The following is a 57,671-nucleotide window of genomic DNA, read 5'->3' as shown; positions in this document are numbered from 1 at the left end:
TCCTGCCGGCATGAATTTTTGAGTTTTAACAAGGCGCACAATAAAGACTATTACTAAAACAGCGGAGATGGCTGCTGCTAATGTTAAACCCCAACTTTGTCCCATGAGTTCTGCGGTGCCGGCAAAAATTAGCAGCGAACCGCTAATCAGGCCGGAAATGAGGGAGGCTTGGCTTTTGGCCTTGATATAACCCATGATGCCGCCAACCAGTGTTAAAATGCCGTAGCCGATCGCCGCTGATATGCCTAAATTCATTTTTCATCCTCGAAATTTCACTCTTTGCATCTAAGTTTATACAGCGAGACCTGCAATTGCGGTCACAAATTGTTAGAAAATTTATTAAACCCAGTCAAGATATCTAACTGTTATACAATTGCCATTATGTCAGCCCTAACTTCTGCTGCGATCGCCCAAATCCGTTACCTCCAGCGCCAAGCAGCATCCCTGCTGCTGTATCAATCGGTTCTCAAAAGCCCCGCAGGTCAAGCTTTTCTCGATTTGCTGCAAGCCCTCCACCACAGCGAAGTCAGCGGTTTGGACTGTCTGACAGCTTACGGCAACTGGTTTAAAGTTCAGGCTGCTAAAAATCTGAGCTGGAAAGATTCTCTGATTTCCGAAATTCTCAAAGACGAAAACCCCTTTTCTCGCCGAGCACAGCAAACAGATTTTGCAAGTTTGCCCCCCGCTTTGGTGGAGGCCGCGCGACATGATTTACAAGTGCTGCAAAATCTTTACGACTGCAGCAGCGATCAGTTGAGCAAGTGGGTGCGGGTAGCTAGTCAACTTGACGCTGTGCCTCCGATTTGGCATTCAGAAGCTGTCAAACAAAATGGCGATTTGCCGCTGCACGGGAAACAGGAAAAATGGTCTAGCGCTGCGGAATCTTTGGCAGTTTATTACCGGCAGTTTGGCACGGGTTTGTTTGCCGAATATCGCGCTTTTGGGTGGCGGGGAGGGCAGTTTGCGAGTATTTCGCATCCCGATCGCATAACTTTAAAAGAGTTGGTTTGCTGCGATTGGCAGCGGGATGCTCTTGTGAAAAATACGGAGTTTTTGCTGGCAGGTTATCCGGCTTTGCACGTCTTGCTGTACGGGAGCCGCGGTTCGGGCAAGTCTTCTTTGGTGAAGTCGCTGTTAAATGAATTTAGCGATCGCAATCTGCGCTTGATTGAAGTATCTAAATCGGATTTGCAAGATTTGCCGCTAATTGTCGAGCAGTTGCGGGGAGTTCCTCAAAAGTTTATTATTTTTGTAGACGACCTTTCTTTTGAGGAAGATGATGATGCTTTTAAATCCTTAAAAGTGGTTTTGGAAGGAAATGTCGCTGCCCGCTCTCAAAATGTGGTAGTTTACGCCACATCCAACAGGCGGCATTTAATTCGAGAGTTTTTTGACGACAGGCCTCGCCCCCGCGATGGAGATGAAGTTCACGCTTGGGATACTGTGCAGGAAAAACTTTCATTTAGCGATCGGTTTGGCTTGACTTTAACTTTTGAACCGGCAGATCAAAACACTTATTTAACAATTGTCCGACATCTGGCAAAACTGGCTGGAATCAAACTCGCTGCTGAGGATTTGGAACACCGCGCTAAAGAATGGGCAACTCGCCGCAACGGTCGATCGGGAAGGACTGCGCGACAGTTTGTTGATTTCCTGAAAGCAGATTTAGCCCTTTTTGACAAGTAAATCGCCTGCGCTGGGAGGGCGGGTTTTAGCCGAGATATGGGAAGGCAATTCAGGAGATGAATCAACCCGCCCTCCCAGCGCCTAACGGCGCAATAAAATTTCTTAATTCTTTCATAATTTTATTGATAACAAATAACTAAAAAGATTTGATATAATTGTCTAAATCCCAAAGAAACCTCCAGAGCCAGAACCCATCCTGACTCCATGAATCCACTACTAAATAATGAGGAAAATATCATGGGTTTATTTGATAAAGTATCGCAGATTCGCCAACAAACTGACGTAACGTTAGGGCCTGCCGAAGCATTTGCGGCGATCGCGCTAATTGCCGTAGCAGCCGACGGTTACATCAACGACAGCGAAAGTAAAGCGATTAGCATGACGCTATCTCGGATGCAACTGTTCCGCAGCTATCCCGATGACGTGATGAGAAAAATGCTCGATCGGCTGCTGATGATTCTGCAACGGCAAGGAGCTCAGGTACTGTTTAATGCAGCTTTGATAACACTTCCTGACGAACTTAAAGAAACAGTTTTTGCTGTGACAACTGATATCGCTTTAGCAGATGGCGAGGTTTCAGAAGAAGAAGAACAACTTTTGAACGATCTTTACGGTGCATTGGAGCTTTCCGAAGAAGTGGCCCTCAAGATTATAGACGTGATGTTGATTAAGAACAAAGGTTAAGAAAGAAGGCGAAGGCGTGAGAAGGGCGAGTTTTACAATATTAGGACTTAGGCAATGGGCATCGTTAAACAAAGGTATATAGTTGCGCTTGGGCGCTCTTAGCTTAGGAAAGAGCGCCCAAGCGCAACTACATACCTAAAATTTAACCCTCTATTTGTGACAGTTGGCCTTAGTCCTAAATATAAGAAATTAGCGCCTACTTAGCTGATAACTTCTCCAAAAGTGCGGGTTTACCTATATGATGGTTAGTAAAATTCCGATCCAATTTGCGATCGCCCGCTACTACCTCAAATGCCTTTCACTTACACCCGCACTGTTCGCTTTCAAGATACCGATGCTGCTGGAGTTGTTTACTTTGCTAACGTTTTGGCGATGTGCCACGAAGCTTACGAGGCATCTCTAGCAGCATCGGGAATCAATCTCAAAGCATTTTTCAGCAATCCCGAGGTTGCCTTTCCCATAATTCATGCTAGTGTAGATTTTTATCGCCCGATGTTTGCGGGCGATCGGCTGATGGTTCAATTAACGCCGAAACAAGTTACTGGCGATGAATTTGAAATTGCCTATCAAATATTTTCTGAAGAAGTTGCAGGAAGAAGCGCGGCGAAAGCTCTGACTAAGCACGTCTGCATCGATGCAGTTACCCGAACTAGAAAACTGCTATCTGAAGACTTGATGCAGTGGATGAGAAAATTTGAGAGTTGAGTTTTCAGATTAGTTCTATCTTTAAATAATAGCAGCGAATGGCAGTCAGTCGATTTTAGATTTTAGATTTTAGATTTTAGATTTACTTGCAGCATTGAATCTGGGAGTTTCAACTTTGGTCTAAAATTTTGGACTGATCGCGACAGGAGTACGTGGCAAGGTATCCGTTTTTGAGCGGGGTCTAATTTCTTTTAGGTTGAGAATTTTTTCGGAGTTTTTGATATTATGTCAAATCGCAATTATGCCATTGTCGGCACGGGAGCTTTAGGCGGATTTTACGGTGCTAGACTGCAACAAGCAGGTTTAGAAGTCAATTTTTTGCTACGCAGTGATTACGATCGCGTCAAAAAACACGGTTTGATTGTCGAGTCTCCCGAAGGCGACTTCACCCTCCCCCACGTCCGCGCCTACCGCGACGCGCACAAAATGCCTCAGTGCGACGTAGTAATTGTAGCGCTGAAAACAACTCAAAATCACTTGTTGCCCAAAATTTTGCCTCCTTTATTAAAGGATAACGGCGCGGTTTTAGTATTGCAAAATGGATTGAATACGGAACCGGAAGTAGCTAAAATTGTCGGTGCAGAACGAGTGGTGGGTGGGCTGTGTTTTCTCTGTTCTTATAAAGTTGGGCCAGGTCACATCTGCCACCTAGATTACGGCACTATCACGCTGGGAGAATATGCCCAAGACTACAAAGCAATCGGTATTACTAATAGAATGCACCAAATTGCTGGGGATTTTAGACTTGCTCATATTCCTATTAAAATGAGCGAAGATTTGCTATTATCAAGGTGGAAAAAGCTGGTTTGGAATATTCCTTATAACGGGTTGTCTGTAGTGTTGGATGCGAGAACAGACCAACTGATGGCTAATCCCGATACTCTGATTTTAGTCCAGGAAATCATGGGAGAAGTGATAGCGGGCGCAAAAAGCTGCGATCGCATTATTCCCGATGACTTTATCCCACATATGCTCGAATACACTGAGAAAATGAAGCCTTACCGCACGAGCATGAAAATCGATTATGATGAATCGCGACCCCTGGAAGTTGAGGCGATTTTTGGTAATCCGATACGGGTGGCTGAACAAGCAGGTATTAAGTTGGGGCAAATAGAGGTACTTTACCGAATGTTGAAGTTTGTGGACGTTCAAAGACAAGAAGCAGAGAGGACGAGAAGGCTGTTAGGTTTGTCGTAATTGGTCAGTTGACTGTTGACTGTTGACTGTTGACTGTTGACTGTTGACTGTTGTCAGGAGTCGGAAATAAGCATGAGAAATTCTGCCTTCTGCATTGATTGCGATCGCCTAATAATTATTGATATTCGATCGCAATTTCTTGCAATTGTTCTCGATTGACTTTGCCTTGAGAATTGCGAGGCAATTGTTCGACGATTACCCAATATTTCGGCCGCTTAAACTTGCTCAACTTATCTTCTATTGCCGCTTGCAGATTTTTGACAGTAACTTCGGAATTAGCGGGAACGTAGATAGCCGTGACGACTTGACCCCAATTTTTGTCTGGCAAGCCAATTACAGCAATATCCGCAACTAAATTAGTCGATCGCACAACGGCTTCAACTTCCGCCGGAAATACATTTTCTCCGCCTGTGATAATTTTGTCGCTGCTGCGTCCGACGATATTTAAGCAGTTATTTTTATCAAAAAATCCCACATCGTCTAATTGGAAATATTCCCGATCGCCAAATTGTTCAGGATAATAACCCAACGCTAAAGATTTAGCATTTACCGCAATATTTCCGATTTGATTATCGCACAAAATATCGCCATTGGCACTGCGAATAGTTATTTGAGCGTGCGGTAAAGTTTGACCGGAACTGTTATTGCCCGCGAGAAAATCTTCGGGTTTTAGTGTAGCAATTTGCGAAGCGGTTTCTGTCATGCCGTAACTGGGGGCTAATTTGATTTGATAATTTCTAGCTGTTTCTAAAAGTTCCGGCCAAGCGGGAGCACCGCCCAAAAGTACGGCACGAAACCGTCCCAGCCAATTAGCTGTATCTGGGTTTTGCAGCAGCCGTTGCAGTTGAGTTGGAACTAAAGAAATGAAAAATTCTTCGGGTTCGATATCGCTTTTTTTACCATTTTCTAATTCTTTAAATGGCTGAATTGCCAGTTGTCCGCCGGTAGTAAACGATCGCATGAATTGCATTAAACCGCTGACGTGGTATAACGGCAAAACGCAGAAAGAGTTGATTTTGTCAACTTGAAAATAGTGTTGAAAACCTTGCACTGATGCTGTTAGCGTTTCCCAAGTGTGGATGGCAAAACGAATTTTCCCTGAAGAACCGCCGGTGGGAATCATGATTGATGGTAATGGGTAATTGGTAATTGGTAATTGGTGAGGGTTTTTATTTGGGTCAGTTGGAGATGCGCTTAATCTGAAATCTTGCACCATTCTCAAGAACAGGCAAGATGCCTGTGAAGCGAGGAGTGAATTTGATTGTGGGGTGGGCATCTTGCCCGCCCCTATAAGACTTATTGAGAATGGTGCAAGATGTGAGATTAATTCCATTTTATTGAGATTTTCCAGTGCTTTTTGCCCGAAAAATATGTCTGGTTGGACTAAATCAAAGACTTGTTCCCATTCTGATTTTACCCAGTTGGGATTGCAGAGAAAAATCGGGCATTTGGCGGCACGGGCGGCGATGAAACTGGCAAGAAATTGCACTGGTTCTGGTTCTGCGATGCAAATTTTTGGGGGTGTTTTCTGTGCGGGATTTTGGGTGATTTCTTGAAATAGCCGATCGACAATTCGGGCAAATTCGCGACTGTCACAACCGATAAGCCAATTATCGGGCAAGCGATCCGCGAGATCCAGAATATTTACTGTTAGATTTGTTGCCATAGATGCTTTCACCAAGTTTCTCGATTCAAAACAATTACCTAACCCGCTTGATTTAGTCGTGGGAGTAATCTAAAATCTAAAATCTAAAATCTAAAATCGAATGATTGTCATCGAACCAGCAATCCGTGCCGAAACCGAGTGCTCTCTTATTTAAAGATAATTCTGTTGCTAAATTTAATGCTGCTTGTCTGCCGATTTGGGTTTCAAATACTGATGAGAAAACAGCGTCAATATTGTGAGTTTGACACAATTTTCGCAGTTGGGATGGAGAACCAGCAATCGCAGGTTTAATGACGAAAATTCCCCGCCAGCCTTGGCTGTAGCACTCTTGGATGCGATCGAGGTTGGCGGCGGATTCGTCTAGGGCGATCGCAGTTGCATAAATAGCATTCAATTCTACCATTTCCTGAAACTGTGTTACGGGCAGCGGCTGTTCCAAAAATTCAATGTCTGGGGAAAAATCGGGAGTTGCTTTTACCTTGTCGCAAGCTTCCAGCCATGTTTTAGCCTGCGAGTAACTGAGTCCCCCGTTGGCATCTAGCCGCAAAAATGCCGGTTGTCGATCGCACAAATTGTGCATAGCCTTAATTAGCTGCTGAAAAATCTTTAATTCTTGTTCAATTGCAGCAACGCCAATCTTCCATTTAAACGTGCGATATCCCTCTAACCAAAGCATTTGTAAAGCCGACAAAGCTGTTTCTCCTGCCGGTAATAAACCGCTGAACCGATTTTTGGGTATTTTGTCTTCTGGAAGCAGTGAATTTTCCTCGTTCCCAGGCTCTGCCTGGGAATGCTTTTCTGGCGGCTCTGCCGCGTGTAAAATCGAGGCAGAGCCTCCTGATCTGTGTTCCCAGGCAGAGCCTAGGAACGAGTTTAAAAAATTTGATAGTGCTGACTCAAAGCCAAATTGACAAGCAGGCAATTCAGCGGAAATAGCGAAAATCATCTCTTCTGAAAGATTAGCCGACAACGAGTTACAAAAATCTAAAGCTTGGTCAAAAGTTTCGGAACCAAACCAACTCAAAGGAGCAATTTCTCCCCAACCAATGCGACCATTCTCGCCAACAAGTCGCAGGATAATTCCTTCGCGAATATCCCAAATGCCGTGACTTGTTTGCAGTGGACGCTTAAATTTTCGCTGATAACTGCGAAACTCGAATTGATAAAGCATTTGTTTTTTAGTTAATCATAAAATTGTCTCACAAGTGCGACAAACTGATCGATATTTTCAAAATGGATGTTGTGACCAGCTTTTGGTACAATTTCCAGACTAGCGGCCGGACACAATTTGGCAATTTCGGTATTTATAGTTGTAAATTTATCATCATATTCTCCCGCTAGCAAGAGGATTGGAATTTGATTTTGGGCGAGTTTTTCCCAGAGGGAGGGCTGGTTGCCGGTTCCCATGTTGCGGAGGGATTTGGCTAATTCTAAGGGATTGTTTGCTAAGCGGGTTTCTATGAGTTTGTCGAAGTTGGGAGAGTTTTTTAAAGATTTGAATAAAGGGCGATCGTACCAGTTTAATAAAAAATCTTTAATGTTGCTATTTTCCAGGTTTTGTGCTATCTGTGAATCGGCTTGAATGCGGTGCGATCGCTCTTTTTCTGTCTTCAATCCCGGAGAAGCTGACTCTAACACTACTTTCTCGAATCTTTCTGGAAAATGTAATGTCATGTAAAGGGCCAATCGCCCGCCCATTGAATAGCCCAACAACAAACATTTGTCTATTTGTAAATCATCTAATAACTGTATCAATGCTTGGGCTGTATTTTGCATATTGTAGCAACTTTCGTCGCCGATTACTCTGGTTTCTCCGTGACCGGGAAGATCAACTGCTAGACAGCAATAACTTTTAGATAGTAAGGAAATGATGGGACTAAAGTCTTGACAATCGCAGGTAAAGCCGTGGAGTAATAAAATTATTGGCTGATTTTTGTGGCCCGTTAAGGAATAGTGAAATTGATATTTTTTAAAGTTATCCATATACAATTATTAGTATAACTGCCCTTTTACTGAAATCTAATTTCCGCATCGCTAACAGAGATGACTGCCTGAAAACGAGTGAGAAAGTCCATACCAAGAAGACCATCTATACGAATATTTGGCGGTATATCGTGGGCAAACACGTCAAAATTTTCTATTAGTTGACCCACGCAATTAAACCAAGATACATTAATTACAGGAACATAGATTCTTCCTTGACCTGTAAAGATTTCTTGCCTGCGTAGAGGATTGCGCGTATCGTAACCCAAATCCTCTAATGTTTTAACTGGCAATATTGTGTAGCTGGCTCCCGTATCTACCAATAAACGCACCCGATACTCAGTAGCGTCACCATTATTTCCACCAATGGTTGCTTGCACCGCGAGCAAATTTCGTCCGTGACGCAACAAGCGATAAGCTTTTTGATAATCTGGCATTTTTGTTACAACATAGCTGCTAAGTCTTCAGGGATAGGGCCGGTGTATTCTATTGCAACCGATTTTCCCTTCCTTGACAAAGCATTATTGTAAAGCAAATCGCGCTCCGGTGAGTGTGCTAAAACTTCACCTCGAATTACATTCAAATCCTCATCCAGTTCAGTGTAAGCAATTAGCACCCACTCGCTAGGATATAAGCGGATGATTTCTTCTAGGCTGAGGATTTTGTCAATTTCTACTTGCGTACTCATGCTTTTTTTCTCCTTTTTTACGATTCAATGTGAGGTACGGATTGCTGAATTAAAGAAGATTTTGAGAAGTTACCCAACTCTGCCAACTCCCTCAGCTTAGCAAACCATACCTCCATTTTACCCGAATTCTCGATCGCCCGCTTTACAATACAAACCCCAACGCCAGCAGCAATCCGCTCGAAAAATGCAGCTTAACTGCGATAAACTTAGAGTTGCTGACCTTTGCCGGTTGGTCGTGATAGTCCGTGACATGGCGGCAAAGGTCGATCGCAAATGGCAAACTCCCAAAAATTAACAGCGTCCAAATTGGGAACATTCCCAAAGCCACAAATAGCACAGTCAAACCATAAACGCTGCCGCACAACCACTGCAACAACTCGGCACCTTTTTTCGTACCCAGCCGAACAATCGGCGATTTTTTTCCCGCCGCCAAATCGTCCTCAACTTGATGAAAGTGAGAACAAAATAAGATGATACTCGTAGTAATTCCCACGATTGCCGAAGCCACAAAATTAGTTGCAGACCAAGTTTGAGTTTGACTGTAATAAGCAGCGGCGAAGGCTAGCGGCCCGAAGGTAAAAAAGCAGATAATTTCCCCTAAACCCTGATAGCCAAGACGAAACGGTGGGCCTTGATACGTGTAACCGAGAGCACAGCACAAAACTACCAGCAAAATTACTGTTGGGTCTTTTTGCCACCAGCTTATGGCGCAGATTCCCGACACTCCGACTGCTAACAATAGATTTGCCAGCCAGAAAATTAAAGCTTTATTTCCGGTTAAATTAACTAGGGAATGCGCTTTGTTTTTATCGATGCCTGTTTCCGAGTCAAATACATCATTGCTGAGATTCAGCCATGCTATAATCAAAATGGCTGAAATTAAAAATGTCGAAAAAATTGACGAATTAATCGTTTGATTTTCGGCAAAAGCAATTGCAGTTCCTACTGAAATAGGAATCACCGCAACGCTGTACATGGGCGGCTTGATTGCCGCCAGCCACAATTTACTATTTGGACGTTCAATTAACTTTGTTGTCATCACACAAACTTGATTCAATTGATAGCAGCTTAGTAATTTTACAATTCTTGGTGAAGAAAGTGTACTCTGTATCCGGTTGAGTGCGCGGAGGGCATCCGTTGAGAGGCTTTGCGGGCGATCGCGCGCCCGGTAATGCCCGCCTGCAAACCTCTGCGGGGTCGATCGCCTTTTGTCGAGATTTAGCCGCTCAATCTTAAAGTTTTATGTCTAAATGTTTCGATCGATCGCCCGTTGGCGAAGCTTGCAGCTATTGGATCGTCTGTTTTCTGCCCGCAGCCAGCCCAAACTGTCGGGAAACTCGAAAGGTCATGTTTTGCGATCGCCCTCCCGTGCTTAGATCGAAATAGGGGTTCTAGCGGGACAAAACCGCACTCTTTCTGACAAATCTGCTATTCTCGCTTTCATGACAGTAATACCGCACCGCGCTAATCTTTTACAAGACCGCAATCAACTGCATCAGTTTCTGTTAGATTGCCAGCAGTCTTTAACAGAAAAAGATCAAACAAAAATAGTTAGTATTTCTCAGGAGATTGCCCCCGTCGATCCGCTAGTTGTACTTCAAGATATTTCCGAACCTTGCCAGCGACACTTTTACTTTGAAAAAAGAGACCCTATTTCAGGCAACAGTTTTGCGATCGCCGCCCTAGATTCGGCCATCCATCTAACAGTAGCAGGAACCGAGCGATTTGCCCTCGCTCAAAATTTTATACAATCTTGTCTTGCCCGGACAATTACCATCGGTACGGAACGCTTGCCCTTCAGCGGGCCGCACTTTTTTTGTAGCTTTGCTTTTTTCGATGAGAATGTCGCCACCAATTCTTACTTTCCACCAGGAACCGTATTTTTACCAAAATGGCAGATTACTCGCCTGAAAGATAGCTGCACAATTGTTGCCAATGCCATCATAAACCGAGATATAAATGTTAAGATTATTACTGATAATATTTGGCAAAATTTTGATAAAATTGCGTCTTCCCATTACAAAAAAATAACTTCTATTAGCAACAGTTCGATATCTTTAAAACAAATTCCTGTGAATGATGCCGCTCAATTCAAAACATCTGTCAAGTCGGCTTTAGAATTGATCCGCTCTCAATATTTCAGTAAGATTGTTTTGTCCCAAGCAATAAATGTCATTTCCCAAACCCCTTTTAGTTTAATAGATTCCTTAAATAACTTGCGCCTCACTTATCCAGGTTGCTACGTATTTTCCACCAGTAACGGCCAAGGTCAAAATTTTATCGGTGCCAGTCCAGAACGCTTAATCAGCATTCACAAAAATGAGTTAGTAACAGATGCCTTAGCCGGTTCCGCACCGAGGGGAAAAACAGAAGCAGAAGATGCGAATTTAGGCAAAGGTTTACTCAACAGCGAAAAGGATATTCGAGAACATCAAGTTGTGATTGATTTTATAGTCGATCGCCTGTCGAGTCTCGGTATCAATCCCGACTTTTCCCAAATTCCCAGGCTGCTGCAACTGTCAAATATTCAGCATTTGTGGACACCCATAAGGGCTAGAATTCCCCGCGATATTCATTTATTAAAGATTTTATCCCAACTGCATCCAACGCCAGCGGTGGCGGGCGTACCGAGAGATATTGCCCTACAGCAAATTCGCGGCTGGGAAAGCTGCGATCGCTCTTTGTATGCAGCACCCCTGGGCTGGATCGATCGCACCGGCAACGGCGAATTTGCCGTCGGCATTCGATCGGCTTTAATCGACGGCGATCGGGCTATACTTTATGCTGGTGCTGGTATTGTTGCCGGTTCGGAACCAGAAAAAGAACTAGCAGAAATTCAACTGAAATTACAAGCACTTTTAAATGCTTTAGTTTAGGAATATATCATAAAATATCATCGATCGCCAAAATAACCAAATGCTTGACTTTCGGAACAAAAACACTCTCTGGGCTTCCATACTAGCAGAGACTTTGCAGCGACTGGGATTAACTACGGCCGTGATTTGTCCCGGTTCGCGATCGGCACCGTTGACAATAGCCTTCGCCCAGAATCATCAAATACAAACTATCCCCATACTCGACGAGCGATCGGCCAGTTTTTTTGCATTAGGAATTGCCAAAAAATCCGGTTTGCCAACCGCCCTAATTTGTACCTCGGGAACTGCCGCTGCCAACTTTTATCCTGCGATAATAGAAGCCCGAGAAAGCCGAATTCCCCTGCTAATATTCACAGCAGATCGACCTCCAGAACTGCGCGACTGTCACGCCGGACAAGCGATCGACCAAGTGAAAATATACGGCAATTATCCCAACTGGCAAGCCGAATTAGCGATACCTTCTGCGTCCACAGGAATGCTAGACTATCTGCGCCAGACGATCGTGTATGCTTGGGAACGATCGCAATTTCCAACTCCCGGCCCCGTTCACCTCAACATCCCCTTTCGCGACCCGCTTGTACCCGTTCCAGACATAGCTGTAGAAGTTTTAGAAACACAATTCAATCCCGAAGAATTCTTTGCAGGATTAGAACCCATTTTCGCAGGAGAAACCTTTATTGTGGGGCAGGCATCTTGCCTGCCAATTTCCAGAGACGGGCAAGATGCCCGTACCACAACCAGAGACGGGCAAGATGCCCGTACCACAATACAAGTTATTGACTCCACAATCCAAAAATGGCAGCAATGCAGCAAAGGGATAATTATTGCAGGCGTTGCACAGCCTCAATTTGCCGAAAAATACTGTAGTGCGATCGGCCAAATTTCCCAATTATTAAACTGGCCAGTATTAGCAGAAGGATTATCTCCCTTAAGAAACCACGCCCAACTCAACCCCCATCTAATTTCCACCTACGATTTAATCCTGCGAAACTGCGAACTAGCAGATAAATTAACCCCAGAAATCGCCATTCAAATCGGAGACTTGCCCACAAGCAAAGAACTGCGAAACTGGTTAGATAAAACCCAACCCAAACGCTACATAATCGACCCCAGCCACCACAACTTCGATCCCCTACACGGCAAAACAATTCACCTGCGAACCTCCGTAGAAAATCTCGCAACTATATTAACTCTTGTCCCCCCCCTTATTAAGGGGGGGTTAGGGGGGGATCGAGCCCCTGTCACCACTGCTATCTCCCGTCCAGTCCTCCCCCTTCTGGGGTTAGGGGGGGTTCTAACCTCTGAGTCAAACGAATACCTCCAACTTTGGCGCAATACCGAAATCCAAGTCAGACAAACAATAGACCAAAAAATATCAGCAATTAACCACATAATCGAACCAAAAGTTTCCTGGCTGCTTTCCCAAATTTTGCCACCCGCAACACCAATATTTATTGCTAACAGTATGCCCGTCCGAGATGTTGAGTTTTTCTGGAAGCCGAACAACTTAAAAATAAAACCTTTTGTCAATCGCGGCGCTAACGGCATAGACGGCACATTGTCAACAGCTTTAGGAGTGGCTCACCGCAATCAAAGCAGTATTTTTTTAACAGGTGATTTAACACTTTTGCACGATACAAACGGTTTTTTAATGAAAAATAAATTTATAGGTCATCTGACAATTATATTAATCAATAACGACGGTGGCGGGATTTTTGAAATGTTGCCAGTTGCCAAATTTGACCCGCCCTTTGAAGAGTTTTTTGCCACGCCGCAGCATATCAACTTTGCTCAGTTGTGTGCAACTTACGGCGTGGAACACGAGATAATAGACGATTGGGAACAGTTCAAACAAAAATTAAGTTTTTTGCCAAATAGCGGGATTCGCGTCTTAGAATTGCAAACAGACAGGCGATCGGATGCTAAATGGCGGCAAGACAATCTAAGTAAATTTGCCAAAGATTTGTAGTCAGGACTTTTGTCAATAAGCCTTTCGCGGGCGGGCTCTTCGGCCCACCCCACAAGCAGAAAATTCACTCTTTGTGGAACAGGCATCTTGCCTGTTCCGGGAAATGGTGCAATATCTCAGTTTAAACTGCTGGTTGAGCTAGCAGCGGATCTAACTCTCCATCTGCATCGAGTTTGTGAATGTCATCGCAGCCGCCTACGTGTTGGTTGTTAATGAAAATTTGGGGCACGCTGCGGCGTCCGTTAGCCCGATCGGCCATTGCCTTTCTAGCGGCTTCATCGCCATCAATTTTGTATTCCGTGAAATTTACGCCTTTCCACCACAGCAAAGTTTTGGCGCGGATGCAATAGGGACAGGTTTGCCAAGTATAGATTTCCACATTGGCTTTGATGCGATCGGGCTTGCGGCCCAAGAGAGGATTGAGAAAATCAAGCATTTTTGGTACTGGGGTAAAAATTAAACTGGTTGAGGGATTAACGATCATTTTAGCGAAATGCCGTCAGCCCCACGTCCTACCCAAAAATCGGCGCGGGATGGAATTGCCTGTAGCAACCTGTGGCCCTGTGACCCAAGTCACAACTTTACTCTACTCGGATCACTGGCTTTCACCCAAAATAATCACCTTCCTCACCTCATCAATGTCACCGATCTTTTCGGGAAACAAGGAGATGATTAAAACATCGAATTCAACCGCACTGCCATGAATCCCGTACAACTCCTCCCCGGCGCTATCTCTGAAATCCTCGCTTCTGTAACCGATACAGGCGTTTTGACTCTAGCCGATCGCTACGGTTTGATGGCCGCCACCTTCGACGACTCTCTGAATGACGAAGAGAGAGGCTGCGTCAACCGCTTGCTGCGGGCGGTACTTAGAGGCCGGGTGAAAATAGTCAACGAACTTTCAGCAGCATTCTAATCGGGATTTGAAGTTTTGTTCTGAAAGCAAGGTGAGTCAGCGGTAGATAAAAATAGTGGAAACTCAGGCAGGAGTGGAAACAGCGGTAACTTGAATTCGATTTAAAGTTTTCTCCTCTAACTCAACAACGGTTTTTTTCTCAAAGCAGCCTGTAAAGGCTGCTTTTTTTTTGGACGGCTAATCTGTTATTTCCGTAGGGAAACGGCATTGCCGTGTCCTCGATCTGGTGTTCTAATCGCGGATTTCGAGGTTGTACTGGCGGCAGAGGTCGATCAGTTCTTGTTGGAAGCGATCGCGCACATTCTGGGGCGAGACAATCACGCAGTCTTTGCCGTACCGGCGCACGTCTCGGAACAGCCAGAACAGGTTGGATACGCGCTTGACTACATGACGCACGTCTCCCACCATTTCATTTGCCACATCTTCATCCGGTTTTAATTCATAGTTGTTAGCCAATCCTCTCAAGAAGTGTAAGTATACTTCCAGATAGTCTATGGTTTCGCGCCATTGTTCACTTGCAGGTAACAAATTAACAATCTTGTCCAAACGCAAACACCGATTGTGAGCTAATTCCGGGATTTCTCTGGAGTCAGCATCGTCGCACCAGATTTCTAGGTACAGGCGCTTGTCGTAGAGGCGAATTTTGGCACTGCGGGCAGTAAATTCGCTCACTTTGTCTTTCCGTGACTGGTAAAACAGCCTGAACGGTTGGCGGTCGTCAATCAGTTGATTGAGTCGAAGCCGCCACGCTTCGGCAGTTTGGTTGACTTGTTCGAGCAACTTTTGCCGGAAAGGGGTTTCCAGATTGGCTTTGTCCAAAAGTAATGCCATGACGATCTGGGCGGCTTCGACTTCGCCCTCGTCGTTGAGGAATTTGACGGCTTTGTTCAAGGATTGTACCTGCACTGAATTGAGGGTAAAGGGTTCGCCCACTTCGATTTTTTGTTGGGCGATCGCGACCAGTAACCCAGACACACTGGGACTTTTGCCCCAGAAGATACCGAGGCGAAGGGCGATCGCCTCTAGCTGTTCCTTTGTTCCGGTCGGAATTGAAAGTGTAATTGTCTCTTTTTTGCGGGACATCAAACAAAGTGTAAATAGATACTTGACAGATTTGGTTTTTAATGTAAATATAATTTTAGTGCAATTACAAATCTCATAGATCGCAAATGTTGCCGTGCAAATTCTAGAGCCAACAAAAAAAGCCAGAGGCTAGCTCCGGCTTTCAAGCCCTAATAGGTATTTGTGTGAAAGACAAGGTTATTGTCTCGATCGCGGTACTCTTTCAATTCCTGAAAGGCATTTGTGTATCTATCTTAGCGTGAAAGCGATCGATCGGTTCAAAAATTTTACTTTATCGCTGTACTAACCCAAAACGTATGGTAGAGTAAAAAGCAAGCCAGACATAAAGCCAGCTCGCCCGTGTTTAAATTACTTAACTCTTAGAATAGAGCATGGCTGGTCTGGTTGTAAACCTACGCAAATACAACCATGACAGATAATCTTCCGAATCAAATGCTTCGGCTGATGTCCGATGGGCAATGGCATAGCGCCAATGAGCTAATCGAGAGTGTTAGCCATCGGTTTTCAGCAACCATGCACATTCTGCGAAAGCAAGGCTATCAGTTTGAGAAACGTCGCCTCAGCGGACAACAGCACGAATACCGACTGTTGCTGAACGTCAATAATAGGATGTAATGCTATTTTGTCAGGGGGTTTGAAGGAATTTTTCTCTTTCTACCCCTGTAAAGATAGAGTGCTAGAGACAAACTATTCTGACAACAGAAAATTTGCTGTCCTAGTCCTCGAATTTGTTTACTCTACAAAAGTTAACTATGCTACAAATTTCCCCAACGCTGACTGAACTTCAGGAAATTGCTTCACAACTTCCCGAACAAATTCCTTACCTCAAAATGCTAATTCTCTTTGGTTCTCGTGCTAGAGGTGATATTCACCCCACAAGTGATTGGGATTTTGCGGCACTTTACGATGAGGAACTTAGACAAGCGTCTTGCAAAGATAGAGGATTTGCTTGGTTTGAAGTTCCCGGAATTTTGGGTGAAGTTTTTAGAATCAATAGTGATGAAATTGATGTTGTTGAGTTAAATCGATGTTCACCTCTCATTGCTAATTTCATTGCTCGTGATGGAATACTTCTTTACGAACAAGAGCCAGGTGAGTTCGAGAAGTTTATAGAAGCTCATTTCATGAGTGAGGCAGAGTTGAAAGAAATAGAACGTCAACTTCGCCAGAAGATTGATAATTTTCTTGAAGAATGGGGTCTAGTATGACTGCTTTAATATATTGCCCGCGATATATCCAGCAGGTTAATGACCAGTGGATTTGTTTAAAGGAATTACGTGAAATCTGGAGGAAGACCAATGACTAGAGATAATTTACTTTCCCGAATTTCGATCGATCCAAATATTTGTTTTGGAAAACCTTGCATTCGCGGCCATCGGATTTGGGTTTCCCTAATCCTTGACTACCTAGCTGGAGGAATGGCTGTTGAGGAAATCCTAGAAGCATATCCCAGCATAGAAAGAGAAGATGTATTCGCTTGTATTGCTTATGCTGCTGAAGTAACGCGAGATTATTATGCCGAAATTCCATTAGGAAAAAAGGAGGAAGCAGCAACGTGAAGCTAAAACTAGATGAAAATGTCGATGTTCGCGTTATCACCTTTTTACGTTTGGCAGGGCATGACGTAGAAACAGTCGTAAGTGAAGGTTTGACTTCAGCACCCGATGTGGAACTTATTAATGTTTGCCATCAAGAGGAAAGATGTTTAGTTACTGCCGATCGCGGTTTTGGCAATCGGATGCGGTTTAATCCATCTGAATATGCGGGGATTGTGGTGATTCGGCTAACGCCTCGTGCCAATTTTAGCGAGTGGAGAGAAGCAATAGAAACATTAATTCTCGGATTGCAGCAAGCAGAAATTCTTGGCAAATTGTGGATTATTCGACAGGGCACTATTCAGGAATATCAACCCATTGAACCAGAGGAAACAGAATAATGCCAAGCATGAAAATTAAAATTTCACTCCTTAAATAAATTTATTATGGCAAAATTATGTCACTAAAAAGTCTGCTTTTTGACGAAGAACCTCAAACTTTAGACCACCGCTACTTTAGGGAAGTTCGTCCTCAACTTTACCAACTGCATACCAATCACGGACAGTATGGCACTCGCCAAGGACGCACCCTTGCCGAACACCTCGATTCGGCTTGTCAGTTCGTTTTAACGGTTAGCAAAATTGCCGGAGTTCCCGATGACAAACGCGCTTGTATTCTGGCCGCGACTGCCGTTCACGATTTGAATAAGCTGGCAGACGACGGACGCAATGTTAAGACGTTGGCACGCGATCGCCCTTTTTTGTTACAACAACTCGATCGCGCCTGCGTTGCCCAATTCGCCCAAACCGATGCCGAACTCGAACTCGTCCGCCGCCTGATAGAACGCCATTCCGGCCACAACGCCAGCGATGGAATGCGTTTTTTGCCTGAAGACCCCAACATCAAACGTTGGGCTGCGATGTTGATTGGGGGCGATTTATTTGACTTGGGAATTGAGGAAGACAAGCGCATTCGCAAAGTTGAAACCGAGTTAACCGTTGCCTTGGGTCGTCCCAGTCAGTTATTTAATGTCACTCTTTCCGAAGACCGAGGTTATTTAACTTCGCTGTTGCTGTCAGCTTGTGAAGAGGTTTTGCACGATCGCCATTTGCATACTTTGGCGATCGATCCCAACGGTCAAATTTTTGTCGGAGAAGCCTTTCCCGACGGCGATTTAAGCTTAATCATTGCTCAAAAATGGCAAAAAAAGATCGATCGCGTCTTTAGCAGCAACGTCGAACAACTCGTGAACGCCACCAAAGACGGCATCAAAATCGACCCGCAAGCCATTCAACAAAATCCCGAAGCAACTTTAGACGAAGTAGATAAGTTACTGGTAAAAAAAGCCAGCGGTTACAAAGTCGAAAAAGTCGCCAAGGATATTGACAAATATGGCGGAGATGCTGGAGAAAATGCCGTTGCCGCAGCCGCTGCTGTCGGCTTGCATCCAGTTTCCAATGCCGATGAATTTGCCATTTCTGAAGGACTAAAAACCGCTTACCTCAGCTATCGCGCCGCCGAACTCAGCCCCAAGGAGGTTTGGGATCGAATTGCAACGCAAGTCGGATTATCCCCAGAACAGCGGGCGGCATTGGAACCGTTTAACGCCCAATACGGACGCTGTTTGTTTGCGGCTAAATCCATCGAGGGCGATCGCGAACAGAAGTTAGAAAAGGTATTTGCCACCTTAGAAGACTCATTTCAACTGCGCGCTAAAGCCGAAGAGGTAGACGTATCTGAAGAATTAGTAAATGCCGTTCGGCAACTACTCAACTTTTCTACACCTGCGAACTGGCAAGGCTTTAACGAACTCACAGCCTACATTGAAGCTAACCCGCGCCAGCGCTGTTCCTTGGGGACGACTTCGCTACAAATCGGCGAATTGAGTTCCCCAAAAATGCCACCGGGAACCAAAGTCCAAGCTTTTTCCAATCGCCTTCCCGGCGGCATGATTGCTGAACCCAAACGGCGGGCAGATAACTTATCGGCATTAGGTTATCAGTTGATGGCAGTTGGTGCAAATTTCCCAAATTCTGTCAAACAAGACCCGCTATATCTTCACTTTGCCCTACCAAAAGGATCGAGTGTTGAACTCAGAACAATTTGGCAAAATTTTCTGAGAAATACCGCAGCCAAGAATGAAGATGGGACAGTAACAGTTGACGAAATTAAACTTTACCGCGAAAACGAGATAGTTTTTCAATCCAACAAAATGGTTGGCTTGGCACTGCCAAAACGTCCTGAATTTATCAACTCAACGGTGACAATTCCCGTGCTGTGGGGAGAAGTTAATAACTCGGTGGCGTTGCTAAAATCGCTCAGATTGGCGTTGCAAATGAGTTTGGAATTTGAGTTTGGTTTTCCCTTTGTTTTGGGTGCCAATCTGGAAGTCGAACCAATTTGGGATTTTTTCGGAAAAGTTGAGGGAATTCCGTCATCTTTGCAGCCACTATTAGGCAGCGGTCAGTATCGGCGAAACGGTCATTTATCCAAGGAAGAACGGCGCACGGCAGTCACGGCAGAGCAAGTTTTAGAACGGCTGCGCTGTATCGGCAAGCTAGCTATTTCGGTGGCAACTATTCAGAAAAAAGATGACTGTTTGTACGACTTAGCGCGGGCGGCAACTCGTCCGTTAAGTTTCTATTACGTCCTGCTGCGCTGGCTGCTGCGGGAACAAGATGACCCCAATTTGGAGGCAATTTGGTCGCGCATAAAAGAACCTTTGAATACTTTACTGAGGAGTCTCATGTCAGAAGAACACGATCGCGTTTCTAGCTATCTCAAGCAAGCCGCACACATTGCCGAATTTGCCAAGTTGCGGGGCAGTTCCTTCCGCCGCACTGCCCAAACTGAGCCGTTTTCGGAATTTATCAAAGCTGTGCGATCGCGCAAATCTCATATGGATTGGGACACGGTATTTGCCGCCCTAGTGCAGCAATATCACAACCGTCTCGATCGCATTCGAGAACACGGCGTGGGTGCAACAAAATACGAACAAGTCAAGCAGTTTTATCAAGTTTTGCAACAACTATTTGAGGAGGTTTATCACTCGCGTCCCGAACGACTGCTAACTGATAGCAAAACCCTCGAAGCTGCCTACTTGTTTTTTTTACAAGAAGCACGTCAAGAACTTAAGTCTAAAACCGAATCGGGAACCACGTCTAAAACCGAATCTGAATCCACATCTGTAAACAACTAGGAGAATTCAAAATGTCGATCGCAAAATTGCAACCCTTCCTCGCACCCAGCTACGAAAACTTCCCCAAAGGCCGCACCATTGGGATTGTTGTCCTTCGTACAACGCAATCGGAAACCATTTTTCGGACAGAGGGAACGGGGGAACCGATGTGCAGCGAATACGTGCAAGCTGGCATTGAAGATACCGAATCAATTCCTCGGTTGGTGATGACAAAACGCAAACAAGTTGCACCGGAAAGGCGCAAAGGACGAGAGTTTTTGCGATCGCACAACCTTCTCTACACGGCACCAAAAACCGATGCAATTTGCGCTCTCAATACTAATGCACCTTGTGAAATGTGCGTTGATTGCTTCCTTTACGGCTTCGCAGCGGGTGGAGAAGGGGCGCAAAAAAGCAGGGTGTGGACAGAGGATGCGTTTAGCGTGTTGCATTCGACGGAACTAATTGCCGATCGCACCATCAATGCTATCTTTGAAACCGGAACTATGCGCGATGAAAAAGGTAACGCTTCGACTGCCCTCAATACCAGCGAATACATCAAACCTGGGGTTCACTTCCTCGATATTGTCACCCTCAAAGATGTCACCGCTGACGAACTCCGCTACACCCTCGGCAACATTTTATTAACCACTCGTTACGGTGCCGTTTCCAGCCGCGTCGGACGCATGGACAATCAAATTCTAGGTGTATTTGGCGGCATTGCCGAACTGCCGAGTTCCCTAGAATTAGTACAAGGAATTTACGACAAACTCAAAGCTAAAAATACCGCTCTCGAACATCCTTTCAAAACTCAATCTTTAGTAGATGCAACTCATGAAATTATCAGCACTTGGACAAACAAACGAGGTATTTCTATGCAGTTGTCCGCCACCGAATGTGACGCGCTGATTGCCGATGTCGATCGCCATTGGTCGTTACCAGAACAAGAAACCTTCCTCAAACGCTTGGATGAATCCTATGCACCTTGGCGGAAGGTTAAAACTGAAAATAAGACCAAAGGACGAGGTAAAAAGTCGGAGGAGTCATAAATGTAGTCACTGTTTCCGGGCGGGTTGACAAATATCCTCGATTTAAAAAATAGGGGTAAACTCGCCCCCCACAGGATTTGCGTTTATTTAATCGTTTTAATTAATCTCAACCATGCCGCAATTAGAACTTTTTCGGACAGCTTCCACTGCTGTAATTGCCTATCAAACCGCACGCTTAGTCGAACTCTGGTGCGCCGAACCCGTGTTTTTTGCCTCGCGGGAATTGTCCGATACTTACTATACCGAAGGGGCGATCGGCAATTATGCACTAGCCTATGCTTTAGGTTGGGCGCGATCGCCCTATCGACTCACCGGCCAAGACACCAGCAGACCTCGGTATATAGAAGATTTAACCCCCCTTTCCGGTAATAGCTACATCCTCCCCGCATGGCCGATTGACGGCACTTTATCCTTCCGATTTGAGCGGTTTAACGCCCTTTCTGACTCCTATTGGTATGCGATGACAAATAACCGAGTAGCAACGGCGCGCGAAGATTTACCCCTCAGTAGAACGGGGAAAAAACCAAGTACCTATCGCCCTAGCAACTTCCCCCAAACCGGGCGATTGCGAGTAATTGAACGGGGAAATCGGTTTCAGACATTAGTATTTGGCGATCGCGAATTGCCCGAATACATTCGCGTCGGCAAATTTACCAGCAAAGTCCGCGTTGAAATCGTAAAAAAACTCGATGTTGTACAACTTTCGAGGGGCGATTATCGCTGCAATACCTATCTCAGCGCCGCTGACTTACCTGCAAATATCGAACTCCTAGCTTTCGACTTAATTTCGATGCCGCCCGCATCGTTATTGAAAAATCTTTCGTTTCGCGGTGAGGCGCTGCAAGCAGGCAATTTTATTCTCCCAGCTCACCTTGAATTTTGTGGTGGAAACAACAATGGATTATCTGAAAATTAAACTCGAACCTGCCAGTATTTCTGCTTGTGATAAATTGCCTCAACAACTGGAATTTATGGGACAAGCCTTGCAGCATCAAGTCGATGTTTGGGAAGCTGCTAAAAATAATGATATCATTCTCGACCTAGCACCGACGGGAACTGGAAAAACCAAAGCCGGATTGAGTGTTTTGCTGCACAACTCTCAGCGCAATGCTATCTATATCGCACCGACAAATGCCTTAATTGACCAGCAAACTGAAGCCGCCGAAAAATTTGTTAGGGATGCGGGTTTACCTCATATCGTAAAAGCTGCTTCTGCTAGACAAGTCAATTCCTGGCCCGACGATCGCGTTGGGAAACGTTCAGGGGAAAAAATCTATAATGTTTTGCGCGAACCTGCAACTATTTTTCCTGAATGCGGTGGCGGTAGACCAATTTTGCTGGTGACCAACCCGGATATTTTCTACTACGCGACGTTTGTTGCTTACAATAATCTCGATCGCGGAAATATTGCCAGTGAATTTTACAGCAGTTTCTCGACTGTAATTTTCGATGAATTTCACCTTTACGATGCCAAACAATTAGTTAGCTTGTTTTTCTATCTCGCTTTATCTAAAGAGTTTGGCTACTTTCAGTACAATCGAAAAATTGTTCTGTTGACGGCAACGCCAGAACCTGCTTGCGAAGAAGCCTTAAATGTTTTAGGAAAAAATGGGGTAAAAATTGCTCGAATCGATGGCAAAAGTCAAATTAGTTATCTACGTCCTTCTCAAACTGAAGTCAATCTAGAAATTCGCAAGCAGGTTGATAAAGAAACTACGATCGCAGAAATTGTCCAAGAAGTTATGCGGCGACTCAAAGAAAATCCCGACCAAAATGGGGCTGTCATTCTTGATGCCAAAGATACCCTAGGCCGCATTTCTGACCAATTGCGCGATCGCGGATTTGCCGATTGTTGCGGGCGGATTACGGGGGATACACCGAAGGAAGAACGCCCGCTAGCTGCCCAAAAACAAGTGATTCTAGCTACCAGTACCGTTGATGTCGGTTTCAACTTCGATCGGGATAATCCGCCACCCAGACAAACTCTCGATTGGTTAATTTTTTCTACGCGCGATCGCTTTTCATTTTGGCAGCGCATCGGGCGTGTCGGAAGGGTGTTAGGGAAAACGCAAACCGAAATTCCTTCAGAAGCGATCGCCTATTTACCCGATCGCGCTTGGGAACAAGGCATCGAACAACTTGACTGTTCCGGTGGACGCAAAACCCTCACAGAAATGTTAGAAAGTCTAGACTGCATGAAGCGTCCCTTTCTCGACATTTACTGGCGTTCCGAAGCTTTTCTAGAAATTGCCAAACCCTTACTAGAAATGGAAACTCTTCTGGAAAATTTGCCGGAAGCAAGTTTAGTTATGCAGCTTTATCAAACCATGCAAATAGTGTTGGGAGGTAAACGAGACTGGAATTCTTATCGGCGGCGGATGAAAGTATTGCAAGGTGCCGAAAATGTGGCAAAATCTACTATCAAACAAATTCAAAAAGAGTGGCAATACATTAAAGGCGGTCAAAACTGCGTCAAGAGTTTTATGCAAGCAAACTATCCAGAAGATTGGGAAGAAATAGATTCTGGGAGAACGTCAATCGAATTAGTTGAGGAAAAAATCCGCAAAAACCAAAAAGTCGCCGAAGAGTTGAAAGAATACGCGACAATTCTCAAAGCCAGTTATGCGCCACTTTTCAAATTTCGAGAAAGCTTGTTTGAAAATGTCAAAATTTATGACCCCAAAAACTTTTTACTCGATGAAGTCGGCGAAACCAATCTCGACCCCATTCACCTGCTGAGATTTTTTGAATTTGCTTCCTATGAAAATGGGATTGTGCTTACCCATCGCGCCGCCCAAACCTACGGACTCAAATTTGCCTTGCAAGTTGCAGATTTAGAAGATTTTGCGAACAACTATCTCTGCAAACTGTATGCTTTTAAGAATTGTACTATCGAACGGACGATCGGCGATATCGTTCGTCCCACAGCGCTAATTTCCCAGCTTTCACCGCCCTTAATGCCCGGTGTCATTGTCCGAGAACATCGCAAAAATCGCTGGGCAATTCTCAAACTCAGAAAACAAGGAATCGAATGCTATCCGATTACGGTCAAAGATAGCTTTGCTAACGAACAAGAATATACATTTTTTCCGAGTTTATCGGGAATTTTGGCGATCGCCTCCGCTGGCATTACCTTAAAATGTCCTGACAATCAAGAATTCTGGGTAATCTAAATCATGCCACACAGCCTTGTCCTCAACATCCTTCCCCTGGCCCCGATTCCCCCCGGATACCTCACCGGCAGACACCTGCACGCCCTCTTCCTCACCCTCGTGAGCTCAGTTGACAAACAACTCGGCGATCGCCTCCACGATGCCACCGCCCAAAAATCCTTCACCCTCAGCCCTTTGCAAACTAAAAAATGCCCTTTCAAAAAACACCATTCGCTGCAATGGGAACACACAGAACCGATTGCAGAACACACCCTGTGTTGGTGGCGGATCACTCTGCTTGATGACACTTTATTCAGCAAATTAACTAATCTTTGGCTGAACCTCAATCCGTCGAAGCCGTGGCATCTCGGGCCCGCCGATTTGATGATTACTAAGATTCTCGGAACGCCCCAAGTAGATCAACCTTGGGCTAATGCTTGCGATTACTCTCAATTGTACGATCGCGCTTCCGAAACTAATCGCTTAATTGCCTTCAGTTTTGCGACTCCTACTACTTTTAGGCAGGGCAAATTCGATTCGGTGATTCCTACTAGAGAATGCGTTTTTAACAGTCTCCTCAGTCGGTGGAACAAGTACAGCCCGATCGCAATTCCCGATCAGTCCTTCGATGCACTTTTTTCGACTTTTGTCAATATCAAAAGCGAAAAATTGACCAACTATGAAACCAATTTTGTCGGCATGGTTGGGGAGGTTAGTTATCGGATTTTGGGAGATGTGGAGCCTTTAGTGATTAAGCAAATTAATGCTTTGGCTGATTTTGCTCTTTACTGCGGGGTGGGCAGGAAAACTCCGATGGGGATGGGAATGACTCGGCGGATTGTTGTTAAAAAATAACCCAATGCAGCAAAGCGATTTAACTGGTTTTAACGGGTTCCTAGGCTCTGCCTGGGAACCGATATCCAGAGGCTCTGCCTCGCTTGCTCACGGAGGAAAATTGGAGGCAGAGCCTCCGGATCTGTGTTACCAGGCAGAGCCTGGTAACGAGTAGAGATGCCCACCCCACAATAACACTAAACTCTTGTGGAACAGGCATCTTGCCTGTTGCTAATTCCCAATTACCAATCTCTTACAAACCCTTACAATCATGAACGATTTTGATTACATTTCGATCGCATCTCTCAACCAGTATTCCTATTGCGCTCACCGCTGCTGGCGGATGTTTTGTGCGGGCGAATTTGCGGACAATCAGTATACCATTGAAGGGACGAGTTTGCACGATCGCGTCCACACTATGGGCGAGATTAACCGCGATGAAACTTGGCAGGTTCGGGCGATTTGGCTGAAGTCTGAGCGCTACAAACTGATTGGAAAATCGGATTTGATTGAGTCGGCTGAGGGTGAGATTTATCCGGTGGAATACAAGCGGGGACGGAAGGGGGAATGGGATAACGACGAGTTGCAAGTTTGCGCCCAAGCGCTTTGTTTGGAGGAGATGACGGGGAAAACTATTGCAACTGGATATGTGTATTACGCGCAGTCGCATCAGCGGCAATTAGTCGAGATTTCTCAGGGGTTGAGACAGGAGGCGATCGCCACTATCACCGCTATCCAAATTTTGCTGCAAACAGGCAGTATGCCTCGACCTAATTATAGCAAACGCTGTCAAGGTTGCAGCCTTTATCAGCAATGTTTGCCGCACGCTGCTGAGAAAGTCCTGCGCTATCAAGAAGCTAATTAATCCAAACTACAAATTTAGGAGTCAATCGTGGGAACACTGTATATCAATCAAGATGATGTGTTTATTGGCAAAACAGATGAACGGCTGAATGTCAAGGCAAAGAATCAAATCTTACAAGATGTGCCTTTGATTCATTTAGATGGAGTGGTGATTTTGGGACGGGCGACTATTTCTCCGGCGGCGATCGCAGAATTGCTACAACGCAAAATTCCTCTGACTTTTCTCACCGATACCGGTCACTATTTGGGCAAGCTGGAACCGGAATTAAGTAAAAACATTTTCGTTCGCAATGCTCAGTGGAAAGCGGCGGGGGAAACTCCCCAAGCTATTCATGTTGTCCGGGGTTTTATTCGGGGTAAATTGAAGAATTATCGCACCAGTTTATCTCAAACTCAGCGGGAACATTCGGAACTAAATTTAGCTTCGGCAATTATGCAGATTTCCAATGCGATCGCCAAACTTGACAAAACTGACAATATTGACTCCTTGCGCGCACAAGAAGGTGCTGGAAGTGCGGCGTATTTCAGGGTTTTCAAGCAATTAATTCGCGCGGAAGGCTTTGTGTTTCAACCGCGACACCGCCCTGCTACCGATCCGGTGAATTCTTTGATGAATTTTGCTTACACGCTGCTGCGTCACGATGTGCAAAGCGCGATTAATATTGTGGGATTTGACCCTTATTTAGGATACCTTCATATGCAGCGCTACGGCCGCGTCGGTTTAGCGTTTGATTTGATGGAAGAGTTCCGCCCTTTGGTAGCAGACAGTATCATTTTGAATGCGATTAACCGCCGGATTCTGACGCCGAATGATTTTACTGTGGAACCTCTGAGTAATGTGGTGCGACTGTCGGAAACGGGACGGAAAGAATTTCTGAAGTTGTATGAAAAGAAAAAGCAGTCTGAGTTTAAGCATCCTGTTTTGAAACGCAAGTGCACTTATCAAGAAGCTTTTGAAATTCAAGGGCGGCTGTTGGCGAAATATTTGATGGGCGAGATTGACAAATATCCACCTTTAGTTTTGTACTAGATATGCACATTCTGATTTCTTACGATATTTCGGAAGATAAGCGCCGGACAAAGATTCACAAAATGCTCAAGTCTTACGGGCAGTGGATGCAGTACAGTGTGTTCGAGTGTGCTGATTTGAGCGAGACTCAGTATGCTAAGTTGCGATCGCGCCTGAACAAAGTCATCAAACCGAACGAAGACAGTATTTTGTTTTTTCCGCTGTGCGCTTGCTGTCAGGGTAAGATTGAACGCATTGGTGGGGTAGTGCCTGCCGATCGCACAATATTTTTTGCTTAGTTTCCGTGAATCGGTAGGTGTTAAAATGGGGGTATCAAATTTTTCGCCTCAAACTCCTGTGCAGCAAGAGTTTGATGCCCCCAGTCTGAAAAAACGATTCGCGGAAATTGTAAAAGCTTTACAGGATAGCGTTTTGGAGTGAGTATGAATAATTTGCTATTGACAAGCCGAAGGCTGGAATGGTACTTTTGTTTTAGATTCACGGAACTGAACCTTGAAAACCAAATACAGCAAGGCTTCTGGAACGGGCGGCCGGAAAATACCTAAAACCCTATCAGGGATTGAAACTTGAGGCGGATTTGTGTGTCTGTGGATGTGCCCGCCGGAAAATACCTAAAACCCTATCAGGGATTGAAACGTGAGACAATAGCCTGGAAGATAGTTAGCCCCATAAGCCGGAAAATACCTAAAACCCTATCAGGGATTGAAACTTTTATCAGTCAGTTGCTAAAAATTCAGAATTTCCTAGCCGGAAAATACCTAAAACCCTATCAGGGATTGAAACACTACGAGGAGAACAAATGGCAATAACACAAGTAAGCCGGAAAATACCTAAAACCCTATCAGGGATTGAAACCACTCCTGGCGAAGCTTTAGCGGATGCTCATTTGCCGGAAAATACCTAAAACCCTATCAGGGATTGAAACATCAGGAGAATAAAAAGTAATGCCTGTAACGAAAGCCGGAAAATACCTAAAACCCTATCAGGGATTGAAACGTTTAACTCAGCGGCCGAAACTTCCTCCCTTTAAGCCGGAAAATACCTAAAACCCTATCAGGGATTGAAACTGAAGCTTTGTTGCAAGAAAAAGCTCAGACAGAAAAAGCCGGAAAATACCTAAAACCCTATCAGGGATTGAAACAGCCAAACTTTCAGGAGAAGGCAACGGCAAAGTAACAGGCCGGAAAATACCTAAAACCCTATCAGGGATTGAAACGTAGTTTTTTGTTAATTTTAATGAAGAAAAAGCATATTTGCCGGAAAATACCTAAAACCCTATCAGGGATTGAAACTATCTTCCCAAGTCATAACAGTTTACCTATCCGAGCCGGAAAATACCTAAAACCCTATCAGGGATTGAAACTGACAGGTTTCATTCGCCGCGCTGGCGGACTTGAGCCGGAAAATACCTAAAACCCTATCAGGGATTGAAACACCTCGGTGTCACGGGCGATAGCAGCGGGGATGTCGGAAGCCGGAAAATACCTAAAACCCTATCAGGGATTGAAACATACCAGGAAGCGGTAATTATGCGGATAGCCAACTAAAAAGCCGGAAAATACCTAAAACCCTATCAGGGATTGAAACGATCGCATTTGTTACCCCCGCTGCAATCGAAGCTTTAGCACGCCGGAAAATACCTAAAACCCTATCAGGGATTGAAACAACGATGCTGCTAGGCTTGCTGCAAAACCAGCTATCGAGCCGGAAAATACCTAAAACCCTATCAGGGATTGAAACCATGAAACCCATAGGGGCTAAAGCCACGCCAAAAGCGCCGGAAAATACCTAAAACCCTATCAGGGATTGAAACCAGCAAACAGTAGCGGCATTATTTCTGGAACCAGTTTAAGCCGGAAAATACCTAAAACCCTATCAGGGATTGAAACTACGATTCCCCCTGCGACGGAAGCCAGTTAGCAAAAGCCGGAAAATACCTAAAACCCTATCAGGGATTGAAACTCAATATTTACATCCCAGGAGGATATCAATACAACGCCGGAAAATACCTAAAACCCTATCAGGGATTGAAACCATGTATTCTTCTAGGCGGCGGTTGGACAATGCCGCCGGAAAATACCTAAAACCCTATCAGGGATTGAAACATTGAGTATTGGCGCGATCGATCTATTAAGGGTAGCCGGAAAATACCTAAAACCCTATCAGGGATTGAAACATGACCGAGTGCGGAATGAGTAAGGCCACTTACTATGCCGCCGGAAAATACCTAAAACCCTATCAGGGATTGAAACTCACGAGTGAGACCAGAACGCGCTGGAACGCTTGCGCCGGAAAATACCTAAAACCCTATCAGGGATTGAAACTTCAGATATCGGTCGCCGCCGACTTGCTTTTAAGGCCGGAAAATACCTAAAACCCTATCAGGGATTGAAACAAATTCAGGATTTGAACGAGATGCAGATTGATAGCCGGAAAATACCTAAAACCCTATCAGGGATTGAAACGAGGTAGTCGTCACCAATCCATTGCCGGGTCAGCCAAGCCGGAAAATACCTAAAACCCTATCAGGGATTGAAACCTTAAGCTTGGTCGCTAAACTATTGTCGATTGTGTCACGAGCCGGAAAATACCTAAAACCCTATCAGGGATTGAAACTCAAGAATTTGGCAAGGCAGACATTGGACGCATTCAGCCGCGCCGCAAGCCGGAAAATACCTAAAACCCTATCAGGGATTGAAACATGGCGATCGACTTCGACGGCGAAGCTGCGCTGCCAAGCCGGAAAATACCTAAAACCCTATCAGGGATTGAAACCAACATCTCCTTATTAATTGGTTTTAAAATGTTGGCCGGAAAATACCTAAAACCCTATCAGGGATTGAAACCTAATATCTCTCCCCGCGCTGCTTCAAAGCCCGTCTTGAGCCGGAAAATACCTAAAACCCTATCAGGGATTGAAACTATCAAAACCACCACGTTCAGCGCAACCATATTCGATGCCGGAAAATACCTAAAACCCTATCAGGGATTGAAACGGATCGACTTATCAGTGGCTTGAGCTCAGAAGAGCCGGAAAATACCTAAAACCCTATCAGGGATTGAAACAATAATAGCCTGATCGATTTGTTGCGGTGTAGCAAATGCCGGAAAATACCTAAAACCCTATCAGGGATTGAAACTGCTATTTGGAAAGCCTCACCGCGTCAACTTCTGCCGGAAAATACCTAAAACCCTATCAGGGATTGAAACATAAGGCTCTCTAGTACGCTCATCACTTCATCGATAAGCCGGAAAATACCTAAAACCCTATCAGGGATTGAAACCTCGTGTTCCAGTGGAAATTCTGCCGAAAATACAGCCGGAAAATACCTAAAACCCTATCAGGGATTGAAACTCACGGGAATTCGGAGCCGCATCAAGCATTGGTGGCCGGAAAATACCTAAAACCCTATCAGGGATTGAAACTGAAAAAAACGACCTGCAAATTTCCAGGTATCTAGCCGGAAAATACCTAAAACCCTATCAGGGATTGAAACTACTAGCAGCACATCCAAAAATTGTATCTTTTCGCCGGAAAATACCTAAAACCCTATCAGGGATTGAAACCAGTTCCAAAACCGTTTGAAGCTGATGCCGTCATCGTATACGCCGGAAAATACCTAAAACCCTATCAGGGATTGAAACATCTATCTCTCTAGAAATATAATGAACGATCCGAGCCGGAAAATACCTAAAACCCTATCAGGGATTGAAACATTGATTTCAGGAGCGCAACAAGCAGGCGCGGCGCTATCGCCGGAAAATACCTAAAACCCTATCAGGGATTGAAACTTAAGTAAACCTATTTCCACTAGATTGTGATTGAGCCGGAAAATACCTAAAACCCTATCAGGGATTGAAACTTGATGGGAGGATTAGAAACTGGCTCTATGTCTAGCCGGAAAATACCTAAAACCCTATCAGGGATTGAAACTTATTAAACGAGCGTACTCTCGGACACTAAAAGATTGGGCCGGAAAATACCTAAAACCCTATCAGGGATTGAAACGTTTCAATTCGTGCGCGTTTTAATATTTCTTCAAAAGCCGGAAAATACCTAAATCCCTATCAGGGATTGAAACCAGTGGGCAAAAGACGATCCTTTTGGTTTCCTTGCTTGGAAGATGAAAGAATTAGAAATGCAATTGAGGGCAAATTTGGGACTTGCGTAAACGAAGATTTAGCTTGAATCGAGTGATGGCCAAACTTGATAATACTTCTGAAACAGCCATTGCGATTACTTTTTTGGTAATCAACCTTTCTACCTGGCTGCTCCGGGTTTTTTGTGTGTTTTTATGTCGATCGGGCAAAACAACACCTGTTTTTGGGTTGAGGATAATTTTCAATTATATGTGTAGGAGATTAACACAGGAAAAGCTTATCTTAAATCGAATTTGAATATATCGATCGCTCCTGCTCTTGGGAAAGCGATCGATTATTCAGCAAACCCTAAGTATACACTTTTATTTGTCGAGTCTGACCGTGATTGAAATGCGATCGCCCCTACCAGACAGACTCTACCGCTTTGATTATTTTTAACTTTTGAATAGAACGATTGCCATCTATCAACACAGTCTTATCCTTTCACTGGCAAGAAAATTGTAAACTCCGTCCCTTCTCTCAACACAGAATTTACCTCTATTGTACCGCCGTGTTTCTCAACCACAATTTGACGCGCGATCGCCAATCCTAACCCCGTGCCTTTCCCAACCTCTTTCGTAGTAAATAAGTGGTCAAATATTTTTTGTTTGACTTCTTCGCTCATCCCCTTACCATTATCAGCAATAGTAATTTTTACCCTTTGATTTTCTAATGAGGTTGTAATTTTAATGCGACTGGGATTTGTCTCAATTTCTTGAAAACTTTGCCCAATGTTTGATTCATCCAACGCATCAATGGCATTGGCTATAATATTTATAAATACCTGATTTAATTGACCGGGAAAACAATCGATTTTAGGTAAATTTCCATATTCAGTTATCACTTCAATGGCGGGACGTAGTTCGTTTGCTTTCAGGCGATGTTTGAGAATTAAAATTGTGCTATTAATGCCTTCATGGATATTAAATGGCACTTTGTAATCTTTGTCAGCACGGGAGAAAGTGCGGAGTGAAGTGCTGATGTTGCAGAGGCGATCGCACCCCATTTTCATCGAGTCAATCATCTTAGGCAGGTCTGCGATCAGATAATCTAAATCAATCGCTTCAGCATGGTCTGCAATGTCATTAGCTGATGCTTGAGTTCGATATAGATTGAGATGCGCCACTAAGTCTTGCACCGTTTGCTGGGCTTCATTCAAATTGCCAGCAATAAAGCCAATGGGATTGTTGATCTCATGAGCCACGCCAGCCACAAGATTGCCCAACGCAGATAACTTCTCATGCTGTATCAACTGAACTTGCGTTTGCTTGAGATGATCCAAAGTTTGCGAAAGTTCAGTAGTTCGCTTTTCCACTTGCTGTTCGAGAGTTTGAGTGAAGCGTTGCACCGTCAGTTGAGTTTCAATACGAATCAACATTTCCTCAACCTGGAACGGTTTAGTAATGTAGTCTACACCGCCCACCTTAAATGCTTTTACCTTGTCCAGCGCATCATCGAGCGCACTAATAAAAATTACAGGGATATTGCGAGTTTCCTCAGAGGCTTTGAGTTGGCGACAGACTTCGTAGCCATCAATATCAGGCATATTGATATCCAACAAAATCAGATCGGGAGGTTCTGACTGAGCCGATCGCAGTGCCATTGTACCGTTTATGGCTGTACGCACCTCGTACCCTTGCTCTAGCAAGAGATTGGATAATAAGCGAAGATTGTCCCGCAAATCGTCAACCACAAGAATTTCTATTTTAGGTGGCAAAATCATAAGTTCAAATGACTAAAGAACAAATTGAGTTAGTTCGATTAGAGTGTCAAACTCGAAGTTATCCACCAACTGGTTCAAAGTTTTTACCATTGCCGACTGTTGGTCGGGAATCTGTTGAATCAGTGCAATCAGCCGTTTCTCGCGTCCAGTAGTAGCAGCGGCGTGAAATTCTGTTCGCCACTCAGCCGACATCACATTCAAATCAGACGGTTGCAGTTGAATTATTGCAGATGGCTGTAGTGGCTGATGTTGCGAATCGCCTGCTTCCTCGTACAGATAGCGCACACCAATATGCTTTGCCATTGCGTCGAGAATTTCGTAATCCCGAAACGGCTTTCGCATAAAATCATCACAGCCAACTGCCAGAATCGCCGCACGTTCTTCTTCCAAACTGCTGGCGGTCAAAGCAATAATCTTGGGTGCGTTTTCCTGTGCCTGGACTTTAATTTGTGCTGTGGCTTCAATGCCATTGAGCACTGGCATTCTCATGTCCATCCAAATCAACTGGGGTTGCCATTGTTGCCAAATATCGATCGCCTCTTTACCATTCTCCGCTTCTTTCAACTCAAATCCCAAGGGACTGAGCAACTTGATTAAAATCTGGCGATTGATGTCTTTATCATCCACGACTAAAATACGGTATTGCGGTTGATCGGGTGCTAGGGCAACGATTTGTCGCCGCAACTGTACGCTTTCCTCATCCGCTGCCTCAACAGCGATCGCTTGAATGTCGAACTTAACAATTGTACCATACCCCACCTGAGAACTGACGGTCATCTCACCGCCCATAAGCTGCACAAACTTGCGGCTGATTGGTAATCCTAATCCTGTTCCTTCTTGGGAGTTTTTTCCCGTCTGGGTTTGGGCAAAAGCTTCAAACAATTTATCCAGTTCCTCAGCCGCAACGCCTGCACCAGAGTCTTCTATCTCGAAATGTAGAGTTACTGGTTCAGAGGTAGGCAGTTCCGGGGGATTAATTGCTGTCACCTTGACCGCAACTCCTCCTTCATCAGTAAATTTAATCGCATTACCAATCAAGTTAATTAAAATCTGGCGCAACTTCACTTCATCGGTTTGCAAATAGCGAGGTAAATTCGGCAAATATTCAAACAACAACTGGAGTTTTTTGTCCTCTGCTTTGAGCCGGAATATATCTTCTACATCGCTCAGCAAGCGATAGAGATCGAAACGTTTGGGATTGAGTGTAGTTTTACCTGCTTCAATCTTGGATAAATCTAAAATGTTGTTGATTAGTGTTAGTAAATGTTCGCCACTGCGAGTGATGATGCCTACATTTTCGTGATGTTCGGTGGAGAGGGTTTTGCTGCGGGTCATCAGTTGTGAAAACCCCAGAATCGCATTGAGGGGGGTGCGGAGTTCGTGACTCATGTTGGCAATGAAGGAACTCTTGGCTTGATTTGCTACTTCTGCTTTTTCTTTAGCTTGTTCTAGTTCCTGGTTGGATTCAGCTAGTGCGGCTGTGCGATCGCTCACTCGCTGTTCTAATGTTTCAAAGGATTCCTTGAGTTGTCCTGCCATCTGGTTGAATGACGTTGCCAACTCTCCCAGTTCATCGGTGCGATCGAGTTCAACTGCGTGGTTCCAGTCTCCTTGGGCGATATCTTTTGCCGCTTGATTAAGGCGTAAAATCGGTCGAGTTACCCACCGGGCAGTGAGGATACCTACAATAATAGCAAGTACGAGTGCCGCCATACAGAGCAGAATTGTGGTGCGGGTATTAGCATCGATTTGCTCCATAAAATCAGCCTCCGGCACAACTACTACTATTAGCCAGTCTAGTCCATCGTCATCTCGCAGCGGTGTTACTTGTAAGAACTGTCGCTTGCCATCAATTAAAAAATCGAGTTGGCTTGTCTGTTGGATATTTTTGAGATTGCCAAAGTTTGAGTTTAAATATTTTGCTGTTAGTTGAATGAGCGGAGCGTTACTATCGGTTGCCTTTAGGCGTTTTTGTTCCTTCCCATCACTGCTGATAGTAAAGGGCTTTTCAGGAGTTGAGGTAGCTACCAACAACCCCGCTCGATCTACAATAAAAAGTTTTCCTGATTTACCGATTTTAATACAGTTCAGAAATTGATCGATTTCTGAGAGTGTAACAGAAGCAAAAGTAACACCTAGTAATTTTTTATCTTTGTTGTAGATAGGTAGAGAGTGAACCATCAATAAGGCTTTAGTTGCTGCATGGGGATAGATGGAATTCCAGGTAGATTTACCCGCCTGTTTGCCGGTCATATACCAAGGGCGACGACGAGGATCGAAGTTAGGAACAGCACGAATTTGCCGAGTAGTCTTACCCTCATCGTTGACCTCATAGGTTACAAAGGTATCACCAGCTTTGTCTGAACGAATTAGTAAGGTTCCTCTATTGAGTTTTTCACTCCCTCTAAGTCCGCCTTCGCTATTACCCACGCCGCTATATATGGGAGAGAATACCTTTGCTTGCAGCAAAAAATGACGCTCTTGACTAGCAAAATCTTGTAGGCTCCAATAACCCTGATTCATTGCTTCTACATTAAGCTTATTTACTAGGCGAGGTTTTTCTAAATAGTTGGCAATTTTCTCTTGAACACGGGCGGTTACTTCGTCTCGTAATTTACCAGCTACCTGATTAATAGCTTGTTGTCCATTCCGAAAAGAAAGCCATCCTGTCAGACTAACTGCTGCCAAGATTTGTAGAATAAAAGGAACCACAAGGATGGCTCTTAATGATAACTTATTTGACATTTGATTGGTTAACCTTTGATTTGAGATGGTTGATATTTATTTCAACAAGTTAGAACAATTCACAATGTTTTTTATTTAATTGGAAGAGCGATCGCAAACTCTGTACCTTCGCCTAAAGCTGAACTTACGTCTAAAATACCAGAGTGTTTTTCTACTACAATTTGACGCGCGATCGCCAATCCTAACCCCGTGCCTTTTCCAACCCTTTTTGTCGTAAACAAATGGTCAAATATCTTTTCTTTTACCTCTTCATTCATTCCTTTACCATTATCAGCAATGGTAATTTTAACCGCATTATATTCTACTGAAGTTGTAATTGTAATTCTGTTGGGATTTGCTTTGACATCAGCAAAATTTCGCCCAATATTTGACTCATCTAAGGCATCGATCGCATTGGCCAGAATGTTCATAAACACCTGGTTAATCTGTCCGGGGAAGCATGAGATCGCCGGAAGATTCCCGTAGTCCTTGACTACTTCAATGGCAGGTCGCTCATCGTTGGCTTTTAATCGATATTTGAGAATTAAGATCGTGCTGTCTATGCCCTCGTGGATGTTGAAGGGCACTTTGTAGTCTTTGTCAGATCGAGAAAAGGTGCGGAGACTCGTACTGATATCTTTGATGCGATCGCAACCCGATTGCATCGAGTCAATCATTTTGGGCAGGTCTTCGATGATATAGTCTAAATCGATATCTTCGGCATGGTCGGCAAGCTCTGTTTCCGGGGCGCGAGATCGATAGAGATTGAGATGCTGCACTAAGTCTTGAACTGTGGATTTGGCTTCATTCAAATTGCCAGAAATAAAGCCAACCGGGTTATTAATTTCATGAGCAACACCTGAAACTAAATTACCCAACGCAGACATTTTTTCACTTTGCACTATTTGTAATTGGGCATTTTGCAGTTCTTGCTCTGCTCGTTTACGTTCGCTAATATCCAAAAACAATCCATCCCAAACCATAGACCCATCGGCAAATCTTTGGATTTGAGATTCCCCATGAATCCACTTGATAATTCCTGATGGGGTGATAATTCGCCCTTCCCAGTGCCAGGAAGATTCGGTTTGAATGGTGTGAGTTTGGGACTGTAGAAAACTTGCGATGTCATCTGGATGCACCAGATTGGTGAAAAACTGCCAATTGGACATAGCTTGGTCTGGGGTAATTTCCAGCAAGCTGTAACAATTTGCACTAATGTAGCTCAACGATATAACCCCATCGGCAGTCATGGGATATTGAAAAACTACCCCAGGCACGTTGTTTACCAAGCTATGGAAGCGAGAGTTACTCGCACTCAATGAGTTGAGTGATTCCTCTAGCTGTTGAGCATAGTTATGCGATCGCTCATAAAGTCGAGCATTTTCCAAAGAAATCGCCGCTTGAGTGCAGAGTAAATTGAGAAGTTCAACGCGATCGCTTGTGAAGGCTCCCGTTACTAAATTATTTTCTAGATATAAAATGCCCAGCAACTTGCCCTGATGCAAAATTGGGCTACATAAGATACTATACGGCTGCTGACGCATGATATACGGGTCATTAGCTAAGGTGAGATCGGCACTCGCATTAATTAGCACAGCAGTCTGCCTGTTGTGCTTCACTTTATAAATCAGCTTCAGGGGAATGTATTGACTGTCCTCAATGGGAAGACGCTGCAACACAACAGGCTCCGTCCCCAAGGTAATTGAGCCTTCGATCGCTAGATGATTGTCTCGCAAGAGCATTAACACGCATTTATCAGCCCCCGCATTTTCGATGACGATCGCAAGCAACGATGAAAGCAGTTTTTCGAGTTCGATTTCACCGGAAAGAGTTTGAGAAGCTTTGAGAATCGCTTTTAAATCTAGGGTATCTGAAACACTGCTACTGCTAGAAGTGGCGGAACTGGTGGAGGTGACACTTCCCAAGGCGAAGATAGTTTCATGAGTTGAAAGGGGAGAACGGGTTTGCTGTAATATGGGAGCGAGCAGTTGGGGATAACGTCTTTCCAAGTCGGCAACTTTAGCTTTTGCACCCCAACGAGCATAGGCATAGTAGGCGTTTGTGATGTATGACTGAGCTATGAGCTCTTTACCCCATTCGAGGTAAAATTTGGCGGCTAGTTCTTTAGCAAGTGCTTCTTCTTGGATATAACCGTGTTCTTTCGCAAGAGCAATGGCGCGATCGTAATAGTCGATCGCTAAGGCTTTTTCACCTAAGACTCGATGCTTTTCTGCTTCCACCAAATGCCACTTGTGCAAGAAGTTCATCGGTGCGTGGTGCGATCGCTTCTGCAACGAAGCCTGATTTTCTGCTACCCGCTGCAGGCGATCCGCTAATTCAGACTCCCCACTAAAATCCCCAGTTAAAGCCGCCAGAGAGTCATAGAAGTAAAAGATGGGCACTGTGACGTAACCTGCCCCTGCTGCTAAATACTGTCTGCCCACAGTCGCAATGTCTGACAGGGATTGCGCCGTGTCACCAAACAGGTAGCTAAGAATCAATTTATGCAGATAGAACAAATGAAGCCCCATTAGATCGTTCGCTGCCAATAACTGAGGTAGGAACTGCGCCTCATCGCACATATCGCCCGCCAAAAGCTGGGGATTGTGAGCATTGCCCAACAAATTTAAAACCGCCTGTCCGAGCAGTTGAAAGTAGTTAAACGTCACAACCTGCTTGAGATTCTTTGACATCTGGCTGTAGGCCTGGATGTCTCGCTCCAGCGTTAAGAGTTCGTGACTGCTGAAGTAGGCATTTTGGCAGGTATAAAGTGCAGCATAACCCGCAAATTCCAAATCTCCAGTGTCTAATCCAATTTGGTAGCCTTCCCGTAGAACTTGCAGTGACGTTTGCAAATGAGTAGTGCCATGTAGAACCACTGTCCCCAGTAAAAAGCGGGTTCTACATTCAACCTCCTTGGCATTGAATTTTTCGATTACTGCTAACGCTAGCTTGCCAGCGCGATCGGCTGCTTCCATGTCTTCTAAAATGCCATTCAACAGCAGACCATAGCTGGCATAAAAGAAGGCAGAGAATGGCGCGTTTCCATATTGAATCGAGGCATTTACCTGCGACAGAATCAGTAATGGATATAAGGAAGGATTTGTATTATAAATGCCTGGTGCAGCGCTGGTGGCAATTTTCATCGCTGCCAGAGGTTCAGAGGCTGTCATAGCGGGCAGGTTTAATAACTCCTCGATCGGTCTACCTGCTAACAGGTTCACCGTATGCTGAAATCCCTGCTGGATATCTGACTGAGTGGGGCAATCGGGCAATTGAACGCCCAATTGACTTAGCACTTGTTTGGCTAGGGCGCTTGCCTCCAACAGTTGATGCTGCAATACATGGTTTTGAATCTCGATTTCGTAGATTTTTACCCGATCGAGTAGTGTTTTGGCTTGCTGTAATACTATCTGGGCCCAATGTTCCATTTGCTCGAGTTCTCCAGCAAGAAAGGCATTTTCAGCCGCCAATTCATGCAACATTAGAGCCAATTCATACTGACTTTGCCAACAATCGGGCTTTAGCAGCGTGATTCCCGTAGTTGCGTAGGTCATAGCAGACTGATATGCGGTTGCCGATCTGGCTCTTTTGGCAGCGAGTCCGTTTAACTGGGCAATTTTCTCTCGTTCTGCGGGCCGGGCGACCAAATTCAATCCCCTGTTTAGGTGATTGACGATATCAAATAGTTTGTTGGTCTGTTCTATATCTGATGTGTAGTTGAGCAGCAGTTGACCTATTTTCAGATGGATCGAGGCTTTTTCGCGATCGGGAATGAGGGAATAGGCAGCTTGCTGGACGCGATCGTGTAAAAATTTGTAGGTAACTGTTATTTGTCCTTGGTCATTGGTAATTTGTTGTTCTTCGTCTACGAATGACAAATGACTATTGACTAATGACTCTTGTTGATAAAACTTATAAACTTCACTAATTGGTAAAATCAATCCTTCCTGCAAGGATTTCCATAACGCCGTCGCTACGTCTGTTTGGGATTGTTCTGAAACAATTGCTAGGGTATTCAAATCAAACTGGGCTCCGATGCAAGCCGCCAGTTTGAGAACTGTTTGGGTTAAGAGTGGCAATTTCAAAAGTTGCCCTGCCATGAACTCTACGACATCATCGGTGAGCGAGTGCGATCGCACTGCTGTAATATCGCATTGCCAATGTCGTGTTTCCCAATCAAAAGTAATGCAATTATCTTCATGCAATGCTTTGAGAAACTGGGTAGCAAAGAAGGGATTTCCCTGAGTTTTTTGGTACACCAGTTCTATTAAGGGTTGAGCCTGAGATAATTCGCATTTCAGCGTATCCGCTACTAACTGATTCAGAGCCACTAAACTTAATGATTGTAGAGTAATGGTGTTGACTGTTGCGCCGATTTTGACGATTTCATCGACCGTAAGAATGAACGGGTGAGCGGGTGATACTTCATTATCTCGATAGGCACCCAATACCAATAAATAGCCAGTTTCTACCATCAACAATTGCAGCAATTTCAGCGATGCAGAATCTGCCCATTGCAAGTCATCTAAAAATATCACTAAGGGATGCTCTGCACTGGTAAAAACTTGGGTAAACTTTTGGAACAATAAATTAAAGCGATTTTGGGCAGCATTTCCTGATAGTTCAAGTGGGGATGGCTGTGAGCCAATGATTTTTTCTAGTTCGGGAATCACCTCAATAATTACTTGTCCATTTTCGCCAACCGCTGCTAATATTTGGTTTCTCCATCGCTCTAGTTGGATATCGCTTTCTGTTAATAATTGCTCCATTAAATCTCGAAATGCTTGTACAAAAGCACTCAAGGGTATATTGCGTTGAAATTGGTCAAATTTTCCTTTGATAAAATAACCGCGTTGCCGTACAATTGGTTTGTGAACTTCGTTGATGACTGCTGTTTTTCCAATCCCTGAAAACCCCGCTACTAGCATCATTTCCACCCCCCTATGTCCACCCTTAGCAAGGGGGGATTCAGGGGGGTTAGCGACTCTTTCAAATGCTTGCAATAGAGTTGATACTTCGGCTTCTCGTCCGTAGAGTTTATCAGGGATCAGGAAGCGATCGCACACATCTCTTTGAGCAATGGGGAAATCATTAATTCCACCAGTTTCTTGAAGTTGATGTAAACAATTTTCTAAATCAAGCTTCAGTCCCAATGCACTCTGATATCGGTCTTCAGCATTTTTTTCCATCAATTTTGTGATAATTCCTGATAATACAGATGGAATTTCTGGCTGATTTTTATGTACTAAGGACGATGCTTTAGCAATATGATAATGTACTAACTCCATAGCATCGTTTGATTCAAATGGTAATTTCCCTGTGAGTAATTCATAGAAGGTGACTCCTAAAGAATAAAAGTCAGTCCTGTAATCAATCCCCCGATTCATTCGACCTGTTTGTTCTGGGGAAATATAAGCAAGTGTTCCTTCTAATACATTGGGATTGATGAGTGTTTGCGTTTCTCGTGGTAGTAAAGATGCAATACTAAAGTCGATTAATTTGACTTGTTTAGTTTCGGGATTAATTAAGATATTACTGGGTTTAATATCTTTGTGAATTATGCGCTGACGATACAATATATCTAAGGTATTGCAGAGGGCGATCGCTATTCCTAAAAACTCTCTCAAAGATATTTTATTTTTTCCTTTTACGGCCCATTCCTGAAGAGAAATCCCCCCAAAGTCTTCCATTACTAAGGCATAACCATTATGATATGCTTCCAGGCTATAAGTTTGTACGATCCCAGGTTGACAAAGGTTTTTGGCAATGGTATATTGATTGCGAAACTGTACCAATTCGCTAAAGGTAGGATAGTCGTTTTTCAACAGTTTAATGACAACAGGTAATCGATCGCTGGTACGGATAGCCCGATAGACTAAGGTGCGACTTCCTGAATAAACTGTTTCGACAATTTGATAGTTGGGAATTTGAACATTTGTCGGAGAGTTGGTGTTTTGGTGAGAGTTATTCATGTTCATTGTTGTTTTAGGATTGATGGGTGACTAATTGGTGAGATGAGTCTGAAGAAGAGTGAAAAGTTAACTTTTTTTATGCCTGAGTGGGTAAGGTGATGATAAATTCAGTTTCTTTTCCTAGTATAGAGTTCACGTGAATGGAACCGCTATGTTTTTCGACGATAATTTGACGTGCGATCGCCAATCCTAACCCCGTGCCTTTCCCAACCGATTTTGTAGTAAATAAATGGTCAAATGTTTTTGATTTGACTGATTCACTCATCCCCTTGCCATTATCAGCAATAGTAATTTTTACCTGGTTATCTACTAAGTAGGTTTGAATAGTAATGCGATTGGGATTAGCCTTTATTTGGGCAAAACTCCGCCCAATATTTGACTCTTCTAAGGCATCGATCGCATTGGCAAGAATGTTAATAAACACCTGGTTAAGCTGTCCAGGGAAACAATTAATCGCCGGAAGATTCCCATAGTCTTTCACTACTTCAATGGCAGGTCGCTCATCGTTGGCTTTCAATCGATATTTAAGAATTAAGATCGTGCTGTCGATGCCCTCGTGGATGTTAAAAGGAACTTTGTAGTCTTTGTCAGCACGAGAGAAAGTGCGGAGTGAAGTGCTGATACCTTTGATGCGATCGCATCCCAGTTGCATCGAGTCAATCATTTTGGGCAAATCTTCGATAATATAGTCTAAATCGATATCTTCGGCATGATCGGCAATGTTGGCAGCAGATGCTTGGGTGCGATACAAATCTAGATGTTCCGTTAAGTCTTGAACTGTGGATTTGGCTTCATTCAAATTGCCGGAAATAAAGCCGACGGGGTTATTAATTTCATGAGCAACGCCTGCAACTAAGTTACCCAAAGCCGACATCTTTTCGCTTTGAATCATTTGCAATTGGGTTTGTTGCAAGTCATGTAAAGCTTGTTCTAATTCCTGAGATTTTTGGAGAATGCCGGCTTCCGCTTGTTTGCGATCGCTAATATCCAAAAACAATCCATCCGAAACGAGTGAGCCATCAGCACGCTGTTCAATTCGTGACTCGCCACCAATCCACTTGACGATTCCTGACGGGGTGACGATTCGCCCTTCCCACTGCCAGGAAGATAGCGTTTGAAAATTTTGGATAGAGTCTTGATAACTTGCCAGGTCTTCTGGATGCACCATCTGTGTGAGAAAGTCTACATTGGCAGCAGCCTGCTCAGGGGTGATTTCGTATAGGCTGTAACAGTCGGCGCTAATATAAGTCAGTGAGGCAATCCCATCAGGAGTTATGTGGTATTGATAAACTACCCCAGGCACATTGTCTACCAAATTATGGAAGCGAGACTGTGCGGTGCCCAACTCATCAAGCGATCGCTCTAGCTGTTGGGAATAAGTTTGTGACTGTTCATAAAGTCGAGCATTTTCTAGGGAAATTGCGGCTTGAGCACAGAGTAAATTCAGCAGTTCCACGCGATCGCTCGTAAACGCCCCCGTTACTAAAGTATTTTCTAGATATAAAATGCCCATCAACTTCCCTTGATGTAAAATCGGGCTGCACAAGATACTAGAAGGCTGCTGACGCATGATATAGGGGTCATTGGCTAAGTTCGGATCGGCGATCGCATCAGTCAGCACAATACTTTGCCTGTTGTGCAAGACTTTGTAAATCAGCTTGTGGGGAATGTCCTGACTCTCCTCAACCAGAAGGCGCTGCAACACGACTGGCTCCGTTCCAACAGTCATTGACCCTTCGATCAGCAGGCATTCGTCTCGCAAGAGCATTAACACGCACTTCTCGGCTCCGGCATTTTCAATGACGATATGCAGCAAAGCACAGAGCAATTTTTCAAGTTCGATTTCCCCAGAAAGGGTTTGGGAAGCTTTGAGAATGGTAGCTAAATCTAAAGCCACAGAGATACTGCTACTGCTGGAAGTGGCGGAACTGGTGGATGTAACAGTTCCCAAGGTGAAGATAGTTTCGCTAGTGGAAAGGGGAGAACGAGTTTGCTGGAGAATGGGGGCGAGAAGTTGGGGATAGCGTTTTTCCAAGTCGGCGACTTTGGCTTTTGCACCCCAATGGGCATAACAATAGTAGGCTTGGATAATGTATTCCGTAGCTATTCGTTCTTTGCCCCAGTCGAGGTAAAACTTGGCGGCAAGTTCGTTAGCTAAGGCTTCTTCGTTGATAAACTGATGTTTTTTAGCCAAGGCAATGGCTTGGTCATAACACTCAGTTGCTGCGACTTTTTCACCCAAAACCCGATGCTTTTCAGCCTCCACTAAATACCATTTATGCAAGTGATTCATCGGAGCATTTTGCGCCCACTGGTGCAAAATCGTTTGATGGGTTGCGGCTTCGGCGAGCATTTGCGCTTGTTGGGCTTCGGGTTGAGTCGGGAAGAGTGCCAGCAGGGTAAGCGCAGCGTACAAATGGAAAATGGGGAAATGAACTATTCCCGATATTGTTATCAAATAGAGCTTGACCTGGGTGATGTTATTAAGGGCAGCCTGATAATTGCCAAAGCTGTAGGCAAGCAGCAGCTTGTAGGTGTAGGCAATGGCAATCAGGCTCAGATCGTTATCCTGCTGGTGCTGCGGCAGCATCACCCTTTCATCGTAGGCAGTGCCAATTAAGCGATCGGGTTGGCTGACTGGTTCTCTTAAATGGTTCGCTATTTGCCGCAGTGCGCTCAAATGATTATGCGCCGAATCTTGTTTTGCCTGAACCAGGGCAGCAGTGTAAGCAGCGAATTCGGTTTCCAAAGTGTCCAGTTCTACACCTGCGAAAAATGCCGTTCCCGCGTAAGATACAATGTTAAAAGCCGCAGAGAGAATATCCCCTGTTTCCATGCCAGCCGTGTAGCCATCTTTCAGCGTCGGCATCGTTGCCCTTAGTGCTTCCTGGCGATGTTGGATGAACGTTCCAAAAACGTTTAAAGTGAGGGACTTCATGCTCTGAGCATTCAACCGTTCCAACAACGAGAGCGCTAATCGACCAAACCCGTAGCCGGTTTCGACTTCGCCCAGAAACGCACACAGCACCAGACCATGAACCCCATATCCTATTGTCACGGCAGGTGTATTGCCAAACTGGAGCGACAACCTCACCATCGTCGCGCTCAACAAGGGAAGCAACCCTGGCATTCCAAAGAACACAGGCCCGAACAACACCCTTAATATTTGCATCGCGGACTGGGCAGTGCGATCGCTCATCACGGGCAAGTCAATCAACTCGGCAATCTCTCTGCCGCTTTGTTGCTCCTTCAGAGCTTGGAGTGCTTGGCCAATCGTGGCTTCATCTACGTCTGTCGGGAATTCCACTCCCAATTGAGCAAGCGCCTCTTTGCCCACGGCAATCCCTTCTAACATCCGACTGCCAGCCTGGTGCGATGCGATCTTAATTTCGTAAATCTTCACTTTGTCGAGAATCGTCCGTGCCTGCTGCAATACCAGGGCGGCAAGCTGTTCCATACTCTCAAGATCGCCATTCAAGTAACTGGCTTCGGCTTTTGCCACATACAGGTTCAGCGTCAATTCATACTGAGTTTCCCAGGAGTCTAACTCAAGTAACTCAATCCCAGTTTGCAGATATATCCTTGCTGCGGTGTATGCAGTCGCACTTCTAGCCTTACCTCCAGCTTTTAAGTTCAGTTGAGCTAATCGCTGGCGATCGCTCGCTTGAGTGAGTAATGCCCGTCCTTGATTCAGGTGTCCAACAATATCAAACAGCTTATCTGCCTGTTCGCTTTGGGAAAGCTTGTCTTGAAGCAACTGCCCAATTTGCAAATGAATTGCTTGTTTTTGGTCATCAGGAATTAGGGAATAAGCAGCTTGTTGTACTCGGTCATGTAAAAATCGATAAGTTGGATTCGCTGCTGTATTAGCAACCAATGCACTGTCAGACTGAAGAAAGAACTTATAGATTTCTGTATTCGGAATAATCAAACCTTCTTGTAAGGCTTTCCATAAATCATCTGCGGTTATTTCCGGGGATTTTTCTGAAACAATCGCCAGGGTATTCAAATCAAACTGTGCCCCAATACAAGCAGCCAGTTTAAGAGTATTCTGAGTTTTCAGCGACAATTTCTGTAATTGTAGTGCCATAAACTCGACGACATCATCTGTCAGAGAAAGCGACCGGACTGCCGCAATATCGGATTGCCAATGTCGTGTTTCCCAGTCAAAAGTAATGTATTCATCTTCATGCAATGATTTGAGAAACTGGGTGGCAAAGAAGGGATTACCCTGAGTTTTTTGGTACACCAATTCGGTCAAAGGTTGAGCTAAGGATAATTCGCAATTTAGCGTATCTGCTACCAACTGATTCAGATTGATTAAATTTAATGGTTGTAGTGTAATGGTGTTGACTGCTGCGCCAGTTTTGACGATTTCATCTACAGTGAGAATGAAGGGGTGAGCGGGTGACACTTCATTATCTCGATACGCACCCAATACCAATAAATGTCCGGTTTCTACTATCAATAATTGCAGCAATTTCAGCGAGGCTGAATCCGCCCATTGCAAGTCATCTAAAAACATCACTAAAGGATATTCAATACTTGTGAAGACCTGTACAAATTTTGGCAATAACAAATTAAATCGATTTTGGGCAGCCGTTCCTGATAATTCTGTAGCTGCTGGCTGTGAGCCAATAATGTTTTCTAATTCCGGAATTACGTCAATTAAAACTTGTCCGTTGTCTCCTACTGCGGCTAATATTTTGTTTTTCCAGGTTTGGATTTGCCGGTCTGATTCTGATAACAATTGCCCCATTAAATCCCGGAATGCTTGGACAAATGCCGAAAAGGGAATATTGCGTTGAAACTGGTCATATTTCCCTTTAATAAAATAACCGCGTTGCCGCACAATTGGTTTATGAACTTCGTTGATAACCGCAGTTTTTCCAATCCCCGAAAACCCAGCTACCAACATCATTTCTGTTGCACCAAGGCTAACTCGCTCAAATGCTTGCAGTAGGGTTGATACTTCGGTTTCTCTGCCATAAAGTTTGTCGGGGATGATGAAGCGATCGCTTACATCCTGTCGCGCTATTTCAAAGTATTTAATCTCACCCGTTTCTCTAATTTGTGTTAAACAGTTTTCTAAATCAATTTTTATCCCTAATGCACTCTGATATCTATCTTCGGCATTTTTTGTCATCAATTTATTGACAATTTTTGACATTGTAGAGGGTATTTCTGAATTAATTTCATCTACTAATGGCGCTGCTTTTGCGATATGGCAATGTACTAGCTCCATCGCATCGTTCGCTGGAAATGGTAATTCTCCTGTGAGTAATTCGTAGAAAGTCACACCTAAAGAATAAAAATCAGTTCGGTAGTCAATCCCCCGATTCATTCTCCCGGTTTGTTCTGGAGAAATGTAAGCGAGTGTTCCTTCTAAGACATTGGGATTGATGAGTGTTTGTGTTTCCCGTGGTAATAGTGATGCAATACTAAAGTCAATTAATTTGACTTGTTTGGTTTCAGGATTAATTAAGATATTACTGGGTTTTATGTCTTTGTGAATGATGCGATCGCGATACAATATATCTAAGATATTGCACAGTGCGATCGCTATTTCTAAAAACTCTTTCAAAGAGATTGGGTTTTCTGTTTTCACCACCCATTCCTTGAGAGAAATACCCCCAAAGTCTTCCATTACCAAGGCATAACCATTTCGATAGGGTTCGAGACTATAGGTTTGGATGATTCCAGGTTGATGAAGATTTTTAGCAATGGTATACTGATTGCGAAATTGCACCAGTTCGCTGAAGGTGGGATACTCGTTTTTCAGGATTTTAATGACGGCAGGTAGTCGATCGTCGGTACGGATAGCTCGATAAACTAAGGTACGCGATCCATCATAAATTGTTTGGATAATTTGATAGTTGAGAATTTGACGGATTGTGTTCGGATTGTGGTTTGTAGGGGAGTTATTCATCGCTATTCTTTGCCTAAAATTAGTGAGTAATTTGTTAAATGAATCTGAAGGTGAGGAAAAACGTTAACTGTTTTGTTTTGCTTAAGTTGGTAAGCTGATGATAAATTCTGTTCCCACTCCCGGTGTTGATTTGACGTGAATTGAACCGCCATGTTTTTCTAACACAATAGACTTGGCGATTGCCAATCCTAACCCAGTTCCTTTCCCTACACCTTTGGTCGTAAATAAGTGGTCAAATATTTTTTGCTTGACTTCTTCTGTCATGCCCTTTCCATTGTCTTCGATCGCAATTTTTACCAGATTATTTTCGCTGGATGTTGTAATGGTAATGCAGTTGGGATTTGCCTTGATTTCCGCAAAAGTCTGCCCAATATTTGATTCATCTAAAGCATCAATAGCATTGGCCAGGATATTCATAAATACCTGATTGAGTTGTCCCGGAAAACACTCTATTTGCGGCAATTTTCCATAATTAGCAATCACTTCAATTGCCGGACGTTGCTCGTTAGCTTTCAGGCGATGTTTGAGAATTAAAAGAGTGCTATCGATGCCTTCGTGAATATTAAATGGCACTTTGTAATCTCGATCTGCACGGGAGAAAGTGCGTAAACTGGTGCTGATATTTTTGAGTCTGTGGCACGCCATCGTCATGGAATCAAGCATTGTTGGTAAGTCTTCCAACGTATATTCCAAGTCAATTGATTCGGCATGATCGAGAATTTCTTCACTCTTGTTTGGGAAAGTTTCTTGATATAGTTTGAGGTGTTCGGTAAGATCCGCAACAGAGGGCTTAGTTTGTTCGAGACTAGCAGCAATAAAACCTAAAGGATTATTCATTTCGTGAGCTACGCCAGCTACTAAATTACCCAGTGCAGACATTTTCTCACTTTGGATGATTTGTAATTGAGATTGTTGTAAGGCCAGTTCGGCTTGTTTGCGATCGCTAATATCTAAAAACAATCCATCCCAAACCAATGAGCCATCCGCACGCTGTTCAATTCTGGATTCGCCGTGAATCCACTTAACGATTCCTGAAGGGGTGATGATTCGCCCCTCCCAGTGCCAGGAAGATATTGTTTGAACGAGATGACTTGTGGACTGCTCGTAAGAAGCCAAGTCCTCTGGATGCACCATTTGTGTGAGAAAATATACATTGGCGGCAGCCTGCTCAGGGGTGATTTCGTATAGGCTGTAACAGTGGGCGCTGATATAAGTCAGCGAGGCAACCCCATCAGGAGTCATCTGGTATTGAAAAACAACACCAGGCACATTGTCTACTAAGTTGTGGAAGCGAGACTGAGCGGTGCCCAACTCATCAAGCGAGTGTTCTAGCTGTTGGGAATAAGTTTGTGACTGCTCATAAAGTCGGGCATTTTCTAGGGAAATAGCCGCCTGAGTGCAGAGTAAATTCAGCAGTTCAACGCGATCGCTCGTAAAGGCCCCTTTTGCTAAATTATTCTCTAGATATAAAATGCCCATCAACTTACCTTGATGCAAAATCGGGCTGCACAAAATACTAGACGGCTGTTGACTAATGATATACGGATCGTTGGCTAAAGTCGGATCGGCGATCGCATCAAGCAGGACAGCAGTTTGCTTGCTGTGCTTGACTTTATAAATTAGTTTCAGGGGAATGTCCTGACTGTCCTCAATGGGAAGACGCTGCAACACGACTGGCTCCGAACCCTCAATAATTGAGCCTTTAATTACCAAGCGTTCGTCTCGCAAGAGCATTAACACGCACTTATGGGCTCCCGCATTTTCGATGACTATAGAAAGCAACGATGAAACCAGTTTGGACAGTTCAATTTCCCCTGAGATAATTTGGGAAGCTTTGAGAATTGTGGCTAAATCTAAAGCCATAGAGACACTGTTACTGCTAGAAGTGACGGAACTGGTGGATGTAACAGTTCCCAATGCGAAGATAGTTTCGTTAGTTGACAGGGGAGAAGGGGTTTGTTGGAGGATGGGAGCAAGCAGTTGCCGATAGCGTTTTTCCAAGTCGGCAACCTTAGCTTTCGCACCCCATCGAGCATAGCCATAGTAAGCTTCAATCATGTAATCCCCAGCAATGCGCTGTCTGCCCCAGTCGAGGTAAAATTTAGCTGCGAGTTCGTTAGCTAAGGCTTCTTCTTGGATATATTCGTTGGCTTTAGCTCCAGAAATAGCCTTGTCATAAAACTCACTGGCTTCTACTTTGTGTCCTAAAACTCGACATTTTTCGGCTTCCACTAAATCAAATTTATGCTGATAATTCATTGGCGCATGGTGCGCCCAGTGCCGTAACTGGGTTTGGTTTTGTGCCACCCGCTCCAATGCTGTTGACATCTCGCTTGGAGCTTGACTCAATAGTGCCAGAGCAATCAAAGAATCATAGAAATAAAATATCGATTCGGTGACTGATGTCACAGCCCCCTTTAAATAGTTTCTGCCCTCAACTGCATAATTGTTAGCTGGCTCAACTTCCCCAAACAAAAAACCAAGCATTAGCTTATGCAAATAGAAGTTATACAGTCCAAAGAGGTCATTTGCAGACTGCAACAGGGGCAGAAATTCTGTCTCTTGGAGAGCCGATCCAGACAACTGGGTAGGATGCTCCGCAAAACCCAGTAAGTTTAGAATAGATTGCCAATAGAGCTGACAGTAATTAGCTGTTGTCAATTGGTTAAGTTGCACCAAAGCATTGTAGTAAGTGCGCGTATCTTGCTCCAAAGTAGCAAGGGGTTGACCGCACCAAAAAGAATTCAGACAGAAATCCATTCCACAATGTCCCAGATATTCCAGGTTTCCGACTTCTAGTCCAGTCGTGTATCCGTCCCTCAAAAGTGGTAACGTTTCTTTGAGATGAGATTTGCGATGTAAGACAGACGATCCCAGAATCATTAATACTTCAGGTTTACTCGCTTTAGCATCGAGCTTTGAAACTAAATTCAATGCCAACTGACCAAACTGGATAGCTAAATCCACATCCTGCTGCATATTACAGACAATCATGCTATAGCAAGCATAACTAGAAGCTGAAGCAGCGATATTTCCGTGCCGCAGGGATAATTTGACTGATAAGGAAATCAGTAATGGGAACAAGAGAGAGCCAGAGGCATAGGCTGCTGCCATGATGCCGTTAACGATCTGGACAATGGCAATTGTTTTCGCATCTGTCATCAAAGGTAGGTCAACAAAATCTTCAACTTGCCGATCGCCAATCAGTTCGCTAATTTCTTGAATTGACTGTTGAATATCTTCCGGTGTCGGTGTTTCTGGAATAGTTACGCCTAACTGTTGCATTAGCCGTGTACCAATAGTAATCGCTTCGATTAGTTTATTTTGAAAGACATTTGCTTGAATTTTCAGGCGGTAAACATGGACTTTTTCAGGTAAAGAGTCGGCCTGAGCAATGACCGTCTCAATGAATTTTTCCATCACCTCAAAGTCGCCGCAGAGCATGGCCAATTCAGCCAAATCATTATGGAATGAAAGAGTCATTTCATATTGCTGCTGCCAAGCATTTTCTCCCAGCAATGATAATCCCGTGCTGGCATATTCACGACCTGCTTGATAAGCTGTGGAACTTTTGGCTTTGCGACAGGCACTGAGGTTAAGTTGTGCTAGTTCATCTCGTTCTGTTTGTTGGGTAATTAAAGCAGTTCCATAATTTAATTGATTGACTATTTCAAAAATACGGTCTTCTGTTGCTGATGAGGAAATCTGTTGTAAAAGCAGTTGTCCGATTTGGTAATGAGTCGTCTGTTTTTGGTCGTCTGGAATCAGGGAATAGGCTGCTTGTTGGACGCGATCGTGTAAAAATTTGTAGGTAACATTTTGAGACTTTTCTAGCGTAACGGCTTGAGTTTCTGCCCCTACATAAAATTTATAAACATCGCCGATCGGTAAAATCAAACCTTCTTGCAATGCTTTCCATAAATTGGCTGCGGTTTCTACTTCTGAGTGTTCTGAAACAATTGCTAATGTTGTGAGATCGAACTGATTGCCAATACAAGCGGCTAATTTGAGAATATTCTGGGTTGCTAAGGGTAACTTCTCTAACTGCAACGCCATAAATTCTACAACATCATCGGTCAATGCTTGTTGATTAATTTGGGGCAGATCGCATTGCCAACAGCCTAACTCCAAGTTAAACTGAATGAGATTTTCTGCGTGTAGGGCTTTGAGAAATTGGGTGGCAAAAAATGGGTTGCCTTGAGTTTTTTGATAGACTAATTGTGAAAGGGGTAATGCCAAAGTTTCTGTACTTTTTAGGGTATCAGCGACTAATTGATTGATTTGGGATTGACTTAGGGGTGTTAAAGTAATAGTATTAATGGCTGCTTGGTTTTTTTGAATTTCGCTCAAAGTCAGCATTAATGGATGGGCTGGATTGACTTCGTTATCCCGATAAGCACCAATGATGAAAAGATGACCTGTATCAGCCATTAATAGCTGCATCAACTTTAATGATGCTGAATCTGCCCATTGTAAATCATCTAAAAATATCACTAATGGATGTTCGGCGCTAGTAAATACTTGGGTGAATTTTTGAAACAATAAATTAAAGCGATTTTGGGCTGCCGTTCCTGATAATTCTACTGCTGGTGGTTGAGTACCAATGATTTTTTCTAATTCGGGAATGACTTCAATAATTACCTGACCGTTGTCTCCGACAGTTTCTAATATTTGATTTTTCCATCGCTCTAGTTGGATATCGCTTTCGGTTAACAATTCCCCCATTAAATCCCGAAATGCTTGTACAAAAGCAGAGAAGGGAATATTGCGTTGAAATTGGTCAAATTTGCCTTTGATAAAATAACCGCGTTGGCGAACAATTGGTTTATGAACTTCGTTGACAACGGCGGTTTTCCCAATACCCGAAAACCCAGCTACCAACATCATTTCTGTTGCCCCAAGGCTGACTTTATCAAATGCTTGCAGTAAAATTTCTGCTTCGGCTTCTCGCCCATAGAGTCGATCGGGGATCAGGAAGCGATCGCACAGATCCCTCTGTGCAATTTCAAAGTTTTCAATGTTACCAGTTTCTTGGAGTTGAGTTAAACATTTTTCTAAATCAAACTTCAGTCCCAATGCACTTTGATAGCGACCTTCGGCATTTTTTGCCATCAATTTTGTGACAATTTCTGATAATACAGAGGAAATTTCCGAATTAATTTCATGCACCAATGGCGAGGCTTTGGCAATATGACAATGTACTAACTCCATTGGGTCATTGGATTGAAAAGGTAATTTCCCGGTGAGTAATTCGTAGAAGGTGACACCCAAAGAATAAAAGTCAGTCCGATAGTCAATCCCCCGATTCATTCTGCCGGTTTGTTCTGGGGAAATATAAGCAAGTGTGCCTTCTAATACATTGGGATTGATTAGTGTTTGGGTTTCTCGTGGTAGTAAAGATGCAATACTAAAGTCAATTAATTTGACTTCTTTGGTTTCGGGATTAATTAGAATATTGCTGGGTTTGATGTCTTTATGAATGATGCGCTCGCGATACAGTATATCTAAGATATTGCACAGGGCGATCGCCATTTCTAAAAACTCCCTCAAAGATATTTTATTTTCTCCTTTTACGCCCCATTCGTGAAGGGAAATCCCACCAAAATCTTCCATGATTAACGCATAACCATTCTGATAGGGTTCCAGGCTATAAGTTTGGACGATCAGAGGTGAGTTGAGATTTTTGGCAATTGTGTATTGATTGCGAAACTGCACGAGTTCGCTAAAGGTAGGATAGTCATTTTTCAGGAGTTTAATGACCACAGGTAATTGGTCATGGGTACGGATGGCCCGATAGACTAAGGTGCGACTTCCTGAATAAACTGTTTCGACAATTTGATAGTTGGGAATTTGAGCGGTTGTGTGGGGTTTGCTGTTTGGGTGAGAGTTATTAATGGTCATGGTTTTTTGAGGATTGATGAGTGAGTAATGGGTTAAATGAGTCTGAAGAAGAGGGAAAATTAACTTATTTGTTCAGCCTTGATGGGTAAGGTGATGATAAATTCAGTTCCTTTTCCTAGTATAGAGTTAACGTTCAGGAAACCGCTATGTTTTTCAACGATAATTTGTTGGGCGATCGCCAATCCCAAACCAGTGCCTTTCCCTACACTCTTAGTAGTAAATAAATTATCAAAAACTCGATTTCGCACTGCTTCACTCATGCCAATACCATTGTCTTTAATCCGAATTACTACCTGTTGTCTATCGCCCGATAATTCTGTTTTGACGAGAATTTGATTGGGATTGGCTTTAATCTCTGCATAACTCCGTCCCATATTGAACTCATCCAAAGCATCGATCGCATTCCCCAAAATATTCATAAATACCTGATTTAATTGTCCGGCATAGCACTCGATTTTTGGGAGAGCGCCATAGTCCTTAATAACTTGGATTTCCGGGCGAGTGTCGTTGGCTTTGAGGCGATGCTTGAGGATCATAATTGTACTATCAATGCCCTCGTGAATATTGCAGGCCACGGGGCGATCGCTATCCGCACGCGAGAAGGTCCGCAGACTAATACTAATGTCTTGAATTCGCTTCACGCCTTCTTGCATCGATTCAATTAACTTGGGTAAGTCTTCCCGGATGTAGTCAAGCTCAATGGTTTCGATTTCTTCTTGAATCTCTGGCTCTAGTTGGGGATATTTTTGTTGCACTAGATCGAGCAATCCAAACAAATCGTTAATGTAATCTAAGGCTGGGGTAATATTCCCACTCAGAAAGCCGATCGGGTTGTTGATTTCGTGAGCGACACCAGCAACTAAGTTACCCAGTGCCGACATTTTCTCGCTTTGAATCATTTGCAATTGGGTTTGCTGCAAGTTTTGTAAAGTTTGTTCTAGCTGTTTGGAATAGGTTTGTGACTGCTCATAAAGTCGGGCATTTTCCAGAGAAATAGCCGCTTGAGCGCAGAGTAAATTCAGGAGTTGAACGCGATCGCTCGTGAACGCCCCCGTTACTAAAGTATTTTCTAGATATAAAATGCCCATCAATTTACCTTGATGCAAAATCGGGCTGCACAAGATACTATGAGGCTGCTGACGAATGATATACGGGTCATTGGCTAAAGTTGGATCGGCGATCGCATCCAGCAGCACAGCGGTCTGCCTGTTGTGCTTCACTTTGTAAATCAGCTTCAGGGGAATGTCCTGGCTGTCCTCAATGGGAAGGCGCTGCAACACAACTGGCTCCGTCCCATTGATAATTGACCCTTCGATCGCTAGATGATTGTCTCGCAAGAGCATTAACACGCATTTATCAGCCCCCGCATTTTCGATAACGATAGAAAGTAACGATGAAACCAGTTTGGACAGTTCGATTTCGCCTGAGATAGTTTGGGAAGCTTCGAGAATAGCGGCTAAATCCAAAGTAGCAGAGACGCTGCTACTGCTGGAACTGGGAGAACTGGTGGAGTTACTCCCCAATGAGAAGATAGTTTCTTGAGTGGAGAGGGGAGAACGAGTTTGCTGGAGGATGGGGGCGAGAAGTTGCCGATAGCATCGCTCCAAGTCGGCGACTTTGGCTTTAGCGCCCCAACGAGCATAGGCATAGTAGGCGTTCGTCATGTATTCCTGGGCAATGCGTACTTTACCCCAGTCGAGGTAAAATTTGGCGGCTAGTTCGTTAGCTAAGGCTTCTTCATTGATGAACTGATGTTCTTTAGCAAGAGTTATGGCTTTGTCATAACTCTCAGTTGCCGCAATTTTTTCACCCAAAACTCGATAACGTTCCGCCTCGACTAAATACCATTTATGCAAGTGATTCATCGGGGCATTCTGCGCCCACTGTTGCAAAGTGGTTTGATGGGTTTGGGCCAAAGACAAAAATTCGCCTTGCTCCGACTCTGGCTGTGTGGGTAAGAGTGCCAAATGCGTCAGAGCTGTATAGAAATGGAAAATGGGAATAGAAATCATCCCTGATAGTGCCATTAAATACGGTTTCGCTTGGGTACTATATTCTAGGGCAGAGGTGTAGTTACCAAAAAAGTATGCCAGCATCAGTTTGTAAGTGTAAGCAAGAGCGATCGCTGTGAGATGCTTGTCCTGATGGTGCTTAGGAATCATCACCGTTTCATCGTAGGCACTGCCAATTAAGCAATCCGACAGAATCCGGGCTTCCTTCAAGTTATGTACAGTTTGCTGCGTCATATCCCAATAAGTCAGGGCAGAATGTTGTTTTATCTGCACTAAGACAGCCCTGTAATCTGCTATTTCCTGTTCCCAAATGTCCAGTTCTAACCCCGCAAAAAATTTGGCAATAAAGTAATTAAGCGAGTTATAGCCAGCGTTGAGAAAATCACCAGTTTCTATACCAGTTGCATAGCCATCTTTCATCGTCAGTGTTGTTACCATGAGCGATTCTTGATGATGTTGAACCCAGACAGAAAACAGCATTAGAACTTTAGACTTGAATTCCCCGACATTAAATTGATCCAGCAAGTTCATTGCTAATCGCCCAAAGCTATAGCCTGTTTTCACTTCTCCCAAAAAAGCACACAACACCATACTGTGAATCGCATACCCCACAGTCGAGCCTGGTGCATTGCCAAACTGGAGTGATAAACTCACCATCGTCGCGCTCAGTATGGGCAGTAATCCCGGCATTGCCTGTAGAATCGGTGAAAATAATATTCCTAACAGTTGCATAGCTGCCTGAGTGTGGCGATCGCTCATTACAGGTAGATCGACTAATTCCTCAATTCCTCTATCACCTTGAAGACTAGCTACGGTTTGTAGGGCTTTAGCAATTTTGGCTTCGTCAGGTGCAGTGGGGAGTTCAACCCCTAATTGAAAGAGTGCATCTCTTCCCACTGCAATGGCTTCTAATATCTTGCTCTGGGCTGTCTGGGCGACGATTTGAATTTGGTAAATTTTGATTTTGTCTAAAATCGTCTGAGCTTCTTGTAACACCAGTGCTGCTATTTTTTCCATACCATCAAAATCAGCATTCAAATAAGCAGCTTCGGTAGCAGCAACATGGAGATTCAGAGTCAATTCATATTGATCTTGCCAGCAGTTAGCTGTCAGTATTTCAATCCCTGTTTGCAAATAGACTCTTGCCGCATTGTAGGCGGTAGAATTTCTGGCTTTCTGTCCCGCTTTTAAGTTAAGTTGAGCTAAGGCTTCTCGTTGTTGCGGCTGGGTTATTAGCTCAATTCCTTGGTTTAAATGCCCAACAATATCAAACAGTTTTTCCTCAAGCTCTAGCTCGGAGAAATTTTGTTCAAGTAATTGTCCGATTTTCAGATGAGTTGCTGTTTTTTGATGACTGGGAATCAATGAGTAAGCAGCTTGCTGTACTCGGTCATGTAAAAATCTATACTTGGCTATTTGTTTAGTAGTAGTTTCATTCTCCACTACCAATCTCTCATTTTCTTCTCCCTGATAAAACTTATAAACATTACCAATCGGTAAAATCAACCCTTCTTGTAATGCTTTCCATAAATCCGCCGACGTTTCAATTTCTGATTTTTCTGAAACAATTGCCAAAGTTGCTAAATCAAACTGATTGCCAATACAAGCTGCTAACTGCAATATCTGTTGAGTTGAGGTTGGTAGTTTTCGCAATTGAAAACCCATAAAGACCACAACGTCATCTGTAACTGCTTGCTGATTCACTTGTGCAATGTCACATTGCCACCCCCCTGTAGCCCCCCCTTTGTAAGGGGGGGTTGCGGGCGTGAATTGAATCAGTCGATCTTGATGTAATGCTTTGAGAAACTGGGTAGCGAAAAACGGATTTCCTTGAGTTTTTTGAGAGATTAATTGAGAAAGAGGTAAGGCCAAAGTTTCTGGACATTTCAGTGTGTCAGCAACTAATTGATTTACTTTGACTTGGCTCAATGGCGCTAAAGTAATCGTATTAATCGTTGCTTGATTTTTTTGAATCTCACTCAAGGTCAAGATTAATGGATGTGCCGGGTTGACTTCATTATCACGGTAGGCACCAATTAATAAAAGATGACCTGTTTCAGCTATTAATAGCTCCATTAACTTCAGCGATGCTGAATCGGCCCATTGCAAATCATCTAAAAACATCACCAATGGATGTTCAGCACTGGTAAAGACTTGGGTGAATTTTTGAAA

General features: G+C 44.0%; 35 protein-coding genes, 1 pseudogene and 1 CRISPR repeat array (2 of these 37 running past the window's edge). Of the genes and pseudogenes, 21 read left to right on the top strand and 15 right to left on the bottom strand.

Annotated features, from left to right (window positions below):
- Positions 1-255: the 5' portion of a TMEM14 family protein gene (locus QUA56_RS01895; RefSeq protein WP_333352416.1), read on the bottom strand. The gene continues 69 nt to the left of window position 1, outside the view; only the first 255 of its 324 coding nucleotides appear in the window; the start codon lies at positions 253-255; its stop codon lies off the left edge, out of view.
- Between the two features lie 126 nt (positions 256-381).
- On the opposite strand from QUA56_RS01895, the gene QUA56_RS01890 reads away from it, so the two are divergent.
- The 4 genes from QUA56_RS01890 (at position 382) to QUA56_RS01875 (ending at position 4,272) form a co-directional block, all read left to right on the top strand.
- Positions 382-1,686, top strand: a complete 1,305-nt coding sequence (locus QUA56_RS01890) for an ATP-binding protein (RefSeq protein WP_333352413.1) — start codon at positions 382-384, stop codon at positions 1,684-1,686.
- Positions 1,687-1,923: 237 nt separating this feature from the next.
- Positions 1,924-2,370: a tellurite resistance TerB family protein gene (locus QUA56_RS01885; protein ID WP_333352412.1), complete on the top strand. Its 447-nt coding sequence runs from the start codon at positions 1,924-1,926 to the stop codon at positions 2,368-2,370.
- Between the two features lie 291 nt (positions 2,371-2,661).
- On the top strand, positions 2,662-3,075 hold the full coding sequence (locus QUA56_RS01880) for a thioesterase family protein (protein ID WP_333352409.1): 414 nt from the start codon (positions 2,662-2,664) through the stop codon (positions 3,073-3,075).
- Positions 3,076-3,300: 225 nt separating this feature from the next.
- Complete coding sequence (locus tag QUA56_RS01875) at positions 3,301-4,272, top strand: putative 2-dehydropantoate 2-reductase (protein WP_333352407.1); 972 nt, start codon at positions 3,301-3,303, stop codon at positions 4,270-4,272.
- A gap of 115 nt (positions 4,273-4,387) precedes the next feature.
- Here the strand turns inward: QUA56_RS01875 and QUA56_RS01870 are convergent, their stop codons facing one another.
- From QUA56_RS01870 to menA, 6 genes are all read right to left on the bottom strand, one after another.
- Positions 4,388-5,938: a 2-succinylbenzoate--CoA ligase gene (locus QUA56_RS01870; protein ID WP_333352403.1), complete on the bottom strand. Its 1,551-nt coding sequence runs from the start codon at positions 5,936-5,938 to the stop codon at positions 4,388-4,390.
- Positions 5,939-6,014: 76 nt separating this feature from the next.
- Positions 6,015-7,109, bottom strand: coding sequence for an o-succinylbenzoate synthase (locus QUA56_RS01865; protein WP_333352400.1), 1,095 nt, complete (start codon positions 7,107-7,109; stop codon positions 6,015-6,017).
- A gap of 11 nt (positions 7,110-7,120) precedes the next feature.
- Positions 7,121-7,921: a 2-succinyl-6-hydroxy-2,4-cyclohexadiene-1-carboxylate synthase gene (gene menH / locus QUA56_RS01860; RefSeq protein ID WP_333352398.1), complete on the bottom strand. Its 801-nt coding sequence runs from the start codon at positions 7,919-7,921 to the stop codon at positions 7,121-7,123.
- Between the two features lie 26 nt (positions 7,922-7,947).
- On the bottom strand, positions 7,948-8,358 hold the full coding sequence (locus tag QUA56_RS01855) for a retropepsin-like aspartic protease (RefSeq protein ID WP_333352396.1): 411 nt from the start codon (positions 8,356-8,358) through the stop codon (positions 7,948-7,950).
- Positions 8,359-8,363: 5 nt separating this feature from the next.
- The gene (locus QUA56_RS01850) at positions 8,364-8,609 is read right to left on the bottom strand and encodes a hypothetical protein (protein ID WP_333352393.1); all 246 of its coding nucleotides are present in this window, start codon (positions 8,607-8,609) and stop codon (positions 8,364-8,366) included.
- A 142-nt stretch (positions 8,610-8,751) separates the two neighbouring features.
- Positions 8,752-9,648 carry a 2-carboxy-1,4-naphthoquinone phytyltransferase gene (gene menA / locus QUA56_RS01845; protein WP_333352389.1) on the bottom strand — a complete coding sequence of 299 codons (897 nt, stop codon included), beginning with the start codon at positions 9,646-9,648 and terminating at the stop codon, positions 8,752-8,754.
- Between the two features lie 203 nt (positions 9,649-9,851).
- Between menA and QUA56_RS01840 the strand changes: the two genes are divergently transcribed.
- From QUA56_RS01840 to menD, 3 genes are read left to right on the top strand one after another with little or no spacing between them, the layout of a single operon-like run.
- Entirely contained in the window at positions 9,852-9,995 is a 144-nt protein-coding gene (locus QUA56_RS01840) for a hypothetical protein (RefSeq protein WP_333352387.1), read from the top strand.
- 56 nt (positions 9,996-10,051) lie between these two features.
- On the top strand, positions 10,052-11,485 hold the full coding sequence (locus QUA56_RS01835) for an isochorismate synthase (RefSeq protein ID WP_333352384.1): 1,434 nt from the start codon (positions 10,052-10,054) through the stop codon (positions 11,483-11,485).
- Positions 11,486-11,525: 40 nt separating this feature from the next.
- Positions 11,526-13,454, top strand: a complete 1,929-nt coding sequence (menD, locus tag QUA56_RS01830) for a 2-succinyl-5-enolpyruvyl-6-hydroxy-3-cyclohexene-1-carboxylic-acid synthase (protein ID WP_333352381.1) — start codon at positions 11,526-11,528, stop codon at positions 13,452-13,454.
- A gap of 121 nt (positions 13,455-13,575) precedes the next feature.
- Here the strand turns inward: menD and grxC are convergent, their stop codons facing one another.
- A complete protein-coding gene (gene grxC / locus QUA56_RS01825) occupies positions 13,576-13,890 on the bottom strand; it encodes a glutaredoxin 3 (RefSeq protein ID WP_333352378.1) in 315 nt (104 codons plus the stop codon).
- A gap of 264 nt (positions 13,891-14,154) precedes the next feature.
- Between grxC and QUA56_RS01820 the strand changes: the two genes are divergently transcribed.
- Positions 14,155-14,370 carry a hypothetical protein gene (locus QUA56_RS01820; protein ID WP_333352375.1) on the top strand — a complete coding sequence of 72 codons (216 nt, stop codon included), beginning with the start codon at positions 14,155-14,157 and terminating at the stop codon, positions 14,368-14,370.
- A gap of 231 nt (positions 14,371-14,601) precedes the next feature.
- Here QUA56_RS01820 and QUA56_RS01815 read toward each other — a convergent pair whose 3' ends face one another.
- Positions 14,602-15,453, bottom strand: coding sequence for a WYL domain-containing protein (locus tag QUA56_RS01815; protein ID WP_333352372.1), 852 nt, complete (start codon positions 15,451-15,453; stop codon positions 14,602-14,604).
- 408 nt (positions 15,454-15,861) lie between these two features.
- On the opposite strand from QUA56_RS01815, the gene QUA56_RS01810 reads away from it, so the two are divergent.
- The 13 genes and pseudogenes from QUA56_RS01810 to QUA56_RS01750 all read left to right on the top strand — a co-directional run.
- Entirely contained in the window at positions 15,862-16,068 is a 207-nt protein-coding gene (locus tag QUA56_RS01810) for a hypothetical protein (protein ID WP_333234691.1), read from the top strand.
- Positions 16,069-16,205: 137 nt separating this feature from the next.
- Positions 16,206-16,661 carry a type VII toxin-antitoxin system MntA family adenylyltransferase antitoxin gene (gene mntA, locus QUA56_RS01805; RefSeq protein ID WP_333352370.1) on the top strand — a complete coding sequence of 152 codons (456 nt, stop codon included), beginning with the start codon at positions 16,206-16,208 and terminating at the stop codon, positions 16,659-16,661.
- Positions 16,662-16,751: 90 nt separating this feature from the next.
- On the top strand, positions 16,752-17,012 hold the full coding sequence (locus tag QUA56_RS01800) for a DUF433 domain-containing protein (protein WP_333080731.1): 261 nt from the start codon (positions 16,752-16,754) through the stop codon (positions 17,010-17,012).
- On the top strand, positions 17,009-17,389 hold the full coding sequence (locus QUA56_RS01795) for a DUF5615 family PIN-like protein (RefSeq protein ID WP_333352368.1): 381 nt from the start codon (positions 17,009-17,011) through the stop codon (positions 17,387-17,389). The genes QUA56_RS01800 and QUA56_RS01795 overlap by 4 nt, the downstream gene beginning before the upstream one ends.
- 56 nt (positions 17,390-17,445) lie before the next feature.
- On the top strand, positions 17,446-20,187 hold the full coding sequence (locus QUA56_RS01790) for a CRISPR-associated protein Csc3 (protein ID WP_333352366.1): 2,742 nt from the start codon (positions 17,446-17,448) through the stop codon (positions 20,185-20,187).
- 11 nt (positions 20,188-20,198) lie between these two features.
- Complete coding sequence (gene cas7d, locus QUA56_RS01785) at positions 20,199-21,215, top strand: type I-D CRISPR-associated protein Cas7/Csc2 (RefSeq protein WP_333352364.1); 1,017 nt, start codon at positions 20,199-20,201, stop codon at positions 21,213-21,215.
- Positions 21,216-21,327: 112 nt separating this feature from the next.
- Positions 21,328-22,131: a type I-D CRISPR-associated protein Cas5/Csc1 gene (gene cas5d, locus QUA56_RS01780; protein WP_333352363.1), complete on the top strand. Its 804-nt coding sequence runs from the start codon at positions 21,328-21,330 to the stop codon at positions 22,129-22,131.
- Positions 22,112-24,388, top strand: coding sequence for a type I-D CRISPR-associated helicase Cas3' (gene cas3, locus QUA56_RS01775; protein ID WP_333352362.1), 2,277 nt, complete (start codon positions 22,112-22,114; stop codon positions 24,386-24,388). The genes cas5d and cas3 overlap by 20 nt, the downstream gene beginning before the upstream one ends.
- A 3-nt stretch (positions 24,389-24,391) precedes the next feature.
- On the top strand, positions 24,392-25,222 hold the full coding sequence (gene cas6, locus QUA56_RS01770; RefSeq protein WP_333352361.1) for a CRISPR-associated endoribonuclease Cas6: 831 nt from the start codon (positions 24,392-24,394) through the stop codon (positions 25,220-25,222).
- Between the two features lie 250 nt (positions 25,223-25,472).
- Positions 25,473-26,066, top strand: a complete 594-nt coding sequence (gene cas4, locus QUA56_RS01765; protein ID WP_333352359.1) for a CRISPR-associated protein Cas4 — start codon at positions 25,473-25,475, stop codon at positions 26,064-26,066.
- Positions 26,067-26,093: 27 nt separating this feature from the next.
- Entirely contained in the window at positions 26,094-27,095 is a 1,002-nt protein-coding gene (cas1d, locus tag QUA56_RS01760; RefSeq protein ID WP_333352358.1) for a type I-D CRISPR-associated endonuclease Cas1d, read from the top strand.
- Between the two features lie 2 nt (positions 27,096-27,097).
- Positions 27,098-27,373: a CRISPR-associated endonuclease Cas2 gene (cas2, locus tag QUA56_RS01755; RefSeq protein ID WP_172188456.1), complete on the top strand. Its 276-nt coding sequence runs from the start codon at positions 27,098-27,100 to the stop codon at positions 27,371-27,373.
- 251 nt (positions 27,374-27,624) lie between these two features.
- Positions 27,625-31,177: a CRISPR direct-repeat array (repeat unit 37 nt; unit sequence GCCGGAAAATACCTAAAACCCTATCAGGGATTGAAAC).
- Between the two features lie 41 nt (positions 31,178-31,218).
- A pseudogene (locus QUA56_RS01750) lies at positions 31,219-31,493 on the top strand (transposase); the annotation flags it as partial.
- 178 nt (positions 31,494-31,671) lie between these two features.
- Here the strand turns inward: QUA56_RS01750 and QUA56_RS01745 are convergent.
- The 6 genes from QUA56_RS01745 to QUA56_RS01720 all read right to left on the bottom strand — a co-directional run.
- The gene (locus QUA56_RS01745) at positions 31,672-32,958 is read right to left on the bottom strand and encodes a response regulator (RefSeq protein ID WP_333352357.1); all 1,287 of its coding nucleotides are present in this window, start codon (positions 32,956-32,958) and stop codon (positions 31,672-31,674) included.
- 12 nt (positions 32,959-32,970) lie between these two features.
- Positions 32,971-35,703 (bottom strand): ATP-binding protein, encoded by a 2,733-nt coding sequence (locus QUA56_RS01740; RefSeq protein ID WP_333352356.1) that lies wholly within the window; start codon positions 35,701-35,703, stop codon positions 32,971-32,973.
- 71 nt (positions 35,704-35,774) lie between these two features.
- Positions 35,775-41,657, bottom strand: a complete 5,883-nt coding sequence (locus tag QUA56_RS01735; RefSeq protein WP_445242867.1) for an AAA family ATPase — start codon at positions 41,655-41,657, stop codon at positions 35,775-35,777.
- A 76-nt stretch (positions 41,658-41,733) separates the two neighbouring features.
- Complete coding sequence (locus QUA56_RS01730) at positions 41,734-47,586, bottom strand: AAA family ATPase (RefSeq protein ID WP_333352351.1); 5,853 nt, start codon at positions 47,584-47,586, stop codon at positions 41,734-41,736.
- 81 nt (positions 47,587-47,667) lie between these two features.
- The gene (locus QUA56_RS01725; protein ID WP_333352348.1) at positions 47,668-53,487 is read right to left on the bottom strand and encodes an AAA family ATPase; all 5,820 of its coding nucleotides are present in this window, start codon (positions 53,485-53,487) and stop codon (positions 47,668-47,670) included.
- 59 nt (positions 53,488-53,546) lie between these two features.
- Positions 53,547-57,671, bottom strand: partial view of a protein kinase domain-containing protein gene (locus QUA56_RS01720; RefSeq protein ID WP_333352346.1) — the 3' portion only. The gene runs 1,389 nt beyond the window's last position; 4,125 of the gene's 5,514 nt are visible here — the last part of the coding sequence; the start codon falls outside the window, past its right edge; it ends in the stop codon at positions 53,547-53,549.

This window comes from Microcoleus sp. N3A4 (assembly GCF_036701805.1).
In the GTDB taxonomy this organism is placed as follows: Bacteria; Cyanobacteriota; Cyanobacteriia; order Cyanobacteriales; family Microcoleaceae; genus Microcoleus.
This window is presented reverse-complemented; position numbering and strand designations above follow the sequence as displayed.

Coding starts and splice junctions, on each gene's coding strand:
- cas3 (WP_333352362.1), top strand. CDS start 22,112: ATGGATTATCTGAAAATTAAACTCGAACCTGCCAGTATTTCTGCTTGT.
- QUA56_RS01855 (WP_333352396.1), bottom strand. CDS start 8,358: ATGCCAGATTATCAAAAAGCTTATCGCTTGTTGCGTCACGGACGAAAT.
- QUA56_RS01875 (WP_333352407.1), top strand. CDS start 3,301: ATGTCAAATCGCAATTATGCCATTGTCGGCACGGGAGCTTTAGGCGGA.
- menA (WP_333352389.1), bottom strand. CDS start 9,648: ATGACAACAAAGTTAATTGAACGTCCAAATAGTAAATTGTGGCTGGCG.
- QUA56_RS01820 (WP_333352375.1), top strand. CDS start 14,155: ATGAATCCCGTACAACTCCTCCCCGGCGCTATCTCTGAAATCCTCGCT.
- QUA56_RS01865 (WP_333352400.1), bottom strand. CDS start 7,109: ATGCTTTATCAATTCGAGTTTCGCAGTTATCAGCGAAAATTTAAGCGT.
- QUA56_RS01725 (WP_333352348.1), bottom strand. CDS start 53,487: ATGACCATTAATAACTCTCACCCAAACAGCAAACCCCACACAACCGCT.
- cas2 (WP_172188456.1), top strand. CDS start 27,098: ATGCACATTCTGATTTCTTACGATATTTCGGAAGATAAGCGCCGGACA.
- cas4 (WP_333352359.1), top strand. CDS start 25,473: ATGAACGATTTTGATTACATTTCGATCGCATCTCTCAACCAGTATTCC.
- QUA56_RS01835 (WP_333352384.1), top strand. CDS start 10,052: ATGACAGTAATACCGCACCGCGCTAATCTTTTACAAGACCGCAATCAA.
- QUA56_RS01790 (WP_333352366.1), top strand. CDS start 17,446: ATGTCACTAAAAAGTCTGCTTTTTGACGAAGAACCTCAAACTTTAGAC.
- QUA56_RS01870 (WP_333352403.1), bottom strand. CDS start 5,938: ATGGCAACAAATCTAACAGTAAATATTCTGGATCTCGCGGATCGCTTG.
- grxC (WP_333352378.1), bottom strand. CDS start 13,890: ATGCTTGATTTTCTCAATCCTCTCTTGGGCCGCAAGCCCGATCGCATC.
- menD (WP_333352381.1), top strand. CDS start 11,526: ATGCTTGACTTTCGGAACAAAAACACTCTCTGGGCTTCCATACTAGCA.
- mntA (WP_333352370.1), top strand. CDS start 16,206: ATGCTACAAATTTCCCCAACGCTGACTGAACTTCAGGAAATTGCTTCA.
- QUA56_RS01745 (WP_333352357.1), bottom strand. CDS start 32,958: ATGATTTTGCCACCTAAAATAGAAATTCTTGTGGTTGACGATTTGCGG.
- cas5d (WP_333352363.1), top strand. CDS start 21,328: ATGCCGCAATTAGAACTTTTTCGGACAGCTTCCACTGCTGTAATTGCC.
- QUA56_RS01730 (WP_333352351.1), bottom strand. CDS start 47,586: ATGAATAACTCCCCTACAAACCACAATCCGAACACAATCCGTCAAATT.
- cas6 (WP_333352361.1), top strand. CDS start 24,392: ATGCCACACAGCCTTGTCCTCAACATCCTTCCCCTGGCCCCGATTCCC.
- QUA56_RS01840 (WP_333352387.1), top strand. CDS start 9,852: ATGTCTAAATGTTTCGATCGATCGCCCGTTGGCGAAGCTTGCAGCTAT.
- QUA56_RS01890 (WP_333352413.1), top strand. CDS start 382: ATGTCAGCCCTAACTTCTGCTGCGATCGCCCAAATCCGTTACCTCCAG.
- QUA56_RS01810 (WP_333234691.1), top strand. CDS start 15,862: ATGACAGATAATCTTCCGAATCAAATGCTTCGGCTGATGTCCGATGGG.
- QUA56_RS01815 (WP_333352372.1), bottom strand. CDS start 15,453: ATGTCCCGCAAAAAAGAGACAATTACACTTTCAATTCCGACCGGAACA.
- QUA56_RS01885 (WP_333352412.1), top strand. CDS start 1,924: ATGGGTTTATTTGATAAAGTATCGCAGATTCGCCAACAAACTGACGTA.
- QUA56_RS01735 (WP_445242867.1), bottom strand. CDS start 41,657: ATGAATAACTCTCACCAAAACACCAACTCTCCGACAAATGTTCAAATT.
- QUA56_RS01740 (WP_333352356.1), bottom strand. CDS start 35,703: ATGTCAAATAAGTTATCATTAAGAGCCATCCTTGTGGTTCCTTTTATT.
- QUA56_RS01850 (WP_333352393.1), bottom strand. CDS start 8,609: ATGAGTACGCAAGTAGAAATTGACAAAATCCTCAGCCTAGAAGAAATC.
- menH (WP_333352398.1), bottom strand. CDS start 7,921: ATGGATAACTTTAAAAAATATCAATTTCACTATTCCTTAACGGGCCAC.
- QUA56_RS01800 (WP_333080731.1), top strand. CDS start 16,752: ATGACTAGAGATAATTTACTTTCCCGAATTTCGATCGATCCAAATATT.
- cas7d (WP_333352364.1), top strand. CDS start 20,199: ATGTCGATCGCAAAATTGCAACCCTTCCTCGCACCCAGCTACGAAAAC.
- QUA56_RS01880 (WP_333352409.1), top strand. CDS start 2,662: ATGCCTTTCACTTACACCCGCACTGTTCGCTTTCAAGATACCGATGCT.